General features: G+C 57.8%; 60 protein-coding genes, 1 tRNA gene and 1 pseudogene (1 of these 62 running past the window's edge). 42 read left to right on the forward strand and 20 right to left on the reverse strand.

Features of this window, described 5'->3' with window-relative positions; translation table 11 throughout:
* The 11 genes and pseudogenes from R84865_RS08425 to R84865_RS08475 form a co-directional block, all read left to right on the forward strand.
* A partial coding sequence (locus R84865_RS08425) for a lambda exonuclease family protein (RefSeq protein WP_435639375.1) occupies window positions 1-598 on the forward strand: 598 nt, incomplete at its 5' end.
* 23 nt (window positions 599-621) lie between these two features.
* Window positions 622-1170: a single-stranded DNA-binding protein gene (locus R84865_RS08430; protein ID WP_435639376.1), complete on the forward strand. Its 549-nt coding sequence runs from the start codon at window positions 622-624 to the stop codon at window positions 1168-1170.
* Window positions 1171-1298: 128 nt separating this feature from the next.
* Window positions 1299-1682 (forward strand): YfdP family phage-associated protein, encoded by a 384-nt coding sequence (locus R84865_RS08435; RefSeq protein ID WP_435639377.1) that lies wholly within the window; start codon window positions 1299-1301, stop codon window positions 1680-1682.
* Complete coding sequence (locus R84865_RS08440; RefSeq protein ID WP_435639378.1) at window positions 1682-2500, forward strand: DUF2303 family protein; 819 nt, start codon at window positions 1682-1684, stop codon at window positions 2498-2500. The genes R84865_RS08435 and R84865_RS08440 overlap by 1 nt, the downstream gene beginning before the upstream one ends.
* 47 nt (window positions 2501-2547) lie before the next feature.
* A complete protein-coding gene (locus R84865_RS08445) occupies window positions 2548-2751 on the forward strand; it encodes a hypothetical protein (RefSeq protein WP_435639379.1) in 204 nt (67 codons plus the stop codon).
* Window positions 2752-2816: 65 nt separating this feature from the next.
* Complete coding sequence (locus tag R84865_RS08450; protein WP_435639380.1) at window positions 2817-4253, forward strand: DNA cytosine methyltransferase; 1437 nt, start codon at window positions 2817-2819, stop codon at window positions 4251-4253.
* A 307-nt stretch (window positions 4254-4560) separates the two neighbouring features.
* The gene (locus R84865_RS08455; protein ID WP_435639381.1) at window positions 4561-4728 is read left to right on the forward strand and encodes a Lar family restriction alleviation protein; all 168 of its coding nucleotides are present in this window, start codon (window positions 4561-4563) and stop codon (window positions 4726-4728) included.
* Window positions 4729-4845: 117 nt separating this feature from the next.
* Window positions 4846-5034: a hypothetical protein gene (locus tag R84865_RS08460; RefSeq protein WP_435639382.1), complete on the forward strand. Its 189-nt coding sequence runs from the start codon at window positions 4846-4848 to the stop codon at window positions 5032-5034.
* Window positions 5034-5327 carry a hypothetical protein gene (locus R84865_RS08465; RefSeq protein WP_435639383.1) on the forward strand — a complete coding sequence of 98 codons (294 nt, stop codon included), beginning with the start codon at window positions 5034-5036 and terminating at the stop codon, window positions 5325-5327. Before R84865_RS08460 ends, R84865_RS08465 begins: the two co-directional genes overlap by 1 nt.
* A 158-nt stretch (window positions 5328-5485) precedes the next feature.
* A pseudogene (locus tag R84865_RS08470) lies at window positions 5486-5620 on the forward strand (hypothetical protein); the annotation flags it as partial.
* Between the two features lie 38 nt (window positions 5621-5658).
* Entirely contained in the window at window positions 5659-6669 is a 1011-nt protein-coding gene (locus R84865_RS08475) for a tyrosine-type recombinase/integrase (protein WP_435639384.1), read from the forward strand.
* A gap of 27 nt (window positions 6670-6696) precedes the next feature.
* On the opposite strand, the gene R84865_RS08480 is transcribed toward R84865_RS08475, so the two are convergent.
* Window positions 6697-6783: transfer RNA gene (locus R84865_RS08480), tRNA-Leu, on the reverse strand.
* A 167-nt stretch (window positions 6784-6950) separates the two neighbouring features.
* Here R84865_RS08480 and queA point away from each other — a divergent pair.
* The 5 genes from queA (at window position 6951) to secF (ending at window position 12526) form a co-directional block, all read left to right on the forward strand.
* Window positions 6951-8030 (forward strand): tRNA preQ1(34) S-adenosylmethionine ribosyltransferase-isomerase QueA, encoded by a 1080-nt coding sequence (queA, locus tag R84865_RS08485; protein WP_435639481.1) that lies wholly within the window; start codon window positions 6951-6953, stop codon window positions 8028-8030.
* 29 nt (window positions 8031-8059) lie between these two features.
* Window positions 8060-9190, forward strand: coding sequence for a tRNA guanosine(34) transglycosylase Tgt (tgt, locus tag R84865_RS08490; RefSeq protein ID WP_435631460.1), 1131 nt, complete (start codon window positions 8060-8062; stop codon window positions 9188-9190).
* Between the two features lie 117 nt (window positions 9191-9307).
* Window positions 9308-9649, forward strand: coding sequence for a preprotein translocase subunit YajC (yajC, locus tag R84865_RS08495; RefSeq protein WP_435631350.1), 342 nt, complete (start codon window positions 9308-9310; stop codon window positions 9647-9649).
* 116 nt (window positions 9650-9765) lie between these two features.
* Entirely contained in the window at window positions 9766-11610 is a 1845-nt protein-coding gene (gene secD / locus R84865_RS08500) for a protein translocase subunit SecD (RefSeq protein WP_435639385.1), read from the forward strand.
* A gap of 10 nt (window positions 11611-11620) precedes the next feature.
* The gene (gene secF, locus R84865_RS08505; RefSeq protein ID WP_435631348.1) at window positions 11621-12526 is read left to right on the forward strand and encodes a protein translocase subunit SecF; all 906 of its coding nucleotides are present in this window, start codon (window positions 11621-11623) and stop codon (window positions 12524-12526) included.
* A gap of 275 nt (window positions 12527-12801) precedes the next feature.
* Here the strand turns inward: secF and R84865_RS08510 are convergent, their stop codons facing one another.
* Window positions 12802-13602 carry an inositol monophosphatase family protein gene (locus R84865_RS08510; RefSeq protein ID WP_435631347.1) on the reverse strand — a complete coding sequence of 267 codons (801 nt, stop codon included), beginning with the start codon at window positions 13600-13602 and terminating at the stop codon, window positions 12802-12804.
* Between the two features lie 322 nt (window positions 13603-13924).
* On the opposite strand from R84865_RS08510, the gene R84865_RS08515 reads away from it, so the two are divergent.
* From R84865_RS08515 to der, 12 genes are all read left to right on the forward strand, one after another.
* On the forward strand, window positions 13925-14761 hold the full coding sequence (locus tag R84865_RS08515; protein ID WP_435639386.1) for an RNA methyltransferase: 837 nt from the start codon (window positions 13925-13927) through the stop codon (window positions 14759-14761).
* A gap of 328 nt (window positions 14762-15089) precedes the next feature.
* Complete coding sequence (gene iscR / locus R84865_RS08520) at window positions 15090-15566, forward strand: Fe-S cluster assembly transcriptional regulator IscR (RefSeq protein WP_435631345.1); 477 nt, start codon at window positions 15090-15092, stop codon at window positions 15564-15566.
* Between the two features lie 38 nt (window positions 15567-15604).
* A complete protein-coding gene (locus tag R84865_RS08525; protein ID WP_435631344.1) occupies window positions 15605-16771 on the forward strand; it encodes a cysteine desulfurase family protein in 1167 nt (388 codons plus the stop codon).
* A gap of 47 nt (window positions 16772-16818) precedes the next feature.
* Window positions 16819-17145, forward strand: a complete 327-nt coding sequence (locus tag R84865_RS08530; protein WP_435631343.1) for a HesB/IscA family protein — start codon at window positions 16819-16821, stop codon at window positions 17143-17145.
* A gap of 163 nt (window positions 17146-17308) precedes the next feature.
* Window positions 17309-17734: a nucleoside-diphosphate kinase gene (ndk, locus tag R84865_RS08535; protein WP_435631342.1), complete on the forward strand. Its 426-nt coding sequence runs from the start codon at window positions 17309-17311 to the stop codon at window positions 17732-17734.
* Between the two features lie 84 nt (window positions 17735-17818).
* Window positions 17819-18949 (forward strand): dual-specificity RNA methyltransferase RlmN, encoded by a 1131-nt coding sequence (gene rlmN, locus R84865_RS08540; protein WP_435639387.1) that lies wholly within the window; start codon window positions 17819-17821, stop codon window positions 18947-18949.
* Between the two features lie 41 nt (window positions 18950-18990).
* Window positions 18991-19758, forward strand: coding sequence for a tetratricopeptide repeat protein (locus tag R84865_RS08545; protein ID WP_435631340.1), 768 nt, complete (start codon window positions 18991-18993; stop codon window positions 19756-19758).
* Window positions 19755-20861, forward strand: coding sequence for a RodZ domain-containing protein (locus R84865_RS08550; protein WP_435639388.1), 1107 nt, complete (start codon window positions 19755-19757; stop codon window positions 20859-20861). Before R84865_RS08545 ends, R84865_RS08550 begins: the two co-directional genes overlap by 4 nt.
* A gap of 114 nt (window positions 20862-20975) precedes the next feature.
* Window positions 20976-22277: a histidine--tRNA ligase gene (gene hisS, locus R84865_RS08555; protein ID WP_435639482.1), complete on the forward strand. Its 1302-nt coding sequence runs from the start codon at window positions 20976-20978 to the stop codon at window positions 22275-22277.
* A gap of 120 nt (window positions 22278-22397) precedes the next feature.
* A complete protein-coding gene (locus tag R84865_RS08560) occupies window positions 22398-23069 on the forward strand; it encodes a YfgM family protein (RefSeq protein WP_435631338.1) in 672 nt (223 codons plus the stop codon).
* Window positions 23066-24226, forward strand: a complete 1161-nt coding sequence (bamB, locus tag R84865_RS08565) for an outer membrane protein assembly factor BamB (protein WP_435637648.1) — start codon at window positions 23066-23068, stop codon at window positions 24224-24226. Before R84865_RS08560 ends, bamB begins: the two co-directional genes overlap by 4 nt.
* Window positions 24227-24555: 329 nt before the next feature.
* Window positions 24556-25962 carry a ribosome biogenesis GTPase Der gene (gene der, locus R84865_RS08570; RefSeq protein ID WP_435631458.1) on the forward strand — a complete coding sequence of 469 codons (1407 nt, stop codon included), beginning with the start codon at window positions 24556-24558 and terminating at the stop codon, window positions 25960-25962.
* 187 nt (window positions 25963-26149) lie between these two features.
* Here der and R84865_RS08575 read toward each other — a convergent pair whose 3' ends face one another.
* The 4 genes from R84865_RS08575 to aroE form a co-directional block, all read right to left on the reverse strand.
* Entirely contained in the window at window positions 26150-27571 is a 1422-nt protein-coding gene (locus tag R84865_RS08575; protein WP_435639389.1) for a PepSY-associated TM helix domain-containing protein, read from the reverse strand.
* 159 nt (window positions 27572-27730) lie between these two features.
* Window positions 27731-28336, reverse strand: a complete 606-nt coding sequence (locus R84865_RS08580; RefSeq protein WP_435639390.1) for a DUF2946 domain-containing protein — start codon at window positions 28334-28336, stop codon at window positions 27731-27733.
* Window positions 28337-28840: 504 nt separating this feature from the next.
* Window positions 28841-29698, reverse strand: coding sequence for an ATP-binding protein (locus tag R84865_RS08585; RefSeq protein ID WP_435631334.1), 858 nt, complete (start codon window positions 29696-29698; stop codon window positions 28841-28843).
* Between the two features lie 139 nt (window positions 29699-29837).
* Window positions 29838-30656 carry a shikimate dehydrogenase gene (gene aroE, locus R84865_RS08590; RefSeq protein WP_435639391.1) on the reverse strand — a complete coding sequence of 273 codons (819 nt, stop codon included), beginning with the start codon at window positions 30654-30656 and terminating at the stop codon, window positions 29838-29840.
* A 308-nt stretch (window positions 30657-30964) separates the two neighbouring features.
* Here aroE and R84865_RS08595 point away from each other — a divergent pair, with 308 nt between their 5' ends.
* On the forward strand, window positions 30965-31450 hold the full coding sequence (locus R84865_RS08595; protein ID WP_435639392.1) for a DinB family protein: 486 nt from the start codon (window positions 30965-30967) through the stop codon (window positions 31448-31450).
* 26 nt (window positions 31451-31476) lie between these two features.
* On the opposite strand, the gene hemF is transcribed toward R84865_RS08595, so the two are convergent.
* Genes hemF through dprA form a run of 3 tightly spaced genes read right to left on the reverse strand, consistent with a single transcriptional unit; the run spans window position 31477 to window position 34168 of the window.
* Window positions 31477-32418: an oxygen-dependent coproporphyrinogen oxidase gene (hemF, locus tag R84865_RS08600; protein ID WP_435631331.1), complete on the reverse strand. Its 942-nt coding sequence runs from the start codon at window positions 32416-32418 to the stop codon at window positions 31477-31479.
* A 49-nt stretch (window positions 32419-32467) separates the two neighbouring features.
* Window positions 32468-33040: an L-threonylcarbamoyladenylate synthase type 1 TsaC gene (gene tsaC / locus R84865_RS08605; RefSeq protein WP_435631330.1), complete on the reverse strand. Its 573-nt coding sequence runs from the start codon at window positions 33038-33040 to the stop codon at window positions 32468-32470.
* Between the two features lie 45 nt (window positions 33041-33085).
* Window positions 33086-34168: a DNA-processing protein DprA gene (dprA, locus tag R84865_RS08610; protein WP_435639393.1), complete on the reverse strand. Its 1083-nt coding sequence runs from the start codon at window positions 34166-34168 to the stop codon at window positions 33086-33088.
* Between the two features lie 347 nt (window positions 34169-34515).
* On the opposite strand from dprA, the gene def reads away from it, so the two are divergent.
* From def to rsmB, 3 genes are all read left to right on the forward strand, one after another.
* Window positions 34516-35022, forward strand: a complete 507-nt coding sequence (def, locus tag R84865_RS08615; RefSeq protein WP_435631328.1) for a peptide deformylase — start codon at window positions 34516-34518, stop codon at window positions 35020-35022.
* A gap of 133 nt (window positions 35023-35155) precedes the next feature.
* Entirely contained in the window at window positions 35156-36130 is a 975-nt protein-coding gene (gene fmt, locus R84865_RS08620) for a methionyl-tRNA formyltransferase (RefSeq protein WP_435639394.1), read from the forward strand.
* Window positions 36130-37473 carry a 16S rRNA (cytosine(967)-C(5))-methyltransferase RsmB gene (gene rsmB / locus R84865_RS08625; RefSeq protein ID WP_435639395.1) on the forward strand — a complete coding sequence of 448 codons (1344 nt, stop codon included), beginning with the start codon at window positions 36130-36132 and terminating at the stop codon, window positions 37471-37473. Before fmt ends, rsmB begins: the two co-directional genes overlap by 1 nt.
* Before the next feature lie 92 nt (window positions 37474-37565).
* Here the strand turns inward: rsmB and R84865_RS08630 are convergent, their stop codons facing one another.
* From R84865_RS08630 to R84865_RS08650, 5 genes are all read right to left on the reverse strand, one after another.
* On the reverse strand, window positions 37566-38774 hold the full coding sequence (locus R84865_RS08630) for an aspartate aminotransferase family protein (RefSeq protein WP_435638088.1): 1209 nt from the start codon (window positions 38772-38774) through the stop codon (window positions 37566-37568).
* A gap of 173 nt (window positions 38775-38947) precedes the next feature.
* Complete coding sequence (locus R84865_RS08635) at window positions 38948-39865, reverse strand: metal ABC transporter permease (protein WP_435639396.1); 918 nt, start codon at window positions 39863-39865, stop codon at window positions 38948-38950.
* The gene (locus R84865_RS08640; protein WP_435639397.1) at window positions 39858-40703 is read right to left on the reverse strand and encodes a metal ABC transporter permease; all 846 of its coding nucleotides are present in this window, start codon (window positions 40701-40703) and stop codon (window positions 39858-39860) included. The genes R84865_RS08635 and R84865_RS08640 overlap by 8 nt, the downstream gene beginning before the upstream one ends.
* Window positions 40700-41521 (reverse strand): metal ABC transporter ATP-binding protein, encoded by an 822-nt coding sequence (locus R84865_RS08645; protein ID WP_435639398.1) that lies wholly within the window; start codon window positions 41519-41521, stop codon window positions 40700-40702. Before R84865_RS08645 ends, R84865_RS08640 begins: the two co-directional genes overlap by 4 nt.
* Entirely contained in the window at window positions 41508-42428 is a 921-nt protein-coding gene (locus tag R84865_RS08650; RefSeq protein ID WP_435639399.1) for a metal ABC transporter substrate-binding protein, read from the reverse strand. The genes R84865_RS08645 and R84865_RS08650 overlap by 14 nt, the downstream gene beginning before the upstream one ends.
* A 365-nt stretch (window positions 42429-42793) precedes the next feature.
* On the opposite strand from R84865_RS08650, the gene pncB reads away from it, so the two are divergent.
* On the forward strand, window positions 42794-44017 hold the full coding sequence (gene pncB, locus R84865_RS08655; RefSeq protein WP_435639400.1) for a nicotinate phosphoribosyltransferase: 1224 nt from the start codon (window positions 42794-42796) through the stop codon (window positions 44015-44017).
* A gap of 122 nt (window positions 44018-44139) precedes the next feature.
* Here pncB and R84865_RS08660 read toward each other — a convergent pair whose 3' ends face one another.
* Window positions 44140-44451, reverse strand: coding sequence for a hypothetical protein (locus R84865_RS08660; protein ID WP_435639401.1), 312 nt, complete (start codon window positions 44449-44451; stop codon window positions 44140-44142).
* 46 nt (window positions 44452-44497) lie between these two features.
* Between R84865_RS08660 and R84865_RS08665 the strand changes: the two genes are divergently transcribed.
* The 5 genes from R84865_RS08665 (at window position 44498) to R84865_RS08685 (ending at window position 48195) form a co-directional block, all read left to right on the forward strand.
* Window positions 44498-44803, forward strand: coding sequence for a hypothetical protein (locus R84865_RS08665; protein WP_435631318.1), 306 nt, complete (start codon window positions 44498-44500; stop codon window positions 44801-44803).
* 361 nt (window positions 44804-45164) lie between these two features.
* Window positions 45165-45863 (forward strand): nicotinamidase, encoded by a 699-nt coding sequence (locus R84865_RS08670; RefSeq protein ID WP_435631317.1) that lies wholly within the window; start codon window positions 45165-45167, stop codon window positions 45861-45863.
* Between the two features lie 97 nt (window positions 45864-45960).
* Window positions 45961-46167: a dodecin gene (locus tag R84865_RS08675; protein WP_435638092.1), complete on the forward strand. Its 207-nt coding sequence runs from the start codon at window positions 45961-45963 to the stop codon at window positions 46165-46167.
* Between the two features lie 278 nt (window positions 46168-46445).
* Window positions 46446-47819, forward strand: coding sequence for a Trk system potassium transporter TrkA (gene trkA, locus R84865_RS08680; RefSeq protein WP_435631315.1), 1374 nt, complete (start codon window positions 46446-46448; stop codon window positions 47817-47819).
* 115 nt (window positions 47820-47934) lie between these two features.
* Window positions 47935-48195, forward strand: a complete 261-nt coding sequence (locus R84865_RS08685; RefSeq protein WP_435631314.1) for a type B 50S ribosomal protein L31 — start codon at window positions 47935-47937, stop codon at window positions 48193-48195.
* Between the two features lie 133 nt (window positions 48196-48328).
* On the opposite strand, the gene R84865_RS08690 is transcribed toward R84865_RS08685, so the two are convergent.
* The 4 genes from R84865_RS08690 to R84865_RS08705 are packed head-to-tail and all read right to left on the reverse strand — an operon-like array spanning window position 48329 to window position 51080.
* The gene (locus R84865_RS08690; RefSeq protein WP_435639402.1) at window positions 48329-48613 is read right to left on the reverse strand and encodes a putative quinol monooxygenase; all 285 of its coding nucleotides are present in this window, start codon (window positions 48611-48613) and stop codon (window positions 48329-48331) included.
* A 2-nt stretch (window positions 48614-48615) separates the two neighbouring features.
* The gene (locus R84865_RS08695; protein WP_435639403.1) at window positions 48616-49365 is read right to left on the reverse strand and encodes a tRNA-uridine aminocarboxypropyltransferase; all 750 of its coding nucleotides are present in this window, start codon (window positions 49363-49365) and stop codon (window positions 48616-48618) included.
* Window positions 49362-50309 (reverse strand): bile acid:sodium symporter family protein, encoded by a 948-nt coding sequence (locus R84865_RS08700; RefSeq protein WP_435639404.1) that lies wholly within the window; start codon window positions 50307-50309, stop codon window positions 49362-49364. Before R84865_RS08700 ends, R84865_RS08695 begins: the two co-directional genes overlap by 4 nt.
* A gap of 33 nt (window positions 50310-50342) precedes the next feature.
* Window positions 50343-51080, reverse strand: a complete 738-nt coding sequence (locus tag R84865_RS08705; RefSeq protein WP_435639405.1) for an SIR2 family NAD-dependent protein deacylase — start codon at window positions 51078-51080, stop codon at window positions 50343-50345.
* A 423-nt stretch (window positions 51081-51503) separates the two neighbouring features.
* Here R84865_RS08705 and R84865_RS08710 point away from each other — a divergent pair, with 423 nt between their 5' ends.
* The 4 genes from R84865_RS08710 to R84865_RS08725 all read left to right on the forward strand — a co-directional run bounded on the left by R84865_RS08710 (window position 51504) and on the right by R84865_RS08725 (window position 55271).
* The gene (locus R84865_RS08710; RefSeq protein WP_435631309.1) at window positions 51504-53060 is read left to right on the forward strand and encodes a catalase; all 1557 of its coding nucleotides are present in this window, start codon (window positions 51504-51506) and stop codon (window positions 53058-53060) included.
* A gap of 210 nt (window positions 53061-53270) precedes the next feature.
* Window positions 53271-53900, forward strand: a complete 630-nt coding sequence (locus R84865_RS08715) for an ankyrin repeat domain-containing protein (RefSeq protein ID WP_435639406.1) — start codon at window positions 53271-53273, stop codon at window positions 53898-53900.
* A 217-nt stretch (window positions 53901-54117) separates the two neighbouring features.
* On the forward strand, window positions 54118-54948 hold the full coding sequence (tcdA, locus tag R84865_RS08720; RefSeq protein WP_435639407.1) for a tRNA cyclic N6-threonylcarbamoyladenosine(37) synthase TcdA: 831 nt from the start codon (window positions 54118-54120) through the stop codon (window positions 54946-54948).
* Window positions 54949-55040: 92 nt separating this feature from the next.
* Window positions 55041-55271 carry a DUF1653 domain-containing protein gene (locus tag R84865_RS08725; RefSeq protein WP_435631306.1) on the forward strand — a complete coding sequence of 77 codons (231 nt, stop codon included), beginning with the start codon at window positions 55041-55043 and terminating at the stop codon, window positions 55269-55271.
* Between the two features lie 137 nt (window positions 55272-55408).
* On the opposite strand, the gene lptG is transcribed toward R84865_RS08725, so the two are convergent.
* Window positions 55409-56261 carry the 3' portion of an LPS export ABC transporter permease LptG gene (gene lptG / locus R84865_RS08730; protein ID WP_435638098.1) on the reverse strand. 212 nt of this gene lie beyond the right edge of the window, so 853 of the gene's 1065 nt are visible here — the last part of the coding sequence; the start codon falls outside the window, past its right edge — the gene reads right to left on this strand; its stop codon occupies window positions 55409-55411.

Here is a 56261-nt window from a genome sequence, read left to right on the forward strand (position 1 = left end):
ACGCGCAGGTGTAATCACCGCAAGTATGTTCGAAGAAGCCCGCAAGAAGCTCAAGAGCGGCCCTAATAAGGGACAGCCTACCGCAGCGGCAAATGATTACGCATTTCGTCTAGCAGTCGAAAGAATTAGCGGCGAGCCGCTATCCGAGGGCTTCGAAACTTACGCAATGCGTCGAGGCCGAGAACTTGAGCCGATGGCACGATTCGAGCACGAGGCGGCTACAGGTCTGATTGTTGAAGAGGCTGGCCTTGTGCTTAGCGATAACGGGCTATTCGGCGCATCCGCCGATGGCCTGATCGATGACAACGGCGGCGCTGAATACAAATGTTTCATCGACGCCTCTAAGCTGCGATCAATCTGGATAGATAACGACATCGGCGACGTGATCGCTCAGGTGCAAGGCGGCATGTGGATTACCGGTCGCGAATACTGGCATATGGCGCTCTACTGCCCTGCTCTTGAGCCTATCGGTAAGCAGTTATGGTGGCGAGAGTTTAAGCGTGACGACGAATATATCGAGCAGCTAGAGCGAGACATGAATGAGTTTGCCAAGCTGGTCGATCATTACGAAAACATTTTACGGAATAAGGCCGCCTAAGTGGCCTTTCTTTTGGAGGAAACATGGCTCGCGGTGTGAATAAAGTCATCTTGATCGGCAATGTTGGCCAAGACCCCGAAGTGCGCTTTATGCCTTCGGGCAATCCGGTGTGCAACCTGCGAATAGCTACATCGGAAAGTTGGACAGATAAACAATCAGGCCAGCGGCAAGAAAAAACGGAATGGCACTCGATTGTGATGTTCAACAAGCTAGCGGAAATAGCGCAGCAGTACGTTAAGAAGGGGTCGCGCCTGTACATTGAGGGTAGGCTGCAAACGCGTCAATGGCAGGCGCAAGACGGCCAGAACCGATACTCGACCGAAATCGTTGCCAACGATATTCAGATGCTGGACACGCCGAACCGAGGACAGCAGGGGTATCAGCCAACACCGCAAGATGCGCATCGACAGCAGCAACAGGCATCGCAGGGTTACCAAATGGGGTACCGGCCGGGCGGCGCTGGCGACACTGATGTTAATCAGCACAAACGCCAGCAGTATCAGCAGCAGGCACCCAACAACTCAAACGGCCCCGGTTCGTTTGACGATTTTTCAGACGAAATCCCCTTTTAAACCAATTCGTTACGAATAATGCGGATATTGATTATCTGGAATGATCGATATCCAGTTCTGAAATTTAGGTCGCCGTGAGCGGCCTTTTTTGTGCCTTGCTCTCAGGCATCGCACTCAAGGAGCTACTTATGGCTAAAGAGATAAACCCAACGGCATTCATTGAGCTTATTCGCGACCTGCGGCGCGGCGAAACTCTGGAAGAGCTGAGCGAGGAGCTGGCCGATGTTCAGCAACGCTGCAAAGACACCGGCAAGGTAGGAACCATCACCCTGCAGATCAAGATTCGTCCCGAGAGAGGGGCGGACGGAATGTTCGGCATCACTGATGACATCAAGGTCAAGAAACCGCAGTTTGATCGCGCGGCGACGATTTTCTACGAACACGCCGACATGCAGCTACGGCGCGAAGACCCTCGGCAAGTCAAGATGGATTTGCGCGAGGCACCAAAACCCGAGCCTCAAGAAATACGCGAAGCTCCTCAATCCACTCGCAACGTGCGGACGGTTAAATAATGACTGAGTATAAAGATGTGCTGGAATCAACGCTGGCAGGTCGCCATGTGGACACTAATCAAGATGCATTGTTGGTGCCCGACGGCTTTCATATTGAGGATTTGGAGGGCTACGGCTCAGGGCCTCGTCGCATATCTAGCGCTATCGACCTAATTGAGGTCGGTTCATTTATTCAATACGTGAATGACTACCGCGCAACCAATAACGGCACGAAAACCATCATCAAGGCAGACGTGAAAACTCAGCAATTTACGGCAATCCTTGATTATCATCGCGACGCTGATAAGGCGGGGTGGTGCAAACACCGAGCCGTCTACAACTGCCCACAGTCTCGGCAGTGGCAGCAGTGGAGCGGGAAGAACTGCAGCAAGATGAACCAAGCTACCTTTGCCGAGTTCATCGAGAATAACCAACTCGATATTGATCGTCACAATGATGAAGGTCCGACTGCAGCAGACATGCTCGAAGTTTCTCGAAACCTGTCATCAACGCAAAAGGTCGAGTTCAAATCGAGCATAAATCTAGCCAACGGTGACGTTGAATTCCAATATCAGCAAAACAGCGAAGGCGTATCGGGTTCTGCAAAGGGCACTATCGGAGTGCCGAAGGAGTTTTGGGTCATCATCCCGGTTTATGAGGGCGATGCCGCATATCCCATCAAGGCGCGCCTGAGATACCGCATCTGCGATGGCGTGTTGGCGCTATGGTATGAGCTGGTAGAGCCAGAGAAGATTCTGGAAGATGCGTTCCGGCACATGCTCGAACAGATCGATGAGAATGTCGACGATTCCGTTTCCATCTATCGCGCACGGGCGTAAGTAACAACGCCTGGGCCGAGCCCCGGTTATTTTTATTAGGAACAGTAATGAGCGACAGGACAAGACGCCACAGATTCATGTTGGCGCTGCCACGTTGGCCGGCGCGTGAATGCTGGCATTCGATCGGCGGGTTTTTGTGGCATTTCAAAAATGACCGGGCGATCAGCGGCAATGTGATCGTTACACGCGTCGAGTGGCAGAAAGAGCATTTTAAGGAGCGCGACAGGGATCGCGACCTAGAACTGGCGTAGGCCAGACTCACCCAATCAACACCTGCCGGCCGATGCCGGTTTTTTTGTGCCTGTAGGAGGGCATTATGTCGAATCTGGCGCTCAATCTCGGGCACGAACTGGTGGTTGTTAATTTCGCAGGCGCGGGCGGTGCAGATGAGGGAATTCGCCAGGCGCTTGGTCGCGATATTGATCTAGCGATCAATCACGATCCGGTCGCCATCGCGGTTCACAAGCAAAATCATCCCAACACCGAGCATGCGGTTGCTGATGTTTGGGACATCGACCCTGAACAGGCAACGAATGGTCAGCCTGTTGGGCTGGCATGGTTTTCGCCTGATTGCAGGCACCACAGCAAAGCCAAAGGCGGGCGGCCGGTTAGCAAATCAGTGCGCGGGCTGGCATGGGTGGCAGCTCGTTGGGCAGCGCGGGTTAAACCACGCGTAATTATGCTCGAAAACGTCGAGGAGTTCCGCGACTGGGGGCCGCTCATGAAAGATGCTCAGGGGCGGTGCGTCCCTGACCCAGTGCGCAAGGGGCAAACCTACCGGGCATTTATCCGAGTCCTGAAACGCAATGGCTATACAGTAGAGGATCGCATACTGCGGGCATGCGACTACGGCGCGCCAACAATTCGCAAGCGGCTATTCCTGATTGCCCGCCGCGACGGACTGCCGATCAAGTGGCCGGAGCCGACGCACGGCGAGGGAAGGCTGCCGTACCGGCCCGCATCTGATTGCATCGACTGGTCGATACCAGCTACCAGTATTTTCGAGCGCAAGAAGCCGCTGGCCGAGAATACGTTAAGGCGGATTGCAGCAGGAGTAATGCGCTACGTGGTCAAAAGTGGCCAGCCATTTATCGTCAAATGCAATCACACCGCCCGCGCGGGTTATTACAACGCATTCCGTGGGCAGTCGATCGACGATCCATTGCAGACTGTTACGCAATCGCCTGGGTTTGCACTGGTCTCTGCATTCCTCGCGAAACACTACACGGGTGTCGTTGGCGCTAGTTTGGATGCTCCAGCACCAACGATGACAACGGTCGATCATAACGCGCTGGTTTCCTGCCACATGCTCAACATGAAGGGCACGTCGAGGAGCGCTAGGGATATGCGCGACCCCGTTACGACTGTGTGCGCCGGTGGCACCCACGCATCACTAGTGTCTGCACTGTTAGCACCCTATTACGGCAGCGGTTCTGGAGAAACCGGTAGAGACATCACTAAGCCCGCGCCAACGGTCACGACGAAGGACCGGCTGCAGCTGGTCACCGTGAAAATTGATGGCGAGACGTACGTCATCACGGATATAGGCATGCGCATGCTGCAGCCACATGAACTCGCCGCCGCACAGGGATTTCCCGAAAGCTATTCGTTCGATCGCATCGGCGATCGCCCGCTGTCAAAAGCGCACCAAGTGCGGCTGATCGGCAACAGCGTGTGCCCGCCACTGGCCAAAGCGCTGGTAGAGGCCAATTTCGGGCATGAGCACCAATTTATGGAGGTATTGGCAGCATGACATGGCACGATAAATACGAAGGCATCGCGGCATCTCATTTCACGCCACCTTACCTAATTGCTAATTGCCGCAGGCTTTCATCGCAACGCTGCAATAACGACCCGAATTGGGTTTTCGCAATGAAGCTTTTTGGGGTTGGCAGCAATACTGCTTTTGAGATATGTCGCGATTGGTGGATAGATCCTGATAGCACCAAGGTGCAAACGGCGGAATGTCGGAAAGAATGATTGACCCCCTATCACCCGACACCCAGCTAGACCAACCCATCAACAATTAGAATTTGGGAATTCTTTGGAGAAACGTCCATATGGATAAATTACTGCCATGCCCTTTTTGCAATGGTAAAGCCCGTATTGTTGAGCTGACATCACCTGACAGCGGATCATATATAGAATGCCAGAGTTGCCATTGCTGTACTCGGATACATTATGACCGTAAAGAAAACCTAGTTGACTCATGGAATCATCGGGCGTGATGCAGCACCAACCCAAGGGCAGCATGTGCCTAGGTTGAAGACAGCTAGTAGCTGAACCTGTAAGTAATCGTTACATGTTGCCGCCCGCGAGGCGGTTTATTTTTGGGAGAAAGGAAAATGATTGACGTAGATCGAATTAACGAGATGTCCGTTAGGCAGCGTTCCGCATATTTGCGACAGGTCGAGCACCTATTGACGCTGAACGAGGAGCTGGCTAAGGCGGCAGGCGCTATTGGTGAAGCTCAAGGGCGGGTAAACGAAGCAAAAGAGCATCTCGAATACATCGAAACGGCGTGGGAGGAATGATGAATAACGGAATCGAGGCAATCGCGGCGGAGCGTAGGCGGCAGATTGAGGTGCACGGCTATGATGCCGAGCACGACGCTAAATCCGATTCGTTCGCGATTTACGAGGCATCCATGAGCTACATGTTCGCGGCGTGGGCACTGCTAACGGGCAAGGGCTGCGCAGTAGACGCGCCACCATCGTGGCCGTGGGATGAACATCATTGGAAACCGAGCGAAGACCCACGCCGAAATCTCGAAAAAGCTGGGGCATTGATTGCGGCGGCCATCGACCGGCTAGACGCTGAGGAATGACGGCCGGTAGGAATAGGCACTCTCGCTATCGCGCGCGGAAAGAGCAGCGCAAGCGTAAGCGAATAGAGAAGCACAAGCGCAGAGAACGACTGAAGAAACGCAAGCAATAGCCGCCTAGTGCGGCTTTTTTAATGTCGGGAGAAATGACAGTGCCGCTCATGACAACAGATGAAGTGGCGGCTGAACTGCGTGTATCTAATGACTGGGTATACGCCAACCGCCATCTGATCGGGTTTATCCAAGTAACGCCGCGCCGCATCTCTTTTGATCGTGATGATGTTGAGCGCTATATTTCCAAGCGCAGGCGCGGCCCTCAACAGGAGGGCTCTAAATGGGAGTCACAGTCGCATACCGAAGCGATCGCAAGAAATGGGTCGTCAGGGAAACGCATAACGGCAAGCGATATTTCAAATCGTTTGGCGGAGATCGAGAAGGAGAGCGGCAAGCGCGGGAGTACGCGGCGAAGCGCGTAGCAGAATACAACGATGCCCGTTTCAATGGCGAGGTAATGGGCCGCAAAGAGAAGCGGTCATTCCTCGATGGCGTGGCGCGCTGGATTGATGAATACGACGTCACCAGCCAGATAAAGCATATCCGGGTCGTCATTCAGTATTTTGGCGATTCGGTGATGCTAGACCAGGGTGCTGTGGACAAAGCGCGGGAAATGGCCCGCGACATGCGCGCTCAAGGACTGGCAGAGTCAACCATCAACAACCGTCTTCAGGTCGTTAAGCGTGTTCTCAGCTTGGCCTACATAGAATGGGAATGGCTGGATAAACCGTTGGACGGGAAAATCAGGAAACGCAGCCCAAAAAACGAGCGTCATGTTTATCTGACAGTGCCAGAGATAGGTAAATTGCTGGAATGTTTCGATGAATACTATGCAGTAGAGAGAACGATCACGGGGCTAGCCGCTATCACTGGCCTGCGCCAAGGCGAACTGCTGAAGCTTGAAAAAAGCAACATTTCGCCAAGGCGAATCGTTCTACGGCCAGACCAAACGAAAAACGGGAGAATGCGGGCTATACCCGTCCCCGATGATGCAATGCCCTGGCTGATGGAACTGCCATTCCAGACAACACGGGATAAATTGCGGTGGGGATTTGATAAGGCAAGAGAGAAGGCGGGTATGCCACACATCCACTTTCACGATTTGCGACATTCGTATGCATCAATGCTAGCACAATCGGGGGAGAGCTTGACGACTGTAAGGGACATTCTAGGCCATTCCAGTCTGTCAGTAACGAGCAGGTATACGCATCTGTTTGATGAGAGATTGGACGCTGTTCAGAAAGCTCTGCCAAGCCTGTTCAGCAACCAAACAGCAACCAGTGTAAAATAGAGAAAAGTGCAATCGGGCTGTAGCCCTTGGTACCAGCGGTCGGACTCGAACCGACACGGTGTCGCCACCGGGGGATTTTGAATCCCCTGCGTCTACCAATTTCGCCACGCTGGCTCGCTTGAGAGCGGCTGCCATTATACGGTGGATCCTTTGTACGTCAATGACTTCCTGCCATGAATTGTCTATCATAGCGCCCCCACAGGATACGCTGCTGTTTGACGGCAGTGTATCGCGCTAGCCGCGCTGCTCAGGCGGTTAATTTTCCCGATATCAGTACAGCCATGCATCTTTCAGATTTTCATTTCGAGCTGCCTTCACGGCTAATCGCCAATTATCCATCGGAGTCGCGCAGCGACTGCCGGCTGCTCTGCCTGAATGGTGATACAGGCAGCGTTAAGCACCAGCGTTTCGCCGAGTTGCTCGATAAGCTCGAAGAAGGCGATGTGATGGTGTTCAACGATACTCGCGTAGTGCCAGCACGCCTGTTTGGCCAAAAAGCCAGCGGTGGGCGCGTTGAAATGCTGCTCGAGCGGCCGCTGGATGAGCATCGGGCGCTGGTGCATCTGCGCTCAAGTAAAGCGCCCAAGGCAGGCACCGAGCTGATCTTCGAAGGCGATATTCATGCTGAAGTCGAAGGCCGCGATGATGCGCTGTTCATTTTGCGCTTCGCCGGTGATACGCCGCTGTTCGATCTGTTAGAAGCTCACGGCCATATGCCGCTTCCTCCTTATATTGAGCGCGCTGACGAAGACGACGACCGCGAGCGCTATCAAACAGTGTACGCACGCCATAAGGGCGCAGTGGCAGCACCAACCGCAGGGCTTCACTTCGATGACGAACTGATGGCGCGTATTCGTGATAAAGGCGTGCATATCAGCTTTGTTACGCTGCACGTGGGCGCTGGCACCTTCCAGCCAGTGCGAGTTGATAACGTCGAAGAGCACAAGATGCACAAGGAGTGGCTCGAAGTAGGCGAACACTGCTGCGCCACCATCAAGGCGGCTCAGGCGCGTGGCAACAAGATTGTCGCGGTGGGTACTACCAGCGTGCGCTGTCTTGAAACCGCAGCGCGTAGCGGCGAGATAGCGCCCTACCAAGGCGATACCGAGATTTTTATTCGCCCCGGCTACCAGTGGCAGTGCGTCGATGCATTGGTCACCAACTTCCATTTACCGGAATCTACGCTGCTCATGCTGGTGTGCTCATTTGCGGGCTTCGATAACACCATTGCGGCCTATCAGCAGGCCGTCGAGCACGAATACGCCTTCTTTAGCTACGGCGATGCCATGTATCTCGAGCGCCGTCACCTTCCCGATCCCTGGCTTGAGTGCAGCCACACCGCCGCCCCTATTTCCGAATGATTGAGCCCACCATGCGAGACGAATGTTTCATGCGCTTCGAGCGCACTCACAGCGATGGTCGTGCGCGCCGCGGCCGCCTCGAATTTCCTCGCGGCCATGTCGAAACGCCCGCCTTCATGCCGGTAGGCACCTACGGCACCGTTAAAGGCATGACGCCGCGCGACCTAAAGGATATTGGCGCTGAGATTATTCTCGGCAACACCTTCCACCTGTGGCTGCGTCCCGGCACCGATGTCATCGAAGCACACGGCGACCTTCACGATTTTGCCCAGTGGGATCGCCCCATTTTGACGGATTCAGGCGGTTTTCAGGTGTTCTCTCTTGGTGAGATGCGCAAGATTACCGAGGAAGGCGTCCATTTCAGATCGCCCATCGATGGCTCGAAAATCTTCATGGGGCCGGAAGAATCGATGGCCGTGCAGCGCTCGCTCGGCTCGGACATTGTGATGATCTTCGACGAGTGCACGCCCTACCCCGCCACCCATGAGCAGGCCGAACAATCGATGGAGCTGTCGCTGCGCTGGGCCAAACGCTCGAAAGCGGCGCACGGCGACTCGCCTTCAGCGCTGTTTGGGATTATTCAGGGCGGCATGTACCGCGACCTGCGCGAACGCTCGCTGGCAGGTCTGAGCGAGATCGGCTTCGACGGGCTGGCGATTGGCGGGCTGTCGGTAGGAGAGCCCAAGGAAGAGATGTTCAAGGTGCTCGACTACCTGCCCGATCTGATGCCCGCCGACAAGCCGCGCTACCTGATGGGCGTGGGCAAGCCGGAAGATCTGGTCGAGGGCGTGCGGCGCGGCGTCGATATGTTCGATTGCGTGATGCCTACGCGTAACGCGCGCAACGGCCATTTGTTTACCATGGATGGAGTGGTACGCATCCGCAACGCCTCGCATCGCTTCTCAACTGCACCGCTGGAAGAAGAATGCGATTGCTATACCTGCCGCAATTTTAGCCGTGGCTATTTGCACCATTTGGACCGCTGTGGGGAAATGCTGGGCGCGGAGCTGAATACCATTCATAATCTGCGCCACTACCAGCGCCTGATGAGCGGTTTGCGGAGCGCCATCGAAGCGGGTAAATTGAGCGCTTTCGTGGATACCTTTTACGCGCGGCGCGGCCAATCTACGCCGGCGCTGAGCAATCCTGAGCGCAGTTGATTCAGGGCTATAGTGAGCTTTCACGCACACATGTAAAAACGTCGGGCGCCGCTCTTATACGGCGCGGCAGCCTAACCGACGATAACGGTCACGACCCTTACCTCCAAAGGAAACACAATGCTCGACTTCTTCGTCTCACACGCACAGGCTCAGGCCGCAGGCGGCGGCGCAGCGGCCACCGGTGGCTCTACAGCAACCATTATCATGCTGGTTGCCTTCGTGCTGATTTTTTATTTTCTGCTGTGGCGCCCGCAGGCGAAACGCGCCAAAGCACAGCGCCAAATGCTGTCGCAGTTGAACAAAGGCGATGAAGTCGTTATTGGCGGCGGCATTGCGGGTCGTATCGTCAAGGTAGGCGACGAGTTTCTTACCCTTCAGATCAGCGAAGGCACTGACATCGTGGTCCAGAAAGGCGCCGTGTCCTCCGTACTGCCTAAAAACACTCTGAAATCAATCTAAGGGCGGGCATCACACCTTATCCAAGGTACGGCGCGACTTACCATGCACCGCTCTCGCGGCATGCTGCAAGCGCGCCGGTTTGATAACCGCCTCTCAGCAACCAGGACCTCGCCTCGATGCTGAATCGTTACCCCCTATGGAAGTATCTGCTGATACTGGTCATTGTCGTGGTCGGCGTATTCTACGCGCTGCCCAACCTCTACCCCGAGCAGCCTGCTGTCCAAATCATTCGTGATCGCGGCGCAGCTGTCGGTCAGGCCGACCTTGACCGTGCCACAGCAGCGCTGAAAGACGCCGGGTTGTCTGCCGCCAGCAGCAATATCGAAGAAAGCGGCACCGGCATTGTTCGTCTCGACAATATCAATCAGCAGCTCAAGGCTCGCGACGTGATCGCTGGCGCGCTTGGCGATGGCTATACCACCGCGCTTAACCTTGCCGACAACACGCCCGACTGGCTGCGCGCAATTGGCGCTGCGCCACTCAAGCTGGGGCTTGATCTGCGCGGCGGTGTGCACTTCCTGCTTGAGGTCGATATGAACGGCGCTGTTGAGCAGCGACTGGGCAGTACCTCCAGCGCGATTCGCCAAACGCTGCGCGACGAGCACATCCGCTATCGCGACAACAGTGTCGACGGCAATCAGATTAGCTTCACCTTTGCCGGCGGCGAAGATCGCCAGCGCGCCATGCAGCTCATCCAATCGCAGTTCCAGGGCTACGATCTGAGCACCGAGGACCGCGGTCGCGCCGCCATCTTGCACATGAGCATGACCGACACCGCGGTGCGCGAGCTTGAGGACTATGCGGTTAACCAGAACCTGACGACCCTGCGTAATCGTGTTAACGAGCTTGGTGTTTCCGAGCCGCTGGTACAGCGCCAAGGCGCCAATCGCATCGTGGTCGAGCTACCGGGCGTACAGGACACCGCAGCAGCCAAGCGCATCGTTGGTGCCACTGCCAACCTCGAATTCCGCCTCGAAGCGTCACCCAGCACTTCGGCAGAAGATCAGGAAGCCATTGCCTTCCGCAATGATCCTGAGCGCAAAGCCGCCGTAATGCGTGATGTCATCATTACCGGTGATCGCGTTTCCAACGCTAGCCGCTCGTTCGATGAAAACGGTCGGCCGCAGGTGAACATCAATCTGGATGGCACCGGTGGTTCACTGATGAACCGCGCCACGCGCACCAACATTGGTCGTGCCATGGCGGTTGTTTTCATTGAGCACAAGGCCGATCCGCCCAAACCCGGCGAGCCTGAAGACGCCCCGCGTCGCACCCACACCGAGCGCGGCATCATCAGTCTGGCGACCGTTCAGTCAGCACTCGGCAACCAGTTCCGCATTACCGGCCTGAGTTCGCCCAACGAAGCGCAGGAGCTCTCACTGCTGCTGAGATCCGGCTCGCTGGCGGCGCCCATCTACTTCGCTGAAGAACGTACCATCGGCCCAAGCCTTGGACAGTCCAACATCGACGCTGGTGTAACTTCCGTACTGGTGGCATTGGTGCTGCTGATCGTCTTCATGCTGCTGCGTTACCGCGCCTTCGGCATTGTGGCGACGATAGGTCTGTTCGTTAACCTGGTGCTCATGCTGTCGATCATGTCGCTGATGGGCGCCACCATGACGCTGCCGGGTATCGCCGGTATCGTGCTGACGCTGGCCATGGCCGTCGATGGTAACGTGCTGATATTCGAGCGTATTCGAGAAGAGCTGCGTACCGGCATGAGCATTCAGCAGGCGGTGCATGCAGGCTACGATCGCGCCTTCACGTCGATCATTGACTCCCAGCTCACTACCCTGCTGGTCGGCGTTATTCTGTTCTCGATCGGCACCGGCCCGGTACAGGGCTTCGCCGTCACGCTCTCGATCGGGATCGTGACCTCGATCTTCACCGCCGTGAACGTTAGCCGCGCCTTGACCAATCTGGCGATTGGCAAACGCTCGCTGAAGAAACTTTGGATCTGAGGACAACGCGATGAAACTGATTAACTTCATGGGCATGCGCCGCATCGCCTATGTCATCTCGATAGTGCTAGCCGTCATTTCCATTGGTTCGTTGGCCTACAAGCACCTGAACCTTGGCCTCGACTTCACTGGTGGTACGCAGGTCGAAATTCACTACGATACCGCGCCCGACGTTGATAGCGTGCGGCAAACGCTGGACGACGCAGGCTACAAGAACGTGTCGGTGCAAACCTTCGGCGATCAAAGCGAACTGCTGGTCAGGCTGCAAAACAACTTCACCAAGAATCTCGGTGAAACCATTGTTCAGCAGCTTTCAGGGCACGGTGAAAACCCCAATCTGGTGCGTTCCGACTTCGTCGGTGCTCAGGTGGGCGACCAACTGCGCGATCAGGGCGGGCTTGGCCTGCTGCTGGCCGTGGTGGGTATCGTGATCTATCTGGCGATCCGCTTTCAGTTCAAGTTTGCGGTAGGCGCAGTAGTAGCGCTGCTGCACGACGTACTGATTGTATTGGGCATCTTCTCGCTGTTTGGTCTCGAGTTTAACCTTACCGTGATGGCCGCCATTCTCGCGGTGCTGGGGTACTCGCTCAACGACACCATCGTGGTCTACGACCGTATCCGCGAGAACATCCAGAAGTCGCGCAGCAATGACATCATTCGCCTGTGCAACGATGCCATCAACCAAACGCTGGCACGTACCATCGCCACCTCAGGCACCACCGTCATCGTACTGGTGGCGCTGCTGCTGATGGGCGGCGATATGCTGCACAACTTCTCCATCGCACTGCTGCTGGGGATTGTGCTGGGTACCTTCTCCTCGATTTACGTCGCAGCGGCGCTGCTGGTGCTGCTAAACCTCAAGCGCAGCGACCTGATTTCAGGAAGACGCCAAGCGCTGGACGACGGCATGCCCTAAGCTGCATCAATGGCAATACCCCGCCCCGAGTGATCACTGATCGCTCGGGGTTTTTTATGCGTGCTCGACACACGTCTCACTGCGGCTGCGAGCAGCTTCGCACTGCCAGAGAACGGAGTCCCTCACGCCAGCCCGCACAGCGCTACCGAGAAAACCAACCTTCGCTGCCGGCACCTACTGCCTATCATTCAGCCCGCAACGCTATCCCACCCTGAGCGACCGCCATAAAAAAGCCGCCTCCCGAAGGAAGCGGCTTTGATCACCGAGGGTACTGCCTAGCCGCGTAGCGCGGGGCCCACCAGCTGTGCCAGCGGTCGGAAAAGACGCTGACCGCAGGCCATCACGACTTGCTCTGGCGCTACCTGCGGTGAGCCGTCGGGCTGGCTCATCAGGGCACCGCTCTCTTTCAGCAGCAGTGACGCGACCTGCAGGTCGTGGGAGTCGAGCCCCAGCGCGAAGGCGGAATCAACCTGACCGATGGCCAGCTCAGCAACGTCGAGCAGCGCGCAGCCGCTGGCACGCAGCACTTCGACTTCACTGCCTAGCGCAGTTGCCAGTTTGGTGTAGGTATCGAGGTGCTTGGCACGCATCCAGCGCTCGGGCAAACCGAGTGCTACGCGTGAACCAGTGATAGAAGTGATCGACGGCGCACGCACGCGACGCTGGTTGAACTGCACACCACGACCGCGGCTGGCGACGTATTCGTTTTCAGCAAAGGGAGAGATAACCACAACATGCTCTGGCCGTCCCTGATACAAACACATCAGCGACATGGCCCAGGCGGTAGAACCGGCGGCGAGGTTGGAGTATCCATGCAACAGCTCGATACGCCACTCGTAATCCTTGCCATCGCCCTGCCCTTTGCGAGCAGGAATGTAGCGACCCACGATGCCGTGGTTGGGGTAACCGCGGCTGAACTTGCGCGCGATATCCTGCTCACAATAGCGTGCAGTATCTTCAAGCAGATTGTCGATCAAGCGATCCTGACGCGCGATATCGATTTTATCGCGAATTCGAAAGAAGTTTTCCTGCGCATTGCGCAGCGCACGGAGTGCGAATTCAACCATCGGTTGCATAGCATTTCCATCCACAAAAGAGGCGTGTTGGCACGCTGAAATGGATCAGCGCACACCACCGGCCAGCCTGTTAAAGAGCAAGCGCTGCGCCCGATGACGGTTGGCATTCAACAACCACAGGGAAACGCAGCGGCAACAACGAATTAGCAATGCGGCAGTCAAGCGCCCTGATGAGCGTGCCGCGAGGGAGCGAGAGTATAGCAGCCCAATGCCCCGCACACCATCGCCCGAGTGGGCGTTCATGGTAACCTACCGCCTTTGACCACGGCGTACAGGCCCTCATTGCCTCGCCGCTAACTGCGCAATACCGGAGGCGCTACTCGTGTTACCCCCTGCTGACAACGACTCTTCCTGGCTTTCACGCATCAGTATCGTACTGGTAGGCACCAGCCACCCAGGCAATGTGGGCGGCGCGGTGCGCGCCATGAAAACCATGGGCCTTAGCCAGCTAGTGTTGGTGGCACCGCGCTGCGATCCCTATACCTCAGAAGCGGTGGCGCGCGCCTCGGGAGCTGATGAGCTTATTCAGGCTGCGCAGCGCTTCGGCTCTCTGGAAGAGGCCTTGACCACCTGCAGTTGGGTAGTGGGATGCAGCGCGCGTACTCGCACCATGCCGTGGCCAATGATTACGCCACGGCGTTTTTCACTACAGTTGGAAGAAGAAGTGGCGCGGGGAGCACACGACAGCAGCATCGCGATCGTGTTTGGGCGCGAGGACAGCGGCCTGACCAACGACGAACTGGCGCGCTGCAATACCCACGTTCACATTCCCACGTCCGACAGCTTCGGCTCACTAAACCTTGCCGCTGCGGTGCAACTGATGGCCTACGAATCGCGCCAGGCTTGGCTTGAAGCATCCGGCGACAGCGAGGCCACCGCGCTTAGCGATCGCCAGAATGAAGACGCGGCCTTGCAGCAATCGATGCAAAACGTTGAGTGGGACAACCCTTTAGCATCACATGCTGATGTCGAGCGTCTGCTGGAACACTTTGAGCGCACCTTGATCGCAACAGGATTTCACGATCCCGAGCACCCTCGTCAGTTGATGGCGCGTTTACGTCGTTTATTGCTTAGAGCTCGCCTCGACAGCATGGAAACCAATATCCTGCGCGGTATCCTCTCCAGCGTAGACAAACTGACTCCCCCCTCCAAAAGTTGACTGTTTTTGTCAGAAATGGCGATAATAGGCCACGGTAACCGTGTCGCGCGCCACTTGCGTGCGACATTCCGAGTACCAGCCGCGCGAGCCCCCGCTACATTTTCATAGCCGTGAGCGTCCGCCACGAAGGCAGCCTGTTCAGCAACAGAGTGCACCAACGCGTCCTTCAATACCACCCAGGCATCTTCGCGCCCCTCACCACGTCAGGCGATCCCATGGATGCGCCAATCCAGCGCGGCATAGCGTCACCCTTTCGCTGTCGATCCCAATTTGATCTACGTTGAAAAAGTAATGATATTCCAATAACCGCTCCCATCGGACGATACCTATGCGCCTCACTACCAAAGGCAGATACGCCGTGACTGCGATGCTTGACCTCGCCATCAATGCCGAAGATGGCCCTGTGAGCCTCGCTGAAATATCAAAACGTCAGGAAATCTCACTCTCTTATCTCGAGCAGCTATTCGCTCGACTGCGCCGCAACGATCTGGTGAGCAGCGTCAGAGGGCCTGGCGGCGGCTATCGCCTACAAGGCGATGCTGGCGAGATTACCATTGCCAAAATCATCGACTCGGTAAGCGAATCGATTGATGTAACGCGCTGCGAAGGGCGAGGAGATTGCCAGCACGGCAACACCTGCCTAACGCATCATTTATGGTGCGACCTATCGGACGCGCTCTATAGCTTTCTTGATAACATCACCATCAAGGACTTGCTCAATCGCAGGGATATTCAGGAAGTAGCGGCACGCCAGCGCGGTAGCATGTTGAACGACAGCCTGATCTTTTCCAGCGAAGGAGCGTAAACTCTCTTCTACCCAACCTTTATCGCAGTGGATTTCTCATGGCACTTTCCGCAACGCCCATTTATATGGACTATGCCGCCACCACTCCCGTCGATCCGCGAGTGGCACAGGAGATGGCGCGCTATCTAGGGCTTGATGGCACCTTCGCCAATCCCGCCTCGCGTAGTCATATGCTGGGCTGGCTGGCCGAGCAAGCGGTAGAAGGCGCACGCCGCCAGGTAGCCGACCTGATCCATGCCGATCCACGCGAAATTGTTTGGACATCGGGCGCAACTGAGGCAGACAACCTGGCCCTAATCGGTTTCATGCGTGCCAATCGGGCGCGTGGCCGCCACTTGATTACCTCAAGCATCGAGCACAAGGCGATTCTCGATACTGCCGCCAGCCTTGAGCAGGAAGGTTTCGACGTCACTCTGCTAGCGCCGGACAGCAATGGCCGTATCACCCCCGAACAGCTGCGCGATGCGCTTCGCCCCGACACCATATTGGTGTCATTAATGGCGGTGAACAACGAGATTGGCAGCCGCAACGACATCGATGCTCTAGGCAACATTGCGCATCAGCACGGCGCCGCCTTTCACGTTGATGCAGCCCAGGCGGCCGGCAAGATTCCGCTCGACGTTGGCACTCAGCCGATCGACATGCTGTCGCTGTCAGCACACAAGGTATATGGCCCCAAGGGCATTGGCGCGCTTTACGTGCGCCGCGACACCCAAATTACCCCGCTCATTCACGGCGGCGGGCACGAGCGCGGCATGCGCTCAGGCACCCTGCCCACGCATCAGATTGTCGGCATGGGCACCGCTTTTACGCTCGCCTCGGCTGAGCAGGAGCAGGATAATCAGCGAATCGCCCGACTGCGTGCGCGCTTGGTGGCAAGACTTGAGCAACTGCCCGGGGCTCACTTCACCATTGAAGAAGGCAAAGGCGTCGCCAACATTCTCAGCGTGGGATTCGATGACGTTGACGGCCAGACACTGTTGATGGAAATGCGCTCGCTGGCAACGGCTACCGGCTCTGCCTGCAACTCTGCCGACGTAGCGCCCTCTTACGTACTTGGCGCACTAGGCGTTCCGACGCGCCGCGCACTGGCGACGCTACGCCTGAGCCTTGGCAGGTTCTCCACCGAACAGGACGTCGATGGCGCTGCTGACGTTATTACCGCGACCCTGGCACGCTTGCGCTCGACTCAAGCGCCAGCCTAGCCAGACCATTTACTACACTTATTGCTTTACCGGCAGGGAGTTTTCCAATGGCCCATATCAGTATCAGCGAGGCCGCCGCCCAACAGATCCAACACGTGCTCGCAGAACGCGGCAGCGGCGTTGGTTTGCGCGTGGGCATTAAGCCGAGCGGCTGCTCAGGCTATGCCTATGTGCTTGATTTTGCGGATGAGGTTGGCGCTGACGACCATCAGTTCGAGCAGTACGGTGCAACCGTGGTCATCGATAGCGAGGCACTGGCGGTAATGGACGGCACCGAGGTTGACTACATTAACGAGGGGCTGAACCAGCTATTCAAGTTCAATAACCCCAATGTGAAGGACGAATGCGGCTGCGGCGAGAGCTTCAGCGTTTAGCGCTTGCCATATGCAAGCGGGGGCGCAAGCGATTATACTATTGCGCCTCGAACATTTGATCTTTGCAAAAGCGCGCTACTGAAACAGTAACGTTGGCGCAATAGACTTCCTTTTGTCGCCGGTACAGTGCCGGTGGCGTTCATTTAGCTTAATTGGAGCCAGCATGGCCATCGAACGCACTCTCTCCATCATCAAACCTGACGCCGTTGCCAAAAACGTGGTTGGCGAAATCTACTCTCGCTTCGAAAAGGCCGGCCTGAAAATTGCGGCTGCCAAGTTCGTTCACCTGTCTCGCGCCCAGGCTGAAGGCTTCTACGCTGAGCACAAGGAACGTCCTTTCTTCAACGACCTGGTTGAATTCATGACCTCTGGCCCCGTCATGGTGCAGGTACTGGAAGGCGAAGGTGCGGTACTGAAAAACCGCGATCTGATGGGCGCTACCAACCCTAAAGAAGCCGACGCTGGTACTATCCGCGCTGACTTCGCTAGCTCAATCGACGCCAACGCCGTACACGGCTCTGACGCTGTTGAATCTGCCAAACGTGAAATCAGCTACTTCTTCGCTGAAGTTGACGTTTACGCACGCTAAGCGCCAGCCCAGTGACGCTGCCTGCCACACTGCCGTGGCAGGCGTTCGCGTTTCTACCCTCTCGATAAAAACGTTGCCTACACCATGACACCGCACACCGATAGCGTGGAAGCACAACCGGTCAACCTTCTCGGCCTATCACGTCAGGAAATGGAACATTTCTTCGTCGAACTGGGTGAGAAGAAGTTCCGTGCGCCCCAGGTGATGAAATGGATTCACCAGGAAGGCGTTACCGACTTCCAGCAAATGTCGAATCTCTCCAAGGCCCTGCGTGAACGCCTTGAGAAAGTCGCGGAGGTGCGTGCGCCCGATATCGCCTATGAAGGCGTATCGAGGGACGGTACGCGCAAGTGGGTGGTAGAAGCCGAAGGCGGCAGCCTGATCGAGATGGTATTGATTCCTGCCGACAACGGCAGACGCACCCTGTGTGTGTCTTCTCAGGTGGGCTGCTCTCTCGACTGCAGCTTCTGCTCGACCGGCAAGCAAGGCTTTGCCCGTAATCTGACCGCTGCCGAAATTATCGGTCAGGTGTGGATCGCTACCCATTCGGGAGCTACCTACGAGGACGGCCGCAAGCCCGTCACCAATGTGGTGATGATGGGCATGGGCGAACCTCTAATGAATTTCAGACCCGTAGTATCAGCCATGAAGCTGATGCTCGACGACAACGCCTATGGCATTTCAAAACGGCGTGTCACGCTTTCCACTTCCGGGCTGGTGCCAAAAATCGACCAGCTCGGCGATGAAATCGATGTCAGCCTGGCCATTTCGCTACACGCTCCCAACGACGAGCTGCGCAATGAGCTAGTGCCGCTTAACCGCAAATACAACATCGAAACCCTGCTGGATGCCTGTCGGCGCTATCTCGACAAATGCCCCGACGCGCGCATGCTCACCGTGGAATATACGCTGATGGCCGGCGTTAACGATCAGCAGCATCACGCTACCCAGTTGGCCGAACGGCTGCGCGGCATTCCATGCAAGATTAACCTGATTCCCTTCAACCCCTTCCCCGGCTCAGGCTATGAAAAGCCGTCGCGCAATCAGGTGATGCGCTTCCAGCACTGGCTGTTCGAGCTGGGCCACAAGGCACCGGTCAGGGTCACCCGCGGCGACGATATCGACGCTGCCTGCGGACAGCTGGTGGGGCGCGTGAAGGATAAGACCCGTCGCCAGCAGCGTTATATTCAAACCCTATCGATTGACGCTAGCTAGCGCGTCAACGGATTCGCACTTTCACCGTACAAGGTAACGCCATGACCCTTCAGCCACGCCTCGCCGCCATGACCGCCCTGGTTATTCTGGGCATGGTGCTGGGTGGCTGCGCCTCATGGTCGTCGTCCGATAGCGGCCAGCAGTCCGCCGATGCCTACACCGAGCTGGGTATGGGCTATCTTTCCAAAGGACAGGCCGACAAGGCACGCGCCGCGCTAGGCAAGGCGCTTGCCAAGCAAAGCAACGATGCGGCTGCCCTGCACGGCATGGCGTTGCTGGAACAGCGCGAAGGCAACGCTCAGGCATCGGCCGCCTACTACCAGCGTGCGCTAAGTGCGTTGGCGAACGCCAAATCCGCTGCTGACAACGCCGCCATCAGCACGCCGCAAGTGCAAAATAACTACGCTTCGCTACTCTTTGAGCAAGGCGACACTAAAGGCGCTTGCGCTCAGCTTGCTCAGGCAGCCAAAGACACGCACTATCCGGGACGGGCAGGCGTGTTGGTCAATCTGTCCCAATGCAGGCTTATGGCAGGCGATAAAGACAATGCCCGCCAAGTGCTCGAAGAAGCTCAGCGACTCGCGCCGCACCAGCCAACCGTTATCATTGCGGTTGCCTACCAGAAGCTGGAAGATGGTGATATCGCAGGCTCACGCGCATACCTGACACGCTATGAGCAGATGGCAGGCAGCGGCAGCCGAGAAGCACAAGTGCTTGATGCCGCGCTAACCCGCAAAGAGCATCAGGCAGCATCGGGTGGAACATCCATACAATCATCAACCGCGACCACCAAAAGGACTTCGGAATGAGCGATCAGCCATCTACCGCGGAATCCCAACATACTTCGCAAACGGCAGGCGAAATGCTTCGCAGTGCCAGGGAGCGCAAAGGGTGGGGATTGGAGCAGGCTGCTGCTCAGCTTAATCTGCGCCCGAGTCTGGTCAACGGACTCGAAACCGAAGAGTACGATCAGCTGCGAATTCCAGCCTATCGTCGCGGCTACCTGCGCGCCTACGCACGCCTGTTGGAAATTAGCCCGGATGCCGTGCTGAAAGCGCACGATGCCACCCACGGGGCAGGCGAAGAGCCGATTCGCCCTTCCACACCGATCAAACCCATCAAGCGCCCCAGCAAGCTGGGCAAGTTTGCCTTCCGCCTGATCAGCCTGATTGTGGTGATCGCGCTGATCGCCGTTACGGTGCTGTGGTGGCGTAGCCATAGCGGCTCCGACTTCAGCGCGCATCAGCAAAATAACAGCTCGTCGTCGCAGCTGGCGCTCGATAACGAGTCGTCATCGTCCAACGCGCCGGATACTTCAAACGCTGATACCGCAACGGCCAGCGACTCAACCCAAAATACCGCTGCGAACAGCAGCAGCGCTGATCAGGGCACCGCCAGTGACAGCAACGACAACACTTCTGCTGCCCCAGCCAACGGCTCGAATGACGCTGCCAATAACACCAGCAACGATCAAGGCCTGCAAATGAACGTGGGCCAGGGCGTTGACGGTGCCAAGATGACCGCCAGCGAGGCCGAGGCGATGAGCCGCCGCGAGCAGGAACAGCAGGCGCAAAATGCGCAGAACAACGCGAACGCCAACGCGACGAATGGTGCGACCAGCAACGCCAACGCTAGCGATAGCGAACAGGCCAGCGCTGCCGCTGACAGCAACAGCATTGCGCTGAGCTTCCAGAATGAGTCGTGGACGCGCATTACCGACGCCTCTGGCAAGCGGGTATTGGATGGTCTGCAAAAGGCAGGCAGTCAGCAAACCGTTAGCGGCACCCCGCCGTTCCGGCTGGTAATCGGCAACTCCTCGAGCGTTAGCGTGAACTACGATGGCGAAGCCGTTGATCTAAAAAGCCATTCACGCGGTGGTCAGGTTGCCCGCTTCACGCTGGGTAACCAATAACACAGCGCGTTACGTGTAAATGCATACGCGAAGGCCCCTGCGCGACCGATTTATCGCGCAGGGGCCAACGGTTTATACTGCAATATCTGCGAATACTACCCGCCTAGCTGGCTAATTTCGGAGTCGATAGTGAGCAAGTTAAAAGGCCTTCGTGGCATGAACGATTTACTGCCCGACCAATCGTCCAAATGGCAGTATGTAGAAGCGACCTTCAAGCACATTCTTGCTCGGTACGGATACAGCGAAATTCGTACCCCGGTTCTCGAAGACACCACCCTCTTCCAGCGCTCCATCGGTGAAGCCACCGACGTTGTCGAAAAAGAGATGTATACCTTCGACGATCGCAATGGCGAGAGCGTTACGCTGCGCCCAGAGTTTACCGCAGGCGTCGTTCGCTCAGTGATCGAGCATGGCCTCGCGTTCAACCAGACACAGCGCCTGTGGACCACCGGCCCTGTGTTTCGCTACGAGCGTCCGCAAAAAGGCCGCTACCGCCAGTTCCACCAGTTGAGCGTCGAGATTTTCAATCTGGCGGGGCCCGACATCGATGTCGAGTTGATTCTGCTGTCTGCCCGACTGCTGCGTGAGCTGGGGCTTTCCGACCAGGTAACGCTGGAGCTGAACTCGCTCGGCACGCCCGAAGCGCGCGCCGAGTACCGCAGCCTGCTGGTCGACTACCTGACCGAGCACAAGCACGAACTTGATGAAGACTCCCAGCGTCGCTTGACCACTAACCCGCTGCGCATCCTCGATTCGAAGAACCCCGATATGGCTGACATGCTGGCCGGGGCGCCGCGCTTGATTGACCATCTCGACGATGAATCACGCGCTCACTTCGACTATCTCAAGGATCGACTCACCGCGTTAGGCATTCCCTTCCGCATTAACACGCGGTTGGTGCGCGGCCTCGATTACTACAGTCGCACCGTGTTCGAGTGGACTACCACTGCTCTGGGTAGCCAGGGAACCGTGTGCGGCGGTGGCCGCTACGACGGCATGGTCGAGCAGCTCGGCGGCAAGCATGTGCCGGCGATAGGCTTTGGTCTAGGAATCGAGCGTTTGGTGCTGCTACTTGAAACACTCGACCTGTTTCCTGATACCATCGGCAACACTGTGGATGTGTACCTGACCGCGGTAGGTACTCGGGCTGAACAGATGGCACTGCCGCTGGCCGAGCAGTTGCGCGATCAGCTTCCATCGCTGCGCCTGCAATTGCATTGCGGCGGCGGTAGCTTCAAAAGCCAAATTAAAAAGGCTGATCGTAGCGGCGCGCGCATTGCCCTGCTGCTGGGAGAGGAAGAGAGCGCCAACGCCACTGTGGGCATCAAGTTCCTGCGTGAAGAACGCGATCAGGAGCAAGTGTCGCAGGCACAGCTTGGCGAGCGTCTGGCGGTTTTGTTTGAGTCCGCACAGTAATACACACGGTGACGCGCCGTTTCACCATAACGGCGGATACACGCCTGCGTGGCGTGCGGCTATCGGCTGCACCTTGGCGCGCGGCACCGTAACAGCGAAGCGCGAACAGGAGACAACTGCGTGGCGCGAGATATCAAAGATATAGACCTTGAAGACGAACAGTCCGATGCGTTCATTGGCTGGTGGAAACGCAACGGAGTGTCGCTGATTGCTGGCGTACTGCTGGCAGTTGCGGCCATCCTCGCGTGGAACGCGTGGCAGCAGCACAAAAGCAATCAGGCAGCTTCCGCGTCCCAAATGTACGACCAGCTCATGGAGCTGACCAGCGACTTTACCAAGCTCCCTGATGAGCAGCGCAATCAGGTATCACAGCTGGCCAATAAGCTGGCCGATGAGCACGGCGGCACCCTGTACGCTGACTTTGCCCGCTTGATTCAGGCTCGCGTTGCCGTAGATGCCGGCGACACCGGTACCGCGGCGGCCAGTCTTCAGCAGCTGATATCCAGCGCGCAAAACGACTTCGTCAAACAGGTTGCCACCATTAATCTGGCGCGCGTGCAGATCGCTCGAAAGGATTATGAAACCGCGCTGAAAACGCTTGATATCGATATTCCCAACGAGCTGAAGGTGCAGCAACTTTCCGCTCGCGGCGATGCACTGGTCGGATTGCAGCGTCTTGACGACGCGCGCAAGGCGTATCAAACCGCCCTCGATACTGCAAAAGCGCAGCAGATGCCTAACTACGGCATCCAGCTTAAGCTCGATGATATTGCTCCCCAGGAGGCTTCATGAAATTGCGTTACCCCCTCCGCACGGTCGCATGTGCGCTTTCGGTATCAGCGTTCTTGGCAGGCTGCGGCGGCGGCGTCAAACCCGACCCCGCACCCAAGCCGTTGACCAGCATTCAACAAACCGTGGCACTCAAGACGCTGTGGGATCGCGGCATCGGCAATCTAGGCCGGGCCCGCAATCATATCGAGCCAGCCCTCGACAGCGGTGTCTTGTACGCAGCCGATGCTGAAGGCAAGCTGACTGCCATCGATGCCGAAACAGGCAAGGTGCAGTGGGAACAGCAGCTGCACGTACCGGTATCTACCGGCGTTAGCGTGAACAATGGCCGCTTGTTTGTAGGTACCGCCAAGGGCGAAGTGCTGGCAATCAGCATTAGCGACGGTAGCGTCGTATGGCGCACCCAGGTCGCCAGTGCCGTTGCCAGCACGCCGCAGGCCAACAGCAACCTGGTGGTCGTTCAGAGTGTCGATGGCACCCTGACCGCCCTCGATAAGCTATCAGGCAACCAGCAGTGGCTCTACGCTTCTCAACAGCCATCATTAACGCTGCACGGCAACCCCACACCGCGCACCATCGACCCGGTTACCTTCGCTGGCTTCGCCAACGGTCAGATTGCCTTGTTCGATAATCGCTCGGGCAACATGATGTGGAACGCGCGCGTTGGTGTGCCTGAAGGCAGCAATGCGGTGCAGCAAATGAACGACGTGGTTGCCCAGCCGGTGCTGACGGAAGATGGACGCCTTTACGCTTCCGGCTACAACGGCAATCTGATTGCGGTCAACGTGCGCTCCGGCGAGCCGCTGTGGGAACACAGCGAATCAAGCTATCGCACACCGCTGCTGGAAGGCGGCACGCTCTACACCGTCGATGCGAAAAGCCACGTGCATGCGTTCGATGCGATGAGCGGTCAGTCGCTGTGGGAAAACAGTGATCTTGAGGGCCGCAACCTGACAGCTCCGGCCTACGTTAACGGTCAGTTGGCGGTCGGCGACTTCGAAGGCTATGTGCACCTGCTCGACGCAACCAGCGGTAAGCTCGACGGACGCGACAGTTTGGGTGGCGACGGCATCGGTATTACCCCGCTCAGCGATGGCAATACCTTTTACGTGCTGACCTTCTCCGGCAAACTAGTGGCGTATCAAACCGGCGCGCAATAAAACAGCGCACATTGTTACGCTACATCTAACGAGGGGCGCTTAAGGCGCCCCTTGTGCGTGCTGGCTTGTCGCTCCATCAATGGCGTCGCTGCGCGCCCAGCGAGACGGTGAAGGTTGCTCTCCCTTGCCACGGTGGCTCGCAAACGCCGCAGCGGTGAAAAGCCGCTATGGAAATTCGCTATACTTCGCTACCATTGCAGCACTTTCATCTGCGCGGTATCGGCAATGCCGATCTACAACTGCCAAACGCTCGTGCCAAGGCGGTTACACGCCGCAGTGATTACCCTATTTTGCGTACTGCTTACGCAGGCGCCTTGTTGAGTTTGTATATGAACCCCGTTATTGCCCTGGTCGGTCGCCCTAATGTCGGCAAATCGACGCTTTTCAATCGATTGACTCGCTCCCGCGATGCCATAGTGGCGGATTTCGCGGGCCTGACGCGTGACCGTCAGTACGGCAACGGCCAATTGGGCGACAAACCCTTCACCGTGATCGATACCGGCGGTATCAGCGGTGATGAACGCGGCATCGACGCCGCGATGGCCGAGCAGTCGCTGCTCGCCATCGATGAAGCCGATATTGTGCTGTTTCTGGTAGACGCCCGCAGTGGCCTGACGCCTACCGATGAGGCTATCGCCCGCCATCTGCGTATCAATCAGAAGAAAACCTGGCTGGTGGTTAACAAGACCGACGGTCTGCCCGAAGAAACGGCCACCACCGAGTTTTATGCGCTTGGCATGGGCGAGCCTTGCCCCATTGCTGCCTCGCACGGACGCAACGTTACCCAGTTGATCGAACTGGTGCTCGAGCCTTTCCCCGAGGTTGCCGAAGGCGATATTCACCCAGAGCTTGATGATCAGGGCATTCGCATTGGTGTGGTCGGACGCCCCAATGTTGGCAAGTCGACACTGGTTAACCGATTGCTCGGCGAAGAACGCGTGGTGGTCTTTGACGAAGCGGGCACCACCCGCGATGCCATCGAGATTCCCTTCGAACGGCGCGGACGCCCCTATGTGCTGGTAGACACGGCGGGGATTCGGCGGCGCAAGAACGTGAGTGAAATCGCCGAGAAGTTCTCGATCATCAAAACCCTCGACGCGATCAAAAGCTGTAACGTCGCGATTATGGTGCTGGACGCGCGCAGCGGTCTGGTCGAGCAGGACCTTCACTTGCTCGATTACGTGCTGAATACTGGCCGTGCGCTGGTGATTGCCGTTAACAAATGGGATGGCCTTGAGCAGGAAGCCAAGGAGAAGATGCGCGGCGAAATAAAGCGCCGACTGGGCTTTGCCGATTACGCTGACATGCACTTCATTTCCGCGCTGCACGGTACTGCCGTGGGGGATCTTTATCCTTCGCTGGAACGCGCCTACAAGAGCGCCACTGCACGCTGGTCGACCAATCGTCTGACAACCCTTTTGAAAGACGCCGTTAGCGAGCACCAGCCGCCAATGATCAACGGTCGCCGCATTCGCCTCAAAATGGCGCATCAGGGCGGCAATAACCCGCCGCTGATCGTTGTTCACGGCAACCAGATCAATCGCCTTCCTGAAGCTTACAAGCGCTACCTGATCAATACCTTCCGCAAAGTGCTGAAGGTCAAGGGAACGCCGCTACGCTTTGAATTTCGCGGCGGCGACAACCCTTTCGATCGCAGCAGCGATGCCAGCGACCGCGAAAAGGCCAAGGCACGCCAATTGGCAAAAACCCGCGAGAGTCGGCGCAACCGCCGCTAGCGAGGGAAGGCGGGTCAACCCTCGCCGCGGGGAGCTACGCGATCCTTGCGCACAGTGCCACAACGCTCCCCATAACAATGCGCCCCGCTCGATGAAGAGCGGGGCGCATTGTCGTTTCTAAATGGGCGCAGCCACTGTCAGCCACACAGCGCCCGCTTGCCGTGCAGGCGCTTTCAGGCCACTGTCTTTATGCCAATGACTGCTGATCAGCGTCGGAACGGCCGTTAGCGGCAATCACTGCGCAGCGAACCAGATCGATGCACAGGAACACCGCCAGGCTTGCGCCTAACGCGGGGAATGCCCACCCCACCATCAGTGCCAGTGCCGCCCAAACAACTTTGGCTGGATGGGAGAGCGCCACCCAATAGCTCAGCAGCGGCGGCGCCAGCTTGAATTTGCGCGCCCACCAGGCCGCATAGCCGTAACCGATAATGGTCATCAGCCCAACGGCCATCAGCGCCACCAACAGTTGATTGGGCCAGCCAAACAGAATCCCCACATGGAAATCGACCGTCCATCGAATCAGCTTCGCCAACAGCGGGAAGCTGGCAAATTCTGCACGGCTGGTCACTTTCAGCGTGGCAGGGTCGAGCGCAATCGCATCGACCTTGGTCGGCCATTTGCGCTGGTACTCACGCACCGACCAAGCGGCACCCGGCTTGGGCGTTCTAATCTCCATTACGCTGGGGTCGATACCCGCTGCGCGTGCCGCCTCAGCCACCCTATCGAGCTGTTGCAGGGTGCCCTTTTCACGCATCGCCAGCATCGGGTCGGGATGAGGCGACAAGGTACGGTTCGAAGGGTCACCGCCGTGGTGATGCATCGCGACCGCATGGTGTGGATCCAGCGACGTGGATACTGCCGGGGTGCCCCAGCCCACGGAGGTGCGCCACTGCGTAATATGGGCACCTGCCGCTTGCGACCAGCTCATGCCGGTGAGCGAGAAGAACACCACCCCTAGCGACAGCGTGACGCCCAGCGTGGCATGCAGCCAGCGACGTCTACTGCCCTTGTGAGCCGCGGCGGCTCCCTTGGGCTTCCTCGGGCCAGTCGCCCATAGGACGATACCGCCCACCACCATCACCCACAGCCAGGAAGCGGCCGTTTCACTGTAGTAGCGCCCCCAATCCCCAAGTAGCAAACCACGATGCAAATAATCCAGCGTCATTCTTAACGGCAAGGCACCAGAAGTACCGTAGGTGGTGAGATCGCCTTTTACCGCCAAGGTCTGTGGATCGATAAACACCGTGCGGTTTTCAGACGGGCCATATTGCGCATTGGCAAACATTACCCGCGTCGTATCACCGCTGCCCGGTGCCGGCCGAATCGATGAGAGACTCAGTTCAGCGTGCTGCTCCTCGGCAAGATAGCGCTGCGCCGCAGTGGCTTGTTCGACAAGAGACTTCGGCTCACCTTCACTATTGGTATAGAGCGCATCAGCATAGAGCCATTGCTCAAGCTGCGGCGTTAGCGCATACATTAGCCCGGTAAATGCCGCGACAAAGATGAACGGCCCCACTAACAGGCCAATATAGAAATGCAGCGTTGACAGAAAAGTACGCGCAGCGCTTGTTGGCGGCTGCGACGTTGATAATCGGGAAGAAGACATTCTCATCACCCTGTAATACACGCACGAACACAGGTTCGCGGCCGACCAAGCGCAATAACCACGCGTTGAGGCGACATGGAGCGAACATGCATGGCGGCTGCTCATTGGCGCGGGCAAGGCAAACAGCTCCACCCGCAAGCAGCCTGAACAATTAACGTATTAGGAGATCAACAAGGAAGGAGGAGCGCGTGGCTGGGCAGGAGAACGTGGCATAGCCCGTATAACAACGGGAACCACCGAGGACACGCGCGCAGCGTGCGGCGGAAAGTGACTCACCGCGATGGCTGGAAGCGTTAAGTGCACCAGAGGGAAGTGCTGCCACAATGAGCAATAGCCGCACAAATCGAACCAATCGGCGCTTGAGTCGGAGTGCTGATGAGAAACACTGGGCATGGACGCATGAGCATGGCTCGCGTGATGCGATGCCATTGGCATCGTCGCGTCGCCCTGTGCCTCCGCGGACGCTACCTCCTGCGAAGCAAAATGCTCGTGGGACGCGTGGGATGCGTGGGACGCGTGTAGCATCGCGTGATGCGCCCGCTCCGCTACACCGCTGGCTGCCGCCATCGATGTAGAAGAAGCACCGGGCATGCCGCGTTGGGGAAAATCGAAGCGCACAGCATCAGCCATTGCTGCCGGAGCAGCATGGGCGTGCTCAGCACACATTAGCGTGCGCGACACTAATGGCCCAATGAATAACATCAGTATGGCCAGCAGTGACATTAACGCAGCAATATCGCCATAGCGGCGGCGAATAGTGTGCATGCGCATCGAATCCTATGCGAACAGGGTGCGCCACATTCTACGCCTACCGACCGCTTTCACCACCTAAACAGGCCCAGCAGACCGCCCATTCACTTGCCTATTAAGCCAAAGTTCAGTGCGCTGAGCGGCCTGCGCCAACACGCCATTCCGAATCTGTGAGCTACCGCGCGCTTATCGACCAATCCCCCATCTCGGCAACGGCCGAGAATATGCCCTACTCCCACTCACCAGCCTTGCCTTTACTAGACCACCCGCCATTTTTTTCGGCGGTTCGGCGGTTCGGCGGTTCGGCGGTTCGGCGGTTCGGCGGTTCGGCGGTTCGGCGGTTCGGCGGAGCGATTGACGCTTAGCCTTAGCCGTCGATCGATCGCGTCTGGATGAGCATAAAAAACTCCCGCTTACTTTTAGTAAGCGGGAGTTTTTACGAGCAATACGGTAGCTAAACCATCAGGCAAAGGCACCTATTACCTGCATCGCATATCACCTTATGGCAAAGGAAGCGCGCTAGGCATCGGCGTCGGCACCGGCCCATTGGCAAGCGAACTGCCATGCTGCCCTGCCGCTTCTCACGCCGCGCAGTGTGGCGTAGCGCAAGGCTTCGGTGCGTGCCTGCTCTGACCATTGACTACCCAGATACGTTACCCAATGTTCGCAGGCGGCGACGAAGTTATCCTGATTGAAAGCGTGGAATGCTAGCCATACGCCGAAACGATCGGACAGCGAGACCTTCTCTTCTACTGCGTCGCCGTGGTGCAGTTCACCATCGACGATGTGCGTTGCCTGATTGTCAGCAGAGCTTTCCGGCAGCAGGTGGCGTCGGTTGGAGGTGGCGTAGATCAGCACGTTTTCGGGCGGTCCAGTCAAGGTGCCGTCGAGCACGCTTTTCAGCGCCTTATAGGCATCGTCGCTGCCTTCGAAGGAGAGATCGTCACAGTAAACGATGAAGCGCTGCGGCAAATCACGCAGCCGCGCCACCAGCCCCGGCAGGCCAATCAGGTCGTAACGATCGACCTGAATCAGCCGCAGCCCCTGAGAATGGAAGTCGTTTAGCAGCGCACGAATGATCGACGATTTTCCGGTACCGCGCGCCCCCCATAGCAGCGCGTGGTTAGCCGGTTTCCCAGTAAGAAACGCCCGGGTGTTATCGACCAGCTGCTTCTTTTGGCGCTCAATACCGACCAAATCATCCAAACGCACATCGTCGCGCGGGGCCACCGGTACCAGTTGCCCACCGGCCAGCGGATGACGCTCCCATAACGCCGCGATGTCCCGCGTCCAGTCAACCTCGCTGCGCTCGGGCGGCAGCAGCGGCTCAATACGCGTCAATAGCTCCAGCAAACGCGCACTCAACTCCTCATTCATCTCTCACCCATTATTTTTTCTGAATAGCGACCGTTACCAGCGCTATCGGAACGCGCTGTGTTAGCGCAATATCGTGCTAGCGGCACTTTTTGCGCGGCGCTTAAGCGTGGTGACGCGTTGGCCTCACTCAGCGAACGCGTCAGGCCGATAGCTGTTTGCGCAGTTGTAACAGCACTGGCTCGGGGTCAGGGCGCTTGCCAAGCCACACATAAAACGATTCTGCCGCCTGCCCTACCAGCATTCCCAAGCCATCGGCACTGTTGCCGCCTTGCTCGCTGGCCCAGCGCATAAACGCCGTCGGCGCTGCTGCGTAAACCATATCATAGCCCCAGCCGTTGGCCGCCAGGCTAACGTTGCCCAAGGCAGGAAGCTCATCCGACAGGCTAGCGCTAGTGCCATTAATCACAAGATCGAAGGCGTCGCTAAGCGCGTCAGGGGCCACCGCTTCAATGGCACCCAGATCCGAAAACTCTTGAGCAAGCTGCTCTCCCCGCGCCACCGTACGGTTGGCAATCACTAACCGCTTGGGTTGCTGCGCCAGTAGCGGCGCCAGCACCCCTCGCACGGCTCCACCGGCCCCGAGAATGGCAATATTGGCGCCAGCAAGCTCGATTCCCAGCCGTTTCAAGTCGCTGACCAGCCCTTCACCGTCGGTGTTATCGCCATAAAGATCACCGGCGTCGGTACGCTTCAGGGTGTTGATGGCACCCGCTCGCCTTGCTCTGTCAGATACCTGACTAGCAAGTGTAAGCGCTTGTTGCTTGAAGGGTACGGTGACATTGGCACCGCTACCGCCTTCCGCAATAAAAGCCGCGACGCTATCGGCGAATCCATCAAGCGGTGCTTCGCGCTTTTCGTAGCGCAGATCAAGGCCGAATTGACGTGCGAAGGCGAGGTGAATATCAGGCGAACGAGAATGATGGATGGGATGGCCAAAGACGCAATACAGCAGCGACACGACAACTCCTTTAAGTGAAAGCGGTATTCAAATACAGCGCAGGGAATAAAACGGCCGAGCGTGCAGAGTATCCAGCCAATCTGCCGAGCAGATGGAAACGCTTCCCGCCACAACAGACTGAAAGTGAAACATTGACTTGAACATCAGGCAATTGCAAAGCCCGCCTTGCGGTAGCTTTTCGATCTTCCGATAGGTTACCTTGTGGCAACATCATTAAAGTGACGAACCGTTACATCAAGATACTGACGCTACGCTGAATGGCCCAGCTAATCGCAGTCTCTAACAACTTCAAGGTACATCGACCGTTCATGATTGCAGATTCTTTACGCTCACTCATCAATTATCACGAATGGGCCACCCAGCGAATATTGGGTGCCTGCATGGAGGTCAGCGAGGGCGACTACCGTCGCGATCTAGGGCTGGATCAGGGATCGATTCACGATACGTTGAATTACCAGCTAAACATCGAACGCCGCTGGATGGGCAGCTATCTGAACGACAGCAGCGATGCCGCCGAGATGATGATCAAGGGGCGTGATAGCCTTGCCGCTGCCCTGCGCGGTCAATGCCGCAAATGGCGCAAGGTAGCGGCGGAGATCAACAGCACCAATCTGGATCAGGCCGTCAGCATTGTCGGCACTACTGGTATCAAGTGCGAGCTTACCAGCGCAGAGGTGCTGTTCGAAGTGATCAACTTCGGAGTGCTACAGCGCGGCAAGCTCACCTATGCCGTTACCTGGCTCGGCGTGCCTGACCCCGAAACCGACTTTGTCTCCTATCGCAGTTCCCCCTGATCGAGAGCGTTGTCGGGCGCGTCGGCTCAGGATGCATGCAGACCAAGCCAGTCGCGCGGGGCCAGATACGCACTAAGCTCTGCCTCGCGTGAGCCGGGTTCGACCGTGTAGTTATAGGTCCAGTTAGCCTGCGGGGGCATCGACATCAGGATCGATTCGGTGCGCCCGCCGCTTTGCAGCCCGAACAGCGTGCCTCTATCCCACACCAGATTGAATTCAACGTAACGCCCGCGACGGTGAGCCTGGAACAAGCGCTCGCGCTCACCAAACTCGAGCGTTTTGCGCCGCTCAACAATGGGAATGTATGCAGGCAGAAAGGCATTGCCGACCGAACGCATCAGCGCGAAGCTTTGCTCGAAGCCCAACTCGTTGAAATCGTCGAAGAACAACCCACCAACGCCACGCGTTTCGTTGCGGTGCTTAAGCATGAAGTAGCGGTCGCACCACTCCTTGAATCTCGGATAGATGTCGTCGCCAAATGCTGCACAGGCATCGTGGGCCGTTTGATGCCAATGCAGTACGTCTTCTTCGAAGGGGTAATAAGGCGTTAGATCAATACCACCGCCAAACCACCATACCGGTGGCTCGCCCTCTTTCTCGGCGATGAAGAAGCGCACATTGCCGTGCGATGTGGGCACAAAAGGATTGCGCGGGTGAATCACCCAGGACACGCCCATCGCAGTGAAATTACGTCCGGCCAGCTCGGGCCGAGCAGCCGACGCCGACGCCGGCAAGCGCTCGCCGTGCACGTGCGAGAAGTTGACACCGCCCTTCTCGAACACCTCGCCATCGCTGATCACTCGCGTGCGACCACCGCCGCCCTCAGCGCGCTGCCACTGCTCTTCTACAAAGTCGGCGATACTATCCTGCGCAGCAATGCCATCACACAGGCGATCCTGAAGACCCTTCAGAAAGCGTTCTACCTGCTGCAGCATATCGTGGGACGAGAGTTCAGAGTGAGTGGTCATAGTATTGCCTGCCAGACGCCCCCAGGCGTCGTCGAGTGGGTGGAAAGAATTACTGTTGCGGCCCGCCACGAAGCCAGCGGCCGTCGGCGAGATTGCGAATCGTGCTAGGCTCACGACGGCCGCCGGTAGCGCCGTCCAATATCAGCGGAAGCTCGTCGCCAAATATCTGTTCGACCTGCTGTGCGGTGAGCGCCGACGGCTCATTGGCACGATTGGCCGAGGTCGATACGATCGGCCCGCCGAAAGCTGTGCATAGTGCCGCGCTGAGTGGATGATCAGTAACGCGCAGCGCCACCTGCTGGTGATTACCACGCACCAGCGGGTGCGAGCGGCCGTTGTCGGGCACCAGCCAGGTATGGGGGCCAGGCCATGCTGACTGCAGTTGCTTACGCTCGTCAGCGCTGACTTCAGTGAGCCAGGGAGCAAGTTGCTCGATGGACGCCGCGATCAGAATCAGGCCCTTGGCTGGATCGCGCTGCTTCAGCGATAGCACTTGCCTAAGCGCCGCTTCATTGTCAGGGTCGCAGCCCAGCCCCCACACACCCTCGGTAGGGTAGGCGATAACGTCGCCCCCAATGAGCGTAGCAGCCGCCTTGCTGACGTCCGTAGTTGCACTGACCATTTCCACACCATTTGTAGGGTTATTGTACCGGTAATCAATTCCGGCTCACACTATTTTCTTTATCCAACCACCGGGTACACGCAGTACTTTGTCGTCGAGCTCAAGCCACTGGAGTTCGAGCTGACACTCCGCCGGCGTTCGCTGACTACGCGCGGCAATGCTATCCAGCGATAGCGCCTGCGCACCGAGCACAGCGACGAGCGAATCAGCGCCCTGAACGGAGGCGACACTGTCGCCAGTCGGCCTTGACGTCGCCTGCTGTTCAATCCCGTATTCTTCGAGAATATCCGCCGCGCAGGTGACCAGCTTGGCGCCCTGCTGAATCAGCCACAGGCAGCCCCCTGCATTGGTGTTTTCCAGCGCCGCAGGCAGCGCGAAGACTTCACGGTTTTGCTCAAGCGCCAGCCGTGCACTGACCAGCGAGCCGCTGCGCTGTCTGGCTTCCACGACCAGCACACCACGGCACAGGCCGGTGATTATACGGTTGCGGCGCGGAAAATGCCCCGCTCGTGCAGGCGTGCCCGGGCTGAACTCCGACAGAATCAGACCGTTGCCTTCTAGCAGCTGTTGGTAAAGCGCGCGGTGGCTGGCTGGATAAACGACGTCGATGCCGCACCCTAACACACCGATGGTTGCCCCTGCCGCCTCCAGCGCACCGCGATGCGCCGCAGCATCGATACCCATCGCCAGTCCACTGGCCACACACAGCCCGGCACAGGCGAGTTGGCGCGACATCGAAAGCGCATGATGCAATCCATCGAGCGACGCATAACGGCTACCCACCACCGCCACCGCAGGCAATGTCAGGCAGTCAGCATTGCCCGATGCCCAAAGCACCATGGGAGGATCGTCCAGTTCATTGAGCAGCGGCGGCCATAGCGGGTGGCCGGGGTAGAGAATCGCTCGCTGCAATGGAGCGTCTTCCCAGCCGAGCGCGGTGTCTAGCTGCGCCGTTGCGTGATCACTCAACAGAAAGCGCAAATAGCTGCGCTGAGCGCTGCTCATTTGCTGCATCCAGCCTTCCGGCCATGGCAACTGCTGCTGGCGTAGCCATTTCACTCGAATCGGACCCAGCTTTGGTACTAGCGATAGCGCAATCCACTCGCGCGCGTTGGTTGGGCTGGTCATCACGGCTCCTGTATACCACCGTGCGGTTTAATTGCGCAGCGTGTCGCACTACAATAGGGCCCACGGCGTTTGCCCGGTGTCGCCCGTTATCGGCGCCCCCCAGCGATCCTTTAGCGCGTTTAGCGGCCTGCATTTGTGTTTGCCCACACAAATGCGCCCCCGGAGCCCTGTTTAAAGTCAGGCTGAATACATCGGCCACATCACCGCTGGGAAGAACCGCACATGGCATGCTTTGATAGCCCCATGTGCTTCCGCAGGCCCCATACGGCGTGCGCTTTTCGCCGTCGTGGCTTGCCCCGTACGCTTTCATTCATGCGTTTAGATCACCTCACCAGCGGACCTTTTTTATGGCTCTACTTACCATTCTCGAATATCCAGACGAGCGCTTGCGCACCGTCGCTAAACCGGTTACCGACTTCGGTGATCAGCTGCAAACATTAATCGACAACATGTTCGAGACGATGTACGCCGCGCCCGGTATTGGGCTGGCGGGAGCACAGGTCGATCAACATCTGCAGCTGTTCGTGCTCGACGTGAGCGAGCAGCAAAACGATCCGCGCGTGTTCATTAATCCGGTGTGGGAAGCACTCGACGATGAACGCAAACCAATGCAGGAAGGCTGCCTGTCGATTCCCGAATACTATGCCGAGGTGCCGCGGGCGCTGCGCATCAAGGTGAGCGCGCTTGATCGTCACGGCAAACCGTTCGAATACGAAGCCGACGGCCTGCTGGCGCACTGCATCCAGCACGAAACCGATCACACCAAAGGCGTGCTATTCATCGATTACCTGTCGCCGCTGAAGCGCGATCGCGTCAAGAAGAAGATGCTCAAACGTCACAAGGCCGGCGCCTGATACCACCGGCGGCTGCGCTTGATGCTAATGACTGCATCAGGCGCAGCCGCTGTGATGAACGAATTACCCACTTAGTCGCCCACTCTGTCGCCAGCTATTGGCGTCGCTGCTTCGCTGTTCGGATCAACACTTCATGCCCTCTACCTTACGCGTCGGATTCGCCGGCACCCCTGATTTCGCTGCTGACATACTGGCTGCCCTACTGGCTAGCCAGCACCAGGTGGTGTGTGTCTTCACCCAGCCTGATCGTCCGGCGGGGCGCGGCCGCAAACCGCAGGCGAGTCCAGTAAAGCAGTTGGCGGAACGCCACCAGTTACCTCTGTACCAGCCGCTCACACTGCGCGATGAAGAAAGCCGAGCGCCGTTGGCGGCGGCCACTCTCGATGTACTTGTCGTCGCTGCCTATGGGTTGATTCTGCCCACTGAAGTGCTTGAGCTGCCGCGTTTCGGCGCACTCAACGTGCATGCTTCGTTGCTGCCGCGCTGGCGCGGCGCGGCGCCAATTCAACGCGCCATTGAGCATGGCGATAGCGAGAGCGGCGTGACCATCATGCAGATGGACGAAGGTCTTGATACCGGCGACATGCTGCTGAAAAAGAGCGTCCCGATCGACGCCACCACCACCGGTGGCAGCCTCCACGACGCACTAGCCGCGGCGGGTGCCGAGGCCATCGTTACGGCGCTCGATGAGATTGCCGCTCAGCAGCAAAAAATCGCCGGCACGGCACAGCCACAGCAGGGCGTCAGCTATGCGGCCAAACTCTCCAAAGCGGAGGCCCTGCTCGACTTCAGCGGTACCGCCAGCAACCTGGCGTTGCGAGTGCGCGCCTTTAATCCGTGGCCAGTGTGCTGGGCATACGCCGGTAACAGCACGCTGCGGGTGTGGGAAGCCAGCGCTGAACCGAGCAGTGATACGGCAGCGCCGGGCACCGTGCTCAGCGCCGACAGCAATGGCATCGTGGTGGCATGCGCCGAAGGGGCCCTTAGAATTACCCGCGCCCAGCTGCCTGGCACCAAACCGCTCAGCGTCAAGGAACTGCTTGCCAGCCCCAAACGTGCCGAGGTGCTGCCGCAGGGCAGCACGCTTAACGCGCAGGAGGCGCACTAATGGCTGCCGTCAATAATCCGCGCGCCGTCGCTGCGCAGTTGCTAGTGCCGGTGCTCGCGGGCAAAGGCTCACTGGCAGCACTCGACACCCTGGGCGTGGCAGAGCGCGACAAGAGTCTGGTGAAAGCGCTGTGCTATGGCGTGTGCCGCACCCTGCCGCGACTCGAGGCATTAGCCGCACTGCTGCTGTCACGCGGTTTCAAATCGCGCGATACCGATATTCATGCATTGCTGCTGGTCGGTCTGTATCAGCTGCTTTACATGCGCGTTCCCAGTCATGCGGCGGTCAGCGAAACCGCTGGCGCGGCGCGCCAATTAGGCAAAGCGTGGGCGACACGCGTGCTGAACGCCTGCCTGCGGCGCTGCCAGCGCGAGCAGCAAGCGCTGGAGGCACAAGTCGATAAAGCCCCTGAAAGCCAGCTATTGCACCCACAGTGGCTGCATCAGGCGCTGCATCGTGCCTGGCCCGAGCAGTTCGATGAGCTGATTGCCGCAAACAACACGCCCGCTCCCATGACGTTGCGGGTCAATCTCGCGCGCATCAGTCGCGAGCACTACCAGCAGCAGCTCACGGCAGCGGGCATCGAGTCGCACTGCTGCACCGACTCTTCCCACGGCCTGACGCTCGCCAACGCACACGACGCCACCGCGCTACCGGGGTTCGCTGACGGGCAGGTCAGCGTGCAGGATGAAGCGGCCCAGCTGGCGGCGCCGTTGTTGCTCAAGCCACTGCTGGACGGCGCGCCCAGTCAGCCGCTGCGCGTACTGGACGCGTGCAGTGCGCCGGGCGGTAAAACCTTGCATCTGATAGAGCTGGCCGAAGCAGCCGGCGTCGCGCTCGACATCACGGCCCTCGACAGTGATCCGCAGCGTCTGGAGCGAGTACGCGATGCGATCAAACGCGGGGCTCCAGGAAATTCCACTCAGCACCGTGTAATTGCCGCAGACGCCGCGCAGCAAGAATGGTGGGACGGCACGCCTTTCGATGCGATATTGCTCGATGCGCCGTGCTCGGGCACTGGGGTAATTCGCCGCCATCCCGATATCAAGCGCCTGCGAACCGCCCGAGATATCGAACAACTAGCGCAATTGCAGCAGCGCATTCTCGATAATCTGTGGCCGATGCTGCGCGACAGCGGCCGCATGCTGTACGCCACCTGCTCGGTGATGCCACAGGAAAATGAAGCGCAGGCGGCCGCCTTCGCCGAGCGTACCGGCGATGCACGGCAAGTTGCGCTGGAGGTCGAATGGGGAATCGCGACCGCTCACGGTCGTCAGCGCTTGCCGCAGCAGGAGGGTGGCGACGGCTTCTTCTACGCACTGTTCGAGAAGCAGTCGGCGTAAGCTCAGCAGAGCGCCCCTACTGCTATCCACAACGCCCCAACAAAAACGGCGCAGCCTACACAGGCTGCGCCGTTTTTTATCGCCAAGGGCAGTTAGCTGGTCAGTTGCTCCAGCGCGCGTTCAAGGCGCGCCATCCCGTCCGCGATCTCTTCAGGCGTAATCACCAGCGATGGCGCGAAGCGCAGCACATTGGGGCCAGCAACCAGCAGCATCAGACCTTGCTCGACGGCGGCAGCAAGAATATCACCGCCGCGCCCCTGCCAAGCGTCGTTGAGCTCAGCGCCGATCAACAGCCCTGCACCGCGAATGTCGCTGAACAGTCCGAAGCGCTGATTCAGCCGCTCAAGATGCTCGACGATGAGCGCGTGGCGCTCGCCGATACCCTCCAGCGTTTCGGGCTTGGCGATAGTCTCCATGGCCGCCAGCCCAACGGCGGTAGCGAGCGGATTGCCGCCGTAGGTAGAGCCATGAGTACCCGGCGTGAACACGCGCGCGATATCGTCGGTGGTCAGCATCGCGGCGAGCGGGAAGCCACCGCCAATCGCCTTGGCTGAAGTCAGGATATCGGGCACCACGTCGTACTGCATATAGTGGTAGAGCGTTCCTGAGCGGCCTGCGCCGCACTGCACTTCGTCAAAGATCAGCAGCGCTTCGTGCTCGTCACACAGCTGCCGCAGCCCCTCAAGAAACTCCTGAGTAGCGGGCCGCACGCCGCCTTCGCCCTGCAAAGGCTCAACCACAACGGCACAGGTGCGCTCATCGATCAGTTCGCGAACGCTATCCAACTGATTGAATTCAGCGTGCTTGATGCCGCCCAGCGCCGGACCAAAGCCCTGCGAGTACTTCGGCTGTCCACCCACGCTCACGGTAAACAAGGTACGTCCGTGGAAGGAGTTACGGAACGAGATAATCGTGTCCTTGTGCTCACCGAAGGTGTCGTACGCATAGCGGCGCGCCAGCTTGAACGCGGCTTCGTTGGCTTCACCGCCGGTCGAGCAGAAGAACGCCTTGTCAGCGAAGGTGTGTTCGACCATCCAGCGCGCCAGACGCAGTGCCGGCTCGCTGGTATACACGTTGGACAGATGCCATACCTTGTCGGCCTGCTCCTTGAGCGCTTTTTGCAGCGCAGGATGCCCGTGTCCCAGCGCGTTTACCGCGATACCACCGGCGAAATCGACGAACTCTCGGCCCTGCTGATCCCATACTCGGCTGCCCTCTCCTCGCACCGGAATCATCTGTTGCGGTGCATAGCAGGGAACCATATACGTATCGAAATCGGCGCGGCTTGGCGTCCAGTTCATGTCGATCTTCCTCTGGAACGGGTAAAAGAGACAAAAAAGATCCGACCATCGCGCGCAGCAGCCAAGCGATGGTCGGACCTGTCAGTATGCGATGCTTGGCATCGTTTGGCGAGGGGCAACGGGCAAATCGACGTATCGAGGAGCATCGACAGCAAGCTCCCGATACTCCAAATCTACTGGCGTTGGTTTAAAGGCGCAGAGGCCGCTACTTCATTAATTGCTGAAGCACGCGCGCGATTACGCCAGCGGCGCGCCAGATAGCCGCGATACGGCGATCCGATCAGCGTGAGTACAAACAGCGCAAACTGCATCAGCACGATACAGGAACCGGGCGCAACGTTGGCGTGGAAGGCAATGATCAAACCACCCCACACCGAGAGCATGGCGGCCACCACGCCGATCACCATGCCGGTTATGAAACGGCGCGACATCAACGTGCCGATAGCACCCGGCGTTACCAGCATGGCAATCGCCTGCACCAGCCCCACCGCTTGCAGCGTGGACACCGTGGTGAGCGCCAGGCACATCAGCAGCAGCACGCGCAGAACCAGCGTGTTCAGCCCAATGACGCGCGCCTGCACAGCGTCGAAGCAGAACAACTTGAGATCACTGAACCTGAACACGACAATCAGCAGCGCAATGCCGCCCGCACTCAACAGCTGCAGACGTGCCTCGGGAGTGATACCCAGCAGATGCCCCAGCAGCACGTGCGAAAAGTGCACATTGCTCGACACCGTGCTCATCAAAATCAGCCCCAGCGCCAAGAAGCCGGTGAAGCAGATACCCAAGGCGGTGTCGGACTTGATCCGCGACCGGCCATCGACCCAGCCCGCCAGCATCACGCACAGAATGCCGCTGATCATCGCGCCGATCAGCATTGGTACCGCCGCCAGCCACGCCAGAATAATACCCGGCAGCACCGCATGAGATACGGCATCGCCCACCAGCGACCAGCCTTTGCTGACCACAAAGCACGAGATCACGCCGCAGCACAGCGCCCCAAAACAGCCCACCCATAGCGCTTCCCACATGAAATCGAAGGTGAAGGGATCGAACGCCAGTTGCCAAACCGCCTGCCAGAGATCAGCCATGCTGCCCCCCTCGAACGCGCCGTAGCCAGCCCGCACCACGCGGTGAGCACATCAGCACCGGGAAGAACACCAGGAATTGCAGCAGCACCACCGCACCGCCAGCGGACACATCGAGGAAGTAGCTCAGATAGACGCCAGCAAAGGCCAGGCCGCCGCCCAGCAGCGCCGAGCATAGCAGCATTACGGGAAAGCGCCGGGTCAATAAAAACGCCGTCGCTCCGGGGGTGATCATCATCGCCATCACCAAAATGGCACCTACCGCCTGCAGCGCGGCCACGGCGACCAGCGCTATCAAGGCCAGCATCAGCAACTGCAGCCAGCGCACCGACAGCCCTTGGCTGATCGCCTGATGCTCGTCGAAGGTAAACAGCAGCAAATCCTTCCAGCGCAGCACAATCACAACAATGCTGACCAGCGAGATCACCAGCAGTTGCACGGCATCATTGGGCGCAATACCCAACAGGTTGCCGAACAGAATGGTGGTCAGGGATAGCATGGATGGAAAGGCTGAAATCAGCAGCATGCCCACGGCGAAGAAGGCGGTAAACATCACCCCGATGGAGGTATCACCCTTCAGCCCGCTAAGCTTGCGCAGCGCACCAATGCCTAATGCCGCCAGCATGCCGGAAATGAAGGCACCCACCGCCAGCGGCCATGCCATCAAATGCGACACCACCACGCCCGGTACCACCGCGTGTGACAGCGCGTCGCCCAGCAGCGACCAGCCCTTCATGATCACGAAGCAGGACAATAGCCCGCAGGTTACCCCTATCACCGTCGCGACCCAGAAGCCGCGCACCATGAAGCTGTAGCCAAAAGGATCAAGCAACACGCTCATAGCGGATATTCCGCCTGCGTTGGCCGCGCCAATGCGCCACGATCCTCGTGCTGGGCTGCGCCAGTGACTTTGAGCAGTTCATTGACCACCCCACCGAAGGTGTCGGCAAGATGAGCCGCGGTGAACGTTTGGGCGGTAGGCCCGAAGGCGATCACGCGACGATTCAACATCAGCACCTGATCACTGTAATCAGGCACCGACGACAGGTTATGGGTGACGACCAGAATGGTGGTACCGGCATCCCGCTCGGCGCGCAGAATATCCAGCATATCGCTTTCAGTGGTCATATCGACGCCGGTAAACGGCTCGTCCAGCAGCATCAGGCGCGCCTGCTGGGCCAGCGCGCGGGCGATAAAGACGCGCTTTTTCTGCCCACCGGACAGCTCGCCAATCTGACGCTTGGCAAATGCCAGCATGCCTACTCGCTCAAGACTGTGCGCTACATGCCGCTTGTCTTCGCGGGAAGGAAGGCGCAGCCAATTCATCTGGCCCTGACGCCCCATCATCACCACGTCCTGTACCGATACCGGAAAATCCCAGTCGATATCGTCACTTTGCGGCACATAAGCGATGGTGTTGCGTTTGAGCATACGATTAACCGAACCACCGAACAGCCGAATGCTCCCTTGCTGCGGACGCTGAATACCCATCAGCGCCTTGCACAGGGTCGACTTCCCTCCGCCGTTGGCGCCCAGCACCGCGCAGATCGCACCGCTTGGCAGCTGCGCACTAACATCGTCGAGCGCAGTAACGCCGTTGCCATAGCCAACGCTCACCTGCTGAAGGTCGACGGCGAGGCTTTTATTACTTGCTGTCAACGCCGAACCCCTTAACGATGGTATTGGCATTGTGCCGCAGCATGCTCAGATAGTCGGGCACCGGGCCATCCTTCTTCGACAGCGAGTCGACATAGAGCACGCCCCCGAAGGCTGCGCCGGATTCGCTCGCCACCTGCTTCATCGCACGATCACTAACGGTGCTTTCACAAAATACCACCGGCACCTTGTTGTGCTTCACTTCGTCAACCACATTACGCACCTGACTTGGCGTGCCCTCTTCTTCTGAATTAACCGCCCACAGATAGAGCTCCTTGAAGCCATAGTCGCGCGCCAGGTAAGAGAATGCGCCTTCACAGCTAGCGAGCTGACGACGCGCTTTGGGAATACGCGCAAGTTGGTCGGCAATGGGCTTGTTGAGCGCTGCGATTTGCTGATTGTAGTGCTCGGCATTAGCGCGATAGGTGTCAGCGTTGGCGGGATCGAGCTTGATAAAGGCATCGCGAATATTGTTGACGTAAATGGCAGCGTTCGCCGGCGATATCCAGCCGTGCGGATTAGGCTGACCTTCGTAGGGGCCCTCGCGCAGTGACATGGGCTTAACGCCTTCCGAAAGCACCGCCACTGGCGTCGATTTCAGGTTGCCGTAGAAGCGCTCGAACCAGCGCTCCAGACCTAGCCCGTTCCACAGCACCAAATCGGCGCTGCGCGCCTTGATAATATCTTGCGGGGTGGGTTCGTAATCGTGAATTTCAGCGCCCGGCGGCGTAATGGACACCACCTCGAGTTTGTCACCCGCTACGTTTTGGGCCATATCCTGGATGACCGTAAAGGTTGTGGCGACCACCTTGCGATGCGAAGACGACGAAGAATCAGCCATCGCCCCCTGCGACAACATCAGCAGCACGGCAAGCACCGGCATCAACAGCAAGCGAAGCACCGTTCTCATAAAGAATCACTCCAGATGATCAGAACACGCAAAAAAAAGAGCCGCCCGTTGGGGGCGGCCCAAGTCGATATGGACGCACTCATAGTAACAATGATTCACAAGTGTTAAACAAGTGAATTTAGTAAACATTGGTTAAATTAAGATTCAATTCAACTCATCGGAGAGCGCTGAGTGTTCGCCGCAAACTGCCCGTTAAGGCAACACTACGCAGCAGGGAAGCAACGAAAAACGCGCAATAAGTGCAGACGCGCGACCTAGTACGCTATTCTGTCGATATTCAGAAATACTACAGCCGGATGCTTGACGCACGATCAGCGACTCACTCACCGTATCGCTGGCTGCGAACCGCCTGGTACTGGCTTACCATGCGCTTAAACATCCGTTCGATGACTGCGTTTCCGCGAGGCTCTAGTTTCACCATGCTGGTATCGATGCTCGACAACGACTTTTACAAGTTCACCATGCAGAACGCGGTAATCAAGCTATTTCCCCGCGCCCTCGCCCGCTACGCACTCATTGATCGCGACAATCGAGAATATCCCGCCGGCTTTGCTGAGCGTTTACGCAGCGCCGTGGATGCCATGGCCGAGCTAGCGCTAACGTCCGCTGAATGCGACTTCCTTGAGGAAACCTGCCCGTATCTCGATCCCACCTATCGAGATTTTTTGCAGGGATTTCGCTACGACCCTAGCGAAGTGACTATCTCGCAGGAAGGCACTTCGCTGTCGGTAGAGGTAGAAGGACTGTGGTACCGCACCATCTTGTGGGAAATTCCACTGCTGGCGCTGGTCAGTGAACTCTACTTCGAAAGCCTCGACGAACCGCGCGATAGCGATGAAGAAGTGCTCGCCAGAACACGTCAGAAGATCGAGCACTACCGCAACCTGGGGCTAAAGGTGGCAGAGTTTGGCACGCGCCGCCGCTACAGCTTTGCCCTGCACGATAAAATCGTCGATGTACTGCACCGTTACGGCGAGTCCACCTTTGTTGGTACCAGCAACGTCTATTTGGCCTATCGGCATGGCGTAAAACCACTCGGCACCCACGCCCATGAGTGGTTTATGTTCCATGCTGCACGCTATGGCTTCAAGGTGGCCAACAAGGTAGCGCTGAACAACTGGGTGGACGTGTATCGTGGCGATCTTGGCATCGCCCTGACCGATACCTTCACCACCGACGCCTTCTTCAGAAGCTTCGACAAGATGCTTGCCAAGCTGTTTGATGGGCTGCGCCACGACAGCGGCGATCCTATCGATTTCGCCGAACGCGCCATTGCTCACTACACCTCGCTCGGCATCGATCCGCACAGCAAGGTGATTATCTTTTCCGACGCGCTCGATCCTGAGAAAGTCGAGCGCATCGTGCGGTTTTGCAGCGGCAGAATCGGCATGTCGTTTGGCATCGGTACCAACTTCACCAACGATGTGGGCCTTACGCCAATGAACATCGTGATGAAGATGACCTCAACCAAAACCGACGATCACAGCGGTTGGCTGCCCACCGTCAAGCTGTCCGACATTGCCGGCAAAAATACCGGCGATCCCGACATGATCAAGCTGGCACGTCAGATTCTCGATATCACTGGCTAGACACTCGCGGCGCCAAGGCGACAAAAGGCCCGTCTGGACAATCGTCCAGACGGGCCTTTTGGAAGGGCACGACGCTGAAATATTAGCGCGTTAGCAGCGTAAGCCTGCCGGGCAACGCAGCCTTAGGCGCGACGCAGTAGCTCGCCGCTCTCCTCGACGGTCGCCTTGCCAGCACTCGATTTAGCGCCGGAGCGGGGTTGAGCAGCGGCCTGACCACGTGCACGCGCTAGCTCCATCAGCCCTTCCAACTGCTCCACGCTGATTTCGACGCGTTCAACGCGACCGCTCTCTGCCCACAACACCTCAAGAATCGGTTGGGCGTGGTACTGGTTCAGCCCGATAACGCGGCCAACCCGATCGTTCTCGGAGTCGCGCAAGGTTGAGCCAAGCAGATAATGAATGTCGCTGGTGAGAGGTGCTTTTCTGTAGCGCATGGCGGTATACCGACGAGTTATTGTTCACAAAATGAAGGGCCATCGCATGCTGCGTCATGAACACGCAGCGCGGCAGGCTTCCTTACAAGTGGCACTCTTTAAAAATGAGCCCACTTTCACAGATCCGTTACTTAATCGGGCAATCAGGAAACGCGATCAACGTGAACGCCATGGCACGGCACATCAGATTGACGTGCACGTAAAGCTAAAGCCTGCAGAACCCGAATTCCCTAAAGAAGGTAACGCTTACGGAAGCGTAAGACGAAAAGAAACATTTTCCAAGGGAAGAAGAGGATATTTGTCAACTTTTTTATTAGAAACCGCAAAAAATCGGCAAAAACGACCAATTTGACGCATTAACTAGCACAAAGTCGTACGTATGAGCGTTACCGCTAGCCACTATTTCATAATCACAGCGCGCTATCGGTCATTAAGCAAATGCGCGGAAGCATGCAAAAAAGAAATTAGTTGCTGTCACATACAGACATGGCTGAATGTTTAATTTATAGTTCATTAAGCTTGAATTCAGAAATTCTCAATCGTCGCGTTTTTTGACTCCTTAGACGCTTCACCTATATTGACATGATCCCATTGTGGCGGCAGGCGTCGAGGATCAGTAAAGAAGGCTGATCTTGCGCTGCACACCTTGATCAACCCTTTTTCTCAGTGTGAATGTGCTCAATCAGAACAGGTCTACTCAACGGAGCAACAGCATGCAAACCATACCGCAAAGCGCTCTCGTTATCGTAGACGTACAGTACGACTTTATGCCGGGGGGGCCGCTCGAATGCGTAGAAGCGGACGACATCATTGCGCCCCTGAACCTGTTGCTAGCCAAGCGGCAGTTTACCAAGGTGGTAATCACCCAGGACTGGCACCCCCATCACCATATCTCGTTTGCCAGCCGCCATCCCGGTGCTGAACCCTTCGACTTCATCGAGGTGAACGGCCTTCAGCAAGTGGTATGGCCCGATCACTGCATTCAGGGCAGCCCTGGGGCCGAGATGCATCGGGACGTTAATTGGCCGACGATCGATTTAAAGGTGCGGCTAGGCACCGATCCTCAGATTGACGCATACAGTGCCTTTCGCGACCTTCCTTCAAAAGATGAGCGGTGCCACTCCACGGGGCTTGCCAACTGGCTACGATCGCACAACATCACCGACGTTTATCTGTGCGGATTAACGCGTGACGTGTCGCTTTTATGGAGCGCGGAAGATGCCGTAGAGCTGGGGTTCAGAACGCACTTCCTGTGGGATATCACGCGTCCGATTACCTTCGAAAGTGATCCGGCGGTGCGTCAGCGCCTGACCGAGCTGGGCGTTATTATCCATGAGCAGCCGGTGACGGTAGAAAACGGCCATTGGACGCTGCCGCCATTGAAATTGCTTGCCAGCGACCAAACAGGTTAGAAATATCGCTATCGATGCAGAGGATTAAGCACTATCTTTACCGTCAGCGCACAATATCCAATGTCATCAGGCAGTTCACCCCTAAAGGAGCAGGCATATGAGCGACAACATCTATAAATCCGTAGAGCTAACCGGTTCGTCCACTACCTCCATCGAAGATGCCATTAACAAGGCAATCGCCAAGGCCAGTGAAACCATTCAGGACCTACAGTGGTTTGAAGTCACCAGCACGCGCGGACACATCGAAAACGGCAAGGTCGCGCACTGGCAGGTCTCTCTAAAGGTTGGTTTCAAGCTAGCCTGATAGCGTTATAATTTGCCCAACTCAACGAGCGGGATGCCACCCTTGATAGCGTGTGGTGTCCCGCTTCCTTTATGGGCGCACTGCCGCACGCCAGGTTGGATGCCTCCAGCCTCACTCGATCGGTCCAGCGAAGGTGCCCCACTACTGCTTTCTGACGTCAGGCGACACTGTAACGAGGCAGGCCTGCCTCGCTAGCAGCTCTAATAATGCGGCCGACAACGGCATCACAGCCGGCACTCTAACGTCCTTGGCTACGCGAATGATGGTGAGCACATAACATGAAGATTTTGATTCTCGGTGCAGGGCAGGTAGGCGGCACTTTGGCAGAGCATTTGGCCAGCGAAGAGAACGACATCACCGTGATCGACACCGATCTGCCGCGCCTGCGCGATCTGCATAATCGCTGTGAGATCAGCATCATGAACGGCCACGCCTCGCACCCATCGGTGCTGGCCGAAGCCGGCTGCGATAGCGCCGACATGCTGGTCGCCGTGACCAGCAATGACGAGCTGAATATGGTGGCCTGCCAGGTAGCCCATTCGCTGTTCAACACCCCCACCAAGATTGCCAGAGTGCGCTCGAGCGCCTATCTAACGCGCCGCGAGCTGTTCAACCCCAGCGCCATTCCGGTTGATGTTCTTATTAGCCCCGAGCAGGTGGTCACCACCCAAATCAGGCGCCTGATTGAGTATCCCGGCGCGCTTCAGGTACTCGACTTCGCCGAGGGGCGCGTGCAGTTGGTGGCCATGAAAGTGTACGCTGACAGTCCACTGGTCAATCGCAAGCTCAAGTCGCTCCACGAAACGCCTGAACGCCCCGATAGCTGGATTTGCGCGATCTATCGCGGCAACCGGCCGTTTATCCCCGATGGCAACACCATTATTCATCCCGAGGATGAAATCTTCTTCTTCGCGGCACGCCGTGATATTCGCAATGTCATGACCCGCATGAGGCGCGGCAGCCGCACGGTGCGTCAGGTGGTTATTGCTGGCGGCGGTAGAATAGGTGAGAAACTGGCGCAAGCCCTCGAACCCAATCATCGCGTCAAGCTGATTGAGCAGGATAACGAGCGCTGCCAAGCGCTGGCGGAGCTGTTCGATGACACCGTAATTCTGAACGGCTCGGCCACTTCCAAGCGCTTGCTTACCGACGAAAATATCGACGAGTGCGATATCTACTGCGCGCTGACCAACGATGATGAAGTCAACGTGATGTCGTCGATGCTGGCCAAGCGGCTTGGCGCGCGCAAGGTGCTGGCGCTGATCAACAACACCGCCTATGTCGATCTGGTGCAGGGTGCCGAGATCGATATCGCGATATCACCGGAACAGGCCACTATCAGCAGTCTGCTGGCGTACTTGCGTCACGGCGAAGTGGTCAATGTGCAGGCGTTAAGACGCGGCGCAGCGGAAGCCATCGAGTTGGTGATTCACGGCAACTCGCGCCACTCATCGGTGGTTGGCCGCTCAATCCGCGAACTGAATCTGCCCGAGGGTGCCACCATCGGCACCGTGATTCGCGGCGATGACGTACTGTTCGGCAAGGGCTCGCTACGTATTGAAGACGGCGATCACGTGATTCTATTGGTCACCGACAAACGCCAGCTGCGAGAAGTAGAGCGCCGGCTGCAAACCGATGGTCGGTTGCGCTAGGCGCTGGCATACTTTTTGGTTATGTTATATAATAACAATAAATCAGCGATCGACGACTCCCCTTTCGGTATCACCGAGGGCCGTTGTGATCCTGCCAACATACAAGGAGGCCAGCATGCGCGCCAATATTCATCCCGACTATCGCAAAGTGGTGTTCCACGATACCAACGCCGACACTTACTTCGTGGTGGGCTCCACCATCGAAGCCAAGGAAACCATCGAGTGGCAGGATGGCAACACCTATCCGCTGGTAAAACTCGATGTCTCCTCGGCGTCGCACCCTTTCTATACCGGCCAGCAACGTGCGGTTAGCAGCGAAGGCCGCGCCGCCCAATTCAAGCGCCGCTTCGGCTCGCTGGGCAGCCGTAAAGACTAACGCGGTTTTCCCACTCGCCAAAAACCAGCAAAGCCGCTATCGGAATCTACCGATAGCGGCTTTTTTGCGGCTGATCTTTTTACGGCATCGCGCTTGATACGCGTGCCGTTACAAAACGGTAGCCGTACGGCGCTTAGCTCACCACCTCAAGCTGTTTGATCGACAGCTCGGCCTTGCCCTCCAGCGCGCTTACCAAGGCCTTGAAATGCGCCGTGCTCGAGTGTGCATCGAGGGCTTCGGGCGACGCCCACTGCTCGATCATGTAGAAGGTGGTCGCGCTTTCGGGATCGCGATTGAGCTGATAGTGCTCGCAGCCTTCGTCCTGATGGGAAGGCGCAATCACTGCTTTCAGTGCGCTTAGCACCTCATCCGCGTATGCCTGCTGCGCTTCAACAGTAGCAATCAGGGTAATCGACATGCTTATGCTCCTTCACTAGGGAAACTAAGGCGCGCCAGCTGGCGGCGCATGGCAGCCGTATGCGACTCGAGCTGCTCATGACGGCGACTGGCCGCATAGCTTTCATTAAAAATATCGAAATAATCGTCCAGCACCTCGGCCGCGTGCTGATCACCGCCGACGCGCAGTAGCTCAGCGGCCACCTCCGCAGTGCACAGGTGCTGCGCCGAAGCCGGCGTGCGCAGCCGATAGCGGGTTACGCGATCAGTGCGCAGCGATACTATCGGTAGCCTATCAAGGTAAGGGCTGTGGCGGAACATCTTGCGCGCCTGACGCCAGGTGCCGTCGAGGATAATAAAGACCGGTATCTTGTCTTCCCCGGGATCCTGATAGCTAACAACTCGCTCGGCATAGTCCTGCTGGTCATCCGGGAAAATCAGGAACGGCGCAAAACGTGGATCAGCCAAGTGTTCGAGCAGGCGCGGATCTGGCTCGGTGCGTGCCCAGCTGAAAATCTCGGTATGCGGCAGACAATCCTTGATCAAACGGCCGGTATTGGTCGGCTTGTAGTGTTCCAGCCGATGCATAATCAGCCAGAACCTGACTCGCGAGTCGGTTTCTACACGATAAGGGCATAGGCAGTTGAGCTGCGGCAGTTGGCACGCGTCGCAGCGCACCACGAAGCTACCGCGCGCGGTAAAAGGCTTTCGCGCAGGGGCAGGCTCAGCCTGCGGTGCAAAAGCGTGTTCAGCGGAAGATGAAGCAGAGGTCATGAGGCATTCTTGTCAGCGGAATCAGCGGCGGCTTGCTGGATGGGATGGCGTTTCCACCACGCGGCCAGCAAAGAGCCAGAGATATTATGCCACACTGAAAACAGCGCTCCCGGCAAGGCCGACATCGGTGAGAAGAAATTTTGCGCCAGCGTGACTGCCAGCGCCGAATTCTGCATCCCAACCTCGAACGCCAGCGTGCGGCTTTTGCTGACATCGAGCCCGCACAGGCGACCGCCCCAATAGCCCCCCGCGAGCCCTACGCCGTTGTGCAGAATAACGGCCAGCGCCACCAGCGGCCCCAACTGGGCAAGATGCGATTCGTTGGCGGCTACCACCACGCCGATGATGATCAGAATCGATACCACCGCCACGCTTGCCAGACACGACTCCCAGCGCTTGATGCGCGCTCCCACACACTGGTGCACCACCACACCGAGTATCACCGGTAGCAGCACCAGCTTGGCAATGCTCGTTAGCATCGCAGACACCGGTACGCTGACGCTCTGCCCTACCAGCCCCCACACAATCAGCGGCGTTAGCACTGCCGACAGCAGCGTCGAGACAATCGCCAGGCTGACCGCCAGTGCCACGTTACCGCCCGAAATCCAGCACATCACATTAGAAGCCGTGCCGCTTGATACCGCACCCACCAGTAACATGCCGGTGGTTAATTCCGGCGATAGCCCCAGTAGCAGCGCAATCGCCCAGGCCGCCAGCGGCATCAGCGTATAGTGCAACACCAGCCCCAGCGCCAGCGCACGCGGCTGGCGAAATACCGCCACGAAGTCGGCGCGCGAGAGGGTAACGCCCATCAGGAACATGATTAGCATCAGCAGCGGAGAGACCCACCCTGACAGCGCCAATAAAGGCGCAGGCATCAGCACTGCGGTTGCAGCGACAAGCACTGCCCACAGCGGAAAGAGACGATTAAAAGCGTCAACCATGTAGAGATTCAGACCCGAAGCAAAGAAGAATAATCAGGCGTCGGAGTTACACGGCAGCGGTTGTATGGGAACCGACAGCTGCCCGACATGACGCCAGTGCTCAACCAGATAGGGCACGCCACGGGTAGCAGCTGCAGCAATCGGTCTTACCCCACGGGGGGCAACAGTATGCGCGTTGGGATCGACCAGCACGCGGGGAACATCGAGGGCGGTATGCTCAATTAACCCGGCCACCGGCATGACTTCGAGCGAGGTGCCGACCACCAGCAGCAGATGCGCGCTGGCCACTAGATCGACGGCTTGCTCAAGGTACTTCACCGGCTCGCCAAACCATACAACATGTGGGCGCAATTGGCTGCCCCTGGGGCATAAATCGCCAAGCTGGATATCGCCGTTCGCATTCAGCGGGAAGCGCTGTTCGGGATTGTCGGAAGCACAGGCTTCCAGGGCGCTACCGTGTAAATGGAGCACCTCGCTAGAGCCGGCACGCTCATGCAAATCGTCGATGTTTTGGGTGAGGATGGACACCCTGAATCCGTCGCGTTCGAGAGCGGCCAGCGCACGATGCGCCGCGTTTGGCTCAGCCTGCTGAATAGCACGGCGGCGCTCACGGTAGAAGGCCAGCACCTGCTCAGGATCGCGCTGCCATCCCTGCGGCGTAGCGACGTCTTCTACACGGTGTTGGGCCCATAGCCCATCGCTGGCGCGATAGAGCTCAAGCCCGCTTTCGGCGCTAATGCCCGCACCGCTTAACACTACCAAATGACGCATATGGCTCCCCCACCACGGCCCCGGTGCCATCTGAACGGTGCAGCGTCGGCTCGGGCATGAATATGGCTGGCGCTGCACGCCAGCAGAACAAGCCCTGGACTTCTGTATTGAGCGCGATCACTTGCCAGATCGAACCACGGAATGCGAACAATGAACGCCGCACTGCAGCCCCTTCAACAGACAGCGCGGCAGCCCTTAAGAGACTAGCCACAAGATGGACGGGATGCCCTTATGCAAAAGGATGATGGGCAGTGATCGTGATTGTTCGGGGGGGGGAAGGCGTGGTATGCAGGCTTTTAAGCTTAAAGAAATATTGTTTTGGCTATCGCCAGCATAGTTATAAGAAAATACTATCGTATTGAGGGTTTAGATAGTATCTGATCGCTAAAATTAAATTCCACTCTCTCAACAGGGATAGCGATCATGCCAAACGCGGCTATTTTACGCCGATCGATGCTGGCTGCCGCAGTGAGTCTGGTACTCAGCGGCACAGCGCAAGCGGCCACCATTACTACCGATGCGGGCGCACCGGTGGGTGATAACGATAATTCTCAAACCGCCGGCCCTAATGGCCCCACCTTGTTGGAAGACTCGCATTTGATCGAAAAGCTCCAGCGCTTCGACCGCGAACGTATTCCTGAACGTGTCGTGCACGCACGCGGCACTGGTGCCTTCGGTTACTTCACACCGAGCGCTGATATCTCATCACTGACCAAAGCACAGGTGTTTACGCCTGGTGCCAAAACGCCGGTATTCGTGCGCTTCTCAACGGTAATGGGCTATCGCGGCTCGCCTGAGCAGGCGCGTGACCCACGCGGCTTCGCGACCAAGTTCTATACCAAGCAGGGTAACTGGGATCTGGTAGGCATTAACTGGCCGATTTTCTTTATTCGCGATGCGATCAAGTTCCCCGACTTCGTGCATGCCAACAAGCCCAGCGCGGTGACCGGCGTTCAGGATCCCAACCTGCAGTTCGACTTCTTCGCGCATACGCCTGAAGCCACCAACATGCTGACGCACCTTTACACCACTGAGGGAATGCCCGATTCCTATCGCCATATGGATGGCTGGGGCGTGCATGCCTTCAAAATGGTGAACGCCAAAGGTGAAGTGCATTACGTCAAATTCCACTGGAAATCCCAGCAGGGTATCCACGGTATTCGCCCGCAGGACATTCCTGCATCCATTGGCAAGGATTGGAACCTCAACACCGACGATCTGTACGCCAATATCAATAAGGGCAACTTCCCCAAATGGGACCTTTATATTCAGGTGCTGACACCCAAGCAATTGGGACGCTTCAAGTTCAACGCGCTGGATGACACCAAGGTGTGGACCGATGTGCCCGAGCGCAAGATTGGCACCATGACCCTTAACAAGGTGCCGCATAACTACTTCGAAACCACCGAAGAATCGGCCTTCGCACCGTCGCGCATGGTACCGGGCATCGAACCGTCAGAAGATCGCATGCTGCAGGGCCGTCTGTTCGCTTACGCCGATGCGCAAATGTATCGCGTGGGAGCCAACTACCAGAGCCTGCCGATTAACCGCCCGATCGTGCCGGTTTCCAATGGCCAGCAGGATGGCGCAATGAACAGCGGTGATCGTCAGGGTGAAGCCAACTTCGATCCATCGACCATTGGCGATAATCACGCCAACCCGAGCGTCCGTCAGGTAGAAACGCCGCTAAGCGGCACCACGCAGCAGCGCGCCATCGATAAGAAATATCCGTTCCTGCAGGCCGGTGAATACTACCGCTCACTGTCGGAGATGGATAAAAACGATCTGATTACCGCGCTCTCCGGCGATCTGAGCAAGGTCAAGAACGACGCCGACAAGTACCAGATGCTGGCGTACTTCTACAAGGCTGATAGCCAGTACGGCAGCCGCTTGAGCTCGGCCACTCATAGCGACCTGGGACGCGTTAAGTCGATCGCCAGCAAGCTGGACGACAACTACTCAGACAGTGATCACCCCTAACAGACCGCTGGCCTGAATGGCGCCAAGCAGCGCGTGAATAACGCAAGGCCGTTCGGTATTCGCTTACCGGCGGCCTTGTTGCTTTCCCCGAGCCGCGCCCGACGCGCACTTCGGCTTTCGAGCGGTATGAGCCCGGTGCAGACAGCGTCTACCGGCAGTCGGGAAGATCACGTGCTGACCTTTTTCATTCTCTCATTGCGATACTCCACCATGACCAGAAAAAAGAAGCTCACGCTCTCTGCGCTGATCATCGTCGTTATTGCGCTGATAGCGACCTACTTTCTATCACCACGGGTGAGGCTATGGATAACCCCCTTCGCGCCCCCCGATCATGGCAAGCAGGTCGATCTGCAAAAATACGACGGTGCCTGGTTCGATGCCACCCGGATGGGCAGAATCGATATTCTTAGCGCACTACACGACGCGGGTTATCCCCTCGACCGTCAAACCGGCGCCGGCTATACCGCCGTGATACTGGCGGCCTACGATGATCAGCCCAAGGCGCTGGATTGGCTGCTACACCAGGGTGCCAACGCTTGTTTGGGTGACAGCAACGGTAATACCGCTCTAATGGGGGCGCTCTACAAGGGCGAAAATGCCATTGCCGAGCGCTTGCTGGATACCTCCTGCTCACTTGAGCAGCGCAACAACGCTGGAGAGACCGCCGTCGCCTTCGCCACTTTGTTTGGTCGCACTCAGTTGCTGACTGAGCTCGCCAAACGTGGTGCCGATCTCTCTGCCCGCGATGCACGTGGCGAAACGCCGAAGATGGTGGCCGCGCGTCAAGGCAACCAGCGCATGGTAGATGCACTTAACGCCCTACAGCACCCCGAGCAATAACGACGCTACTGCGTGCATGGCACGCGGTGCGGATTATCGCTGTCCGGCGCACCAGTGGGACTGCTCTCGTGCAAAACAGCGCCGATGGATGACGTCAGCGCTGCTCAGCCTGTATGCTACGCAGCCTTATGAAGGGGTGCCGCTGAGCGCATCAGTGGCCCCGTTAGCCATCTCACCCTATTTTGCTTTTATCACTGTTGCGACCACGAGCTTTTGCATGAACAGTCCCTCTGCGTATTCCTCCGATTTCAACACTTCCCCGCAGGATGACGGCGAGCTGCGCTTCGGTGGGATTCAGCGCTTACTCGGCCGGAGTACGCTGAAGGCACTGCAACAGGCGCATATTGCCGTGATTGGCGTGGGCGGTGTGGGCAGCTGGAGCGTTGAAGCATTGGCGCGCTCTGGGGTGGGCGAGCTGACCTTGATTGATCTGGACGACGTGTGCGTATCCAACATCAACCGCCAACTGCATGCCCTCGACGGCCAGATCGGTCGCCCCAAGGTAGACGTACTGGCAGAGCGCGCAAGGTTGATTAATCCCACGCTTAAGGTGCACGCCGTCAGCGCGTTCATTACCCCGCACAATCTCGATCAGTTGCTTGGTGAAGAGATCGATCACGTGATCGATGCGATCGATTCACTGGCGGCCAAAACCGCGCTGGTGGCGCACTGCAAGGCACGCGATATGGGGCTAACGGTCACCGGTGCAGCCGGCGGCCTGATCGATCCAACGCGCATTGCGCAGCGTGATCTGGCGCGTACCGAATACGATCCGCTGCTGGCCAAGCTACGCCGCAATCTGCGCAAGCAGCACGGCTTCCCGCGCGATCCTAAACGACGCTTTGGGATTACCTGCATCTGTTCCGATGAACAGCGCCGCTATCCTTCCAGCGATGGCGAGGTGTGCCGCGCCAAGCCCGCCCCCGGCGAATCAACGCGGCTCGACTGCGCCTCCGGTTTTGGCGCAGCCACCTTCGTGACCGGCAGCTTCGGGTTTGCCGCAGCGGCGCACGCGGTATCATGCTTCTCAGCTACGGCATCCGCGTAGCCACTGATCCGCTATCATCGTGGTGTGCCTGAACAGCGAATGATTGCAGCCGCTGGCCGCCGTTTTTCTTACCGCTCGCAGGAGCCATCGCTATGACACAAGCGCCCGTTCGTGGCATCTATCGACACTACAAAGGCGCGCTCTATGAAGTGCTCGACTGCGCACGCCATAGCGAAAGCGAGGAGCAGCTGGTGGTCTATCGCGCGCTTTACGGTGATTACGGGCTGTGGTGTCGACCGCTAGCGATGTTTCTCGAGCAGATCGAGCGCGATGGCCAGACAGAGCCACGCTTCGCGCTGGTAAAGGCGTTCGCCGCGCAATAGCCGCCATGCGCTAAAAAACGGCTGCTGAGTGGAATCGAAAAGGCCGCGCCCTTGATAGGCGCGGCCTTTTGTTGTCGCGAGAGGCATGCCCGAATGAACTTCCCCGCCGCCCATTAAACGATGATGATTGAGCGTCGCTAACCGTTTTTGCGTAACAGATAAAACGCGACCAGATAGCACGCGATAATCGGCAGCAGCACCGACCACAGCGGTGAAAACCCCAGCAGCACCGACGCCGGCGCGAGCAAGTCCTGCAGGTACTTCACACACAGCCCCACCACAATACCGATGAAGATGCGTGTGCCCGCTGTTTTAGTACGCAGCGGCCCAAACACAAAGGACGCCGCGACCAGCATCAGCCCTACAAAGGTCAACGGCTGGAACAGCTTCTGCCAGAAGAACAGCCATGCATCGTTGCTGCTGATACCCTGGCTGTCCTGATAGTGAGCGAACTCCCACAGACTGGTCAGCGGCTGAGTATCAAGATCCATGATGGCCAACGCCAAAAAGCGCGGGTCGAAGCGCGTATCCCACGCCGCTGAATCGCTGTGCTGGGAAGTTGTACCGCCATCTTCAAAGCGCGTGGTATTGATGTTTTCGAGGCGCCAGTGCTGCTCATGTTCATTCCACAGCGCGCGCTGGGCATAGCTGGCTTCGACCACGCGATTGTTCTGGTAGCGATAACGCGCTACGCCAATCAGCGTATTGTTCGAGGTGATGGCACCAAACTTGTAGAAAGTGTCGCCCTCAATTTGCCAACTGCCCTTGCCCAACGCCTGAGCATCGTTTTGCAAACGCTCGGCGCGATAGGTTTCCGCCGCTTGCTCGGTATGCGGCACCACCCATTGTCCGATGGCCATCATCAGCACAATCACCACTACCAATGGTTTCAGCACCGCGATAATCAGACGCGTAATCGAGCTACCCGCCGCGCGCATTGCGGTTAGCTCGTTAGCGCCCGCCATCGACCCTAGCCCCAGCAAACCGCCC

This window comes from Carnimonas bestiolae (assembly GCF_051251145.1).
GTDB classification, from domain to species: domain Bacteria; phylum Pseudomonadota; class Gammaproteobacteria; order Pseudomonadales; family Halomonadaceae; genus Carnimonas; species Carnimonas bestiolae.

What these genes read in the sequence shown, in the direction of transcription:
- R84865_RS08710 (WP_435631309.1), top strand. Translation starts at nt 51,504, where the DNA reads ATGCCAAACGCGGCTATTTTACGCCGATCGATGCTGGCTGCCGCAGTG.
- R84865_RS08475 (WP_435639384.1), top strand. Translation starts at nt 5,659, where the DNA reads ATGGGAGTCACAGTCGCATACCGAAGCGATCGCAAGAAATGGGTCGTC.
- pncB (WP_435639400.1), top strand. Translation starts at nt 42,794, where the DNA reads ATGCGCTTAAACATCCGTTCGATGACTGCGTTTCCGCGAGGCTCTAGT.
- R84865_RS08690 (WP_435639402.1), bottom strand. Translation starts at nt 48,613, where the DNA reads ATGTCGATTACCCTGATTGCTACTGTTGAAGCGCAGCAGGCATACGCG.
- R84865_RS08440 (WP_435639378.1), top strand. Translation starts at nt 1,682, where the DNA reads ATGACTGAGTATAAAGATGTGCTGGAATCAACGCTGGCAGGTCGCCAT.
- R84865_RS08435 (WP_435639377.1), top strand. Translation starts at nt 1,299, where the DNA reads ATGGCTAAAGAGATAAACCCAACGGCATTCATTGAGCTTATTCGCGAC.
- R84865_RS08675 (WP_435638092.1), top strand. Translation starts at nt 45,961, where the DNA reads ATGAGCGACAACATCTATAAATCCGTAGAGCTAACCGGTTCGTCCACT.
- trkA (WP_435631315.1), top strand. Translation starts at nt 46,446, where the DNA reads ATGAAGATTTTGATTCTCGGTGCAGGGCAGGTAGGCGGCACTTTGGCA.
- R84865_RS08630 (WP_435638088.1), bottom strand. Translation starts at nt 38,774, where the DNA reads ATGAACTGGACGCCAAGCCGCGCCGATTTCGATACGTATATGGTTCCC.
- R84865_RS08545 (WP_435631340.1), top strand. Translation starts at nt 18,991, where the DNA reads ATGACCCTTCAGCCACGCCTCGCCGCCATGACCGCCCTGGTTATTCTG.
- R84865_RS08715 (WP_435639406.1), top strand. Translation starts at nt 53,271, where the DNA reads ATGACCAGAAAAAAGAAGCTCACGCTCTCTGCGCTGATCATCGTCGTT.
- R84865_RS08510 (WP_435631347.1), bottom strand. Translation starts at nt 13,602, where the DNA reads ATGCAACCGATGGTTGAATTCGCACTCCGTGCGCTGCGCAATGCGCAG.
- tsaC (WP_435631330.1), bottom strand. Translation starts at nt 33,040, where the DNA reads ATGGTCAGTGCAACTACGGACGTCAGCAAGGCGGCTGCTACGCTCATT.
- R84865_RS08525 (WP_435631344.1), top strand. Translation starts at nt 15,605, where the DNA reads ATGGCACTTTCCGCAACGCCCATTTATATGGACTATGCCGCCACCACT.
- dprA (WP_435639393.1), bottom strand. Translation starts at nt 34,168, where the DNA reads ATGACCAGCCCAACCAACGCGCGCGAGTGGATTGCGCTATCGCTAGTA.
- secD (WP_435639385.1), top strand. Translation starts at nt 9,766, where the DNA reads ATGCTGAATCGTTACCCCCTATGGAAGTATCTGCTGATACTGGTCATT.
- R84865_RS08640 (WP_435639397.1), bottom strand. Translation starts at nt 40,703, where the DNA reads ATGAGCGTGTTGCTTGATCCTTTTGGCTACAGCTTCATGGTGCGCGGC.
- der (WP_435631458.1), top strand. Translation starts at nt 24,556, where the DNA reads ATGAACCCCGTTATTGCCCTGGTCGGTCGCCCTAATGTCGGCAAATCG.
- def (WP_435631328.1), top strand. Translation starts at nt 34,516, where the DNA reads ATGGCTCTACTTACCATTCTCGAATATCCAGACGAGCGCTTGCGCACC.
- tcdA (WP_435639407.1), top strand. Translation starts at nt 54,118, where the DNA reads ATGAACAGTCCCTCTGCGTATTCCTCCGATTTCAACACTTCCCCGCAG.
- R84865_RS08445 (WP_435639379.1), top strand. Translation starts at nt 2,548, where the DNA reads ATGAGCGACAGGACAAGACGCCACAGATTCATGTTGGCGCTGCCACGT.
- R84865_RS08585 (WP_435631334.1), bottom strand. Translation starts at nt 29,698, where the DNA reads ATGAATGAGGAGTTGAGTGCGCGTTTGCTGGAGCTATTGACGCGTATT.
- R84865_RS08635 (WP_435639396.1), bottom strand. Translation starts at nt 39,865, where the DNA reads ATGGCTGATCTCTGGCAGGCGGTTTGGCAACTGGCGTTCGATCCCTTC.
- R84865_RS08670 (WP_435631317.1), top strand. Translation starts at nt 45,165, where the DNA reads ATGCAAACCATACCGCAAAGCGCTCTCGTTATCGTAGACGTACAGTAC.
- R84865_RS08450 (WP_435639380.1), top strand. Translation starts at nt 2,817, where the DNA reads ATGTCGAATCTGGCGCTCAATCTCGGGCACGAACTGGTGGTTGTTAAT.
- R84865_RS08465 (WP_435639383.1), top strand. Translation starts at nt 5,034, where the DNA reads ATGAATAACGGAATCGAGGCAATCGCGGCGGAGCGTAGGCGGCAGATT.
- bamB (WP_435637648.1), top strand. Translation starts at nt 23,066, where the DNA reads ATGAAATTGCGTTACCCCCTCCGCACGGTCGCATGTGCGCTTTCGGTA.
- fmt (WP_435639394.1), top strand. Translation starts at nt 35,156, where the DNA reads ATGCCCTCTACCTTACGCGTCGGATTCGCCGGCACCCCTGATTTCGCT.
- yajC (WP_435631350.1), top strand. Translation starts at nt 9,308, where the DNA reads ATGCTCGACTTCTTCGTCTCACACGCACAGGCTCAGGCCGCAGGCGGC.
- R84865_RS08685 (WP_435631314.1), top strand. Translation starts at nt 47,935, where the DNA reads ATGCGCGCCAATATTCATCCCGACTATCGCAAAGTGGTGTTCCACGAT.
- R84865_RS08575 (WP_435639389.1), bottom strand. Translation starts at nt 27,571, where the DNA reads ATGTCTTCTTCCCGATTATCAACGTCGCAGCCGCCAACAAGCGCTGCG.
- R84865_RS08550 (WP_435639388.1), top strand. Translation starts at nt 19,755, where the DNA reads ATGAGCGATCAGCCATCTACCGCGGAATCCCAACATACTTCGCAAACG.
- iscR (WP_435631345.1), top strand. Translation starts at nt 15,090, where the DNA reads ATGCGCCTCACTACCAAAGGCAGATACGCCGTGACTGCGATGCTTGAC.
- R84865_RS08665 (WP_435631318.1), top strand. Translation starts at nt 44,498, where the DNA reads ATGCTGCGTCATGAACACGCAGCGCGGCAGGCTTCCTTACAAGTGGCA.
- R84865_RS08695 (WP_435639403.1), bottom strand. Translation starts at nt 49,365, where the DNA reads ATGACCTCTGCTTCATCTTCCGCTGAACACGCTTTTGCACCGCAGGCT.
- R84865_RS08595 (WP_435639392.1), top strand. Translation starts at nt 30,965, where the DNA reads ATGATTGCAGATTCTTTACGCTCACTCATCAATTATCACGAATGGGCC.
- R84865_RS08455 (WP_435639381.1), top strand. Translation starts at nt 4,561, where the DNA reads ATGGATAAATTACTGCCATGCCCTTTTTGCAATGGTAAAGCCCGTATT.
- R84865_RS08725 (WP_435631306.1), top strand. Translation starts at nt 55,041, where the DNA reads ATGACACAAGCGCCCGTTCGTGGCATCTATCGACACTACAAAGGCGCG.
- R84865_RS08460 (WP_435639382.1), top strand. Translation starts at nt 4,846, where the DNA reads ATGATTGACGTAGATCGAATTAACGAGATGTCCGTTAGGCAGCGTTCC.
- queA (WP_435639481.1), top strand. Translation starts at nt 6,951, where the DNA reads ATGCATCTTTCAGATTTTCATTTCGAGCTGCCTTCACGGCTAATCGCC.
- R84865_RS08705 (WP_435639405.1), bottom strand. Translation starts at nt 51,080, where the DNA reads ATGCGTCATTTGGTAGTGTTAAGCGGTGCGGGCATTAGCGCCGAAAGC.
- secF (WP_435631348.1), top strand. Translation starts at nt 11,621, where the DNA reads ATGAAACTGATTAACTTCATGGGCATGCGCCGCATCGCCTATGTCATC.
- rlmN (WP_435639387.1), top strand. Translation starts at nt 17,819, where the DNA reads ATGACACCGCACACCGATAGCGTGGAAGCACAACCGGTCAACCTTCTC.
- R84865_RS08530 (WP_435631343.1), top strand. Translation starts at nt 16,819, where the DNA reads ATGGCCCATATCAGTATCAGCGAGGCCGCCGCCCAACAGATCCAACAC.
- hemF (WP_435631331.1), bottom strand. Translation starts at nt 32,418, where the DNA reads ATGACCACTCACTCTGAACTCTCGTCCCACGATATGCTGCAGCAGGTA.
- rsmB (WP_435639395.1), top strand. Translation starts at nt 36,130, where the DNA reads ATGGCTGCCGTCAATAATCCGCGCGCCGTCGCTGCGCAGTTGCTAGTG.
- R84865_RS08660 (WP_435639401.1), bottom strand. Translation starts at nt 44,451, where the DNA reads ATGCGCTACAGAAAAGCACCTCTCACCAGCGACATTCATTATCTGCTT.
- R84865_RS08700 (WP_435639404.1), bottom strand. Translation starts at nt 50,309, where the DNA reads ATGGTTGACGCTTTTAATCGTCTCTTTCCGCTGTGGGCAGTGCTTGTC.
- R84865_RS08580 (WP_435639390.1), bottom strand. Translation starts at nt 28,336, where the DNA reads ATGCACACTATTCGCCGCCGCTATGGCGATATTGCTGCGTTAATGTCA.
- R84865_RS08650 (WP_435639399.1), bottom strand. Translation starts at nt 42,428, where the DNA reads ATGAGAACGGTGCTTCGCTTGCTGTTGATGCCGGTGCTTGCCGTGCTG.
- ndk (WP_435631342.1), top strand. Translation starts at nt 17,309, where the DNA reads ATGGCCATCGAACGCACTCTCTCCATCATCAAACCTGACGCCGTTGCC.
- tgt (WP_435631460.1), top strand. Translation starts at nt 8,060, where the DNA reads ATGCGCTTCGAGCGCACTCACAGCGATGGTCGTGCGCGCCGCGGCCGC.
- R84865_RS08430 (WP_435639376.1), top strand. Translation starts at nt 622, where the DNA reads ATGGCTCGCGGTGTGAATAAAGTCATCTTGATCGGCAATGTTGGCCAA.